Source organism: Shewanella fodinae (genome assembly GCF_014651955.1).
GTDB classification, from domain to species: Bacteria; Pseudomonadota; Gammaproteobacteria; order Enterobacterales; family Shewanellaceae; genus Shewanella; species Shewanella fodinae.
The window spans coordinates 57,388-115,058 of the sequence record NZ_BMXW01000009.1 but is presented as its reverse complement, the minus strand read 5'-3'; the positions used below and the strand labels follow the sequence as shown (position 1 = coordinate 115,058).

Below are 57,671 nucleotides of genomic sequence, written 5' to 3'. Positions count from 1 at the left end.
AGTTCACTAAGGATGCCTTCTGGCAACCGCTGACCTTGTGCAATCATAATGCAACTCCTTGTAAAAGTTATCGAAGTCTAACTTTGCTGTGGCCTACGGAATGGCCAGCATAACAGCATCCATAACAAACTGAACAGGGCCTCAATCACCATCGCCAGCAGTAATCCTGATAATAGGCCGAAGGCCATCGCATCGGGTTTCAGCAACACATTATGGCTGTAATGTTGCCAGACTTCCTCGCGGATATCCGCTAAAGGATGCAGTAGCAGCTCACTGTATGGACTGTAAACCGAGGCATTAAAGCGTTGCAGTGCATCTTGTAATTGATACCGCCGCTTTGCCATAGCGCTGAGATTATTGCCCCCTGCACTGAAAACCGGGTCTGAACTGGTAGCATAATGAGCTATCAGCTGTTCAAGATTACCGCCAAAATAGCGGTCGGCATCGCGTTGAAAGCCCGCCAATTGTTGGTTAGCTTCCGCCAGATGCGCCTGCAGACTCTTGCCGTATTGATCAACAAATCCAGGAATTTGCAGCCCAGCTAGCGTTCCCGCAAAAAACAGCAATAGGCGCAGATAATCTCTCAGTATTTTCAGCATGTCGTTTTAACCCTAAGCCGATATCGACCATCCGTAAAATTATCCGGTTAAGAGCAGCACATCCTTATGTTGACATAAAATGCAACCAGAAGCTGTAGTACGCTGTTGTTAAAACATACGCTGGCATAACACTGTGAAGTGTCGTTTTAATCATAGCGTGACACAGCCCTATGACGCATATCATCAATTTACAGCTTTATTACGAATAAATAATGGCAACAATATTCTTAACATTGATGTCTGTTGCGCGGGTAGGAGTCTATGCGTAAATTTTATGCATAGACACCTTTCCCAGCATTTTTAAGATAGTGGATTTCATGTCGTCGACGAGTGTGTAAATCACAGGCACAACAACAAGACTTAACAAGGTGGACATGAGAAGACCCGCAATAACCACAATCGCCATAGGCTGGCTGAAACTTGTATCGTTACACCATCCGAGAGCATTCGGTAGCATGCCAAATGTCATTGCTAACGTCGTCATAATGATCGGCCTTGCCCTTTTTTCACAAGCATTAACCAGTGCATTAAAACGGGATATACCGTTGTTTCGTTTCTCTGCGATTGCATATTCCACAAGCAAAATTGAGTTTTTTGTAACTACGCCCATCAGCATCAATATGCCGATAATGACAGACATTGTGAAATCAGTATGAGTGACAAATAAGCCGATAATAGCTCCCCCAAGTGATAACGGCAGTGCAGACAAAATAGTGAAGGGCTGCAAAAAGTCATGGAATAAAAGTACCAAAACGCAGTAGATACAGAAAATGCCAATGATCTGTACTTGCTCTGCCTCCAAGCTGCTAACCGTACAAATCGTTTGCCCCAAAGTATGATAGAGCCAGCAGAGCAGGCTGTGTCTGAGCGATTGGCCAAACAAGGCAACTCTTTATGTCGGTATATACCATGCTCAAATTCATTACCCCCAACACGGGTAGCAGGCTTAGTTTCTAATCGTTTGTTAATCCGTCTATCTGCGGTCCATTTGGCAGCTTGAATGCACTTTGGCGATAAACTATTGATGTGTAGTGAGCAAGAAAACGGCATAGGGCTGGCGAAGTAGATCTCAGTAAACGAGCTTAGTTTGCGCTGGCTAACCCCACTAGAACGTCAAGTACCTTCACTAATGGTGAAAAAGCTTATTACAACGACTTGCCATCTGTTGCTGAGTGCCAGTACCGGATAATAATCAGACATTGGCGTTGTCGGTGATCTGTTTGTCTGCCATTGGGCTTTGGTTGTAACCAACTGAAATAAATCTCAGTGAATATGCAATCAGTCAACAACATTTGCTGCGTATGCTTTAGTCCATGGAGCGCCAGATCTGGAGCTCTGTTCTCGACGATAAATAAGGAGAGTTTATGCAACGTTATTTGTTGGCGTTATCTCTGCTGTTGCCAACGGCTTGTATGGCAGCCAATCAACCGCAACAGGGTTACTTTGCCAAAAGAGCTGAAGCCGCATTGGCGGAAAGGTTTTCCCAAGCTGATAGTAACAAGGATGGCAAGCTCACGCTGGAAGAGGCCAAGAAAGGCATGCCGCGAGTGGCAGAGAATTTTGACTCAATAGACACCAATCACCAATGCTTTGTGACGCTGGAACAGCTGAAAACAGTCATGGCGACCCGGGCGTCACAGAAATCATAAGGAGGTGCCAGATACATTAGTCATGCTGGAAGTTTGGACAGAAATTTCCAATCCCTCGATTGTTGAACCCTGATGATTTTTCGCCTTCAAGTCCTGAACTCGAAGGCGCTTTTTTATGTAATTCAGATAGTAACCTCAAATGATGTAAAAGCATCCTTTACTGACATTACCATGCACCAAGTTATCAGCGTTGCAGCTTATTTTGTAATCTTGAGATGTACAGATAGATTGCGGGTGTGGAGTACAACGTCAGTAATTGGCTTAAGAGCAACCCTCCTATGATACTGACGCCTAAAGGGTGTCGAAGTTCAGCACCATACCCGTGACCAAACACCAATGGTAAGGCACCGAATAATGCCGCGAGTGTTGTCATCATTATTGGTCGAAATCGTGTAAGACATGCCTGATATATGGACTGTATTGGTGAAAGTTGTTGTTCTCTTTCCAATGTAAGGGCGAAATCAATCAACATAATGGCGTTTTTCTTCACTATGCCAATTAATAAGATGATCCCAATGAGCGCAATTATGCTGAATTCAAATCCACAGACAAATAGCGCTAGTAATGCGCCTAATCCGGCAGATGGCAAAGTCGAGAGAATAGTTAATGGATGATAGAGATTTTCATAAAGCATCCCTAACACAATATATACAGCAACGATAGCAGCTAGCATTAATATCGGCATGCTACTAACTGTTGCTGCAGAGGCTTTGGCGGTACCACTGAAGCCAGCAATAATCGTATCGGGCAATTGCAGTGTCGATATTTTCTGTTCAATGGCGTTAATTGCGGTACCAATAGCCACGCCTGGTTGCAGGTTAAAGCTCAGTGTTACTGATGGAAAGAGTCCTTTGTGAGACAACGATATAGCGGAAGGTACTATCGCAAAATGCGCTATTGCTGATAATGGCACCAAGGTAGATGTGTTTGTGGCGGTGACATAAATATTGTCCAGTGCGCTCGGTTCTTGCCAGTATTGAGGTTTAAGCGCCATAACCACATGGTATTGATTCATTGGCTGATAAATAGTGGAAACTTGGCGCTGACCGAACGCATCGTACAGTGTTTGGTCAATATCACTGATACGGACTCCAAGTCTTGCGGCAGCCTGGCGGTCAATATCGATCTTAAGTGTCAGGCTCTGATCCTGCTTATCACTATTAACACCATTAAGCAGTGGAATGTCCTTTAATGCTGCTTCCACTTGGGGCGCCCATTTATCTAACGCCACCATGCTATCTGCACTAAGGGTATATTGATACTGCCCGGCAGTCTGTAAACCGCCAACGGCAATGTCCTGAATTGCCTGTAACTGGAGCTTTAGCCCCGCTTGAGCGGCAAATTGATGCTGCAATCTTGCGACTATACTCGTGGCTGATTCGCGACGAGGTTGGTTCAGGGGGGTTAATGTTGCATAGATAACACCGGTATTATTAGCATTCACCCCATTACCACCGATAAACCCGAATACATTCTCCAGCGCTGGGTCTTGTTTGAGAGTGTCGATCACTTGGGTGAATCGTTGTTGCATATCCGTAAAAGAAATATTCTGCGGCGCCTGAACGCGGCCAAACAAGAGACCAGTATCCTGTTGTGGGAAAAAACCTTTAGGGATAACAGCTAACAGTACAACAGAACCGAGGAATGCTGACACTGTCAAAAGCATCATCAGGCGTGGATGCTGTAATGATTGCTGCAGGCTAGTTGCATACCAACGCGGACAACTGACTTGATGAGAGTGAGTGGGTGATTTGAGGAAAATACGGCTCAGGGTAGGCGTAATGGTCAGCGATACCAGCATTGATACAAGAATTGCTACCGATAACGTTACTGCAAATTCTCGCAGTAGTCGCCCCGCCAAGCCACTCATTAGCAGTAAAGGGATGAATACTGCCACTAGCGAAATACTGATAGAAAACACAGTAAATCCTACCTCTCGGGTTCCATCCAGTATGGCTTCAATTCTGGATTTCCCCAGCGCTAGATGCCGCATAATGTTTTCGACGACTACGATTGCATCATCCACAACAAAGCCGGTGGCAATAGTAAGTGCCATCAGCGACAGAATATTTAGGCTGTAGCCAAGAGACCACATTATGGCAAAAGTGCCCAGCAACGATAACGGCACTGCGATAGCTGGCAGTAGCGTTGCTCGCCAATCACGAAAAAATAACCAGGTCACACCTACCACCAGCAATATGGCGACTAACAGGGTAAGTTCTACATCGAATAAGGAAGCGCGTATCGTTTGTGTTCGATCCAATGCCACGCTAAGTTGCATTTGAGCTGGCAACATCGCATTTAGTTGGGGCAGTGATTGCCGAATACGATCTACAGTGGCGACGACATTGGCACCAGGCTGTTTACTGATGATAATAGCCACAGCGTTGCGACCATTGATTAGTCCGAAATTGTGGACATTTTCATTACCGTTATACACATCAGCAACATCCCTAAGCCGGGTAATGGCCCCGTCATCACTACGGATCACTAATGGGGCATAGTCAGCTGCATTTGCAATATTATCGTTGGCCATTAGTGTATAACTGCGGTCAAGAACATCTAAGTTTCCTTTGGCGCCATTGGCGTTAGTCTTGGCCAATGCAACTCGAATCTGTTCCAAACTGATTCCTTGTTGCTGTAGCTGCTTAGGGTCGAGTTCTACACGTACTGCTGGTAAAGACCCGCCTCCTACCATCACGTCACCGACGCCTTCAGTCTGAAGTAGTGTCTGTTGCAGTAACGTAGTGGCTTTATCATACATGGCTGCGGAGCTGGCAGTGTCTGAGGTGAGAGCCAACACCATCACCGGCGCTTCAGCGGGATTGACTTTACGATAACTGGGGTTGGTTTTCATTTCGTCGGGCAATTGTGCCCGCGCCGCACTAATAGCAGCTTGAACATCTCTGGCAGCACCGTCGATATCTCTAGAAAGCTCGAATTGCAATACGATACGTACCGAACCTGTATAGCTGGTGGACGTCATTTCAGTGATCCCCGCAATGGCGGAAAACTGATGTTCTAATGGTAATGCCACGGAACTAGCAATGGTTTGCGGGTCAGCCCCCGGGAACACCGCAGTGACGGCTATCGTTGGAAAATCCACATCAGGAAGTGACGATACCGGTAATGCGCGAAAAGCTAGGAGTCCGAAGACTGCCAGAGCAACGGCAATCAAGGTGCTTGCAACCGGGCGGCGAACAAACGGCGCCGAAAGATTGAGCCACATAGTTAAATTCTCCGCGCCAAAGCAGCTTCAGCGCGGTGTAGCCACAAGTAAAATACTGGGGTGGAAAATAGCGTTAATAGTTGACTCACCAACAGCCCACCAATAATGGCAATTCCCAGCGGTTGACGCAGTTCTGATCCGATCCCTGAACCAAATGCCAGCGGTACTGCGCCTAATAATGCTGCCAACGTGGTCATCAGAATAGGCCGGAATCGTTGCTGGCAGGCTTGTTTAATAGCTTGTTGCGGTGACAGATGCCGCTCACGTTCCAGTGCAATGGCAAAGTCGATCATCATAATGGCGTTTTTCATGACAATGCCGATCAATAACACGATGCCAATTAGACTGATCACATCAAATTGTTTACCACTCAACCCAAGTGCCAACAATGCCCCCAATGCGGCAGACGGGAGTGTTGATAGAATGGTTAAGGGATGGATAAAACTTTCATACAGCATTCCCAACATCAGATAAACCACAATAATCGCCGCGCACATAAGGGTTAACTGACTATTGGTACTTGCGGCCATATCTTCGGCAGCACCTTCAAAATGGAGTTGTACCGCAGCAGGCAACGCCAACTGCTTTTTCATCTGATTGATAGCAGAGATCGCATCCCCCAGACTATAACCAGGCGCTAGATTGAAGCCGATGTCGGCGTAGGGAAATTGTCCCTGCCGGAAAAGCATCAAAGGAGCTTGTCCCTGCTTTATTGTTACCACAGATGCTAGTGGTACTGGAACGCCATCACTGCTGGCGATATGCAGTTGATTGACCATCTGTTTAACATCTGCAGTATGTATAGATGCACTGAGAACTACGTGGTGCTGACTCAGATCGGTATACAGGGTTGAAATTTGGCTCTGACCAAATGCCGCATATAAAGCATCATCAATGTCTTTTACTGTAATGCCTAAACTTGCGGCTCGAGTACGATCAATATCTAGTTGCAGTTGAGGCGCTTGCTGTTGGGCCATGCTGTATACATCGCGGAACGGAGTTTGCGTCAGCATCATGTTGATAATCAGTGGTGTCCAATAGTGTAATTCAGCATTATCGGTACTGGAGACACCCAGACTGTAGGCACTTCCACCAGAGCGTGTGTCTAGAGTCAGATCTTGTACTGGCCGCAGGTATAGCCTTAGTGCTGGTAGTTCTCGAGCCACCTTTTGCTGTAACCGAGCAATCACCGAAGTGGTTTCATCACTGGTCGTTTGTGCAGATTTTAATTGGATCAACAGCGGCCCCTGATTGATAGCGGGATTCGTCTGCATCACACCTAGGGATGATGATAATTTGGCTACCGAGTGGTCATGTAGTATCAGCTCGCTAAGTGTCTGCTGCAGTTGTTGCATATTGCCAAAGGTAGTGCCTGGTGGTGCCACCATAACGCCTTCTAATAAGCGTGTATCCTGTTGTGGAAAGAACCCTTTGGGTAAAAAAATAAGCGTCGCTATGGTGACAATGGTGGTGATAATGACACTCAACAACACCAGTTTTTGATGACTAATTACCCGGTTCAACATTTTGTCATAGCCACTTTGCAGGCGTTGAAAAATAGAAAATGAAGGGGGTTCTCCGTGTGAGGGTAGCAGTTTCATACACATGACCGGTGTCAAGGTTAAGGTCAGTACTGCGGACACCACGATGGCCGCGGATAATGTCAGCGCAAATTCACGAAACAATCGCCCTACCACATCCCCCATAAATAGCAGCGGGATCATCACTGCGATAAGCGATACTGACAGCGAAATAATGGTGAAGCCTATCTGTCCAGCACCGCGTAAAGTGGCTTCGCGAAGCGACATTCCCTGTTGGGTATGGCGGCTGATGTTTTCAATCATCACAATGGCATCATCAACGACAAATCCTGCCGCAACCGTCAATGCCATGAGTGTGAGATTGTTAAGACTAAACCCCAAAGTGTAAGCAACCGCCAGTGTGCCCAGTAAAGATAAAGGTACGGTGATCGCTGGGATCACGGTTGTCCGCCAACTACGCAGAAACAGGCGGATCACCAATACCACTAATATGATTGCCAGCAGTAATTCCCATTGCACATCGGCGACAGAAGCTCGAATAGTTTCGGTCCTATCGTTGATGACATGTAATTTGACGGATGTGGGTAAGGTTTGTGTTAACGCTGGCAGAGAGGTACGTATACGATCAACGGTTGCAATTACATTGGCACCAGGCTGTCGTTGAATACTTATCAAAATGGCTGGGGTAGCGTTATCCAATGCAGATTGTCTGATATCTTCCGCACCGTCGCTAACCTCTGCTATGTCTCCTAAATATAAGGCTCGCCCTTGATGCCAAGTAATCACTAATTGGCGAAATTCGGCGGCATTCGTCAACTGATCATTGGCTCCAATAGCATAGGATAGAAAACGCCCATCCAGACTACCTTTAGGTGCGTTGATATTGGCGTGCTGAATAGCAGATTCAACGTCGGTGAGGGTGAGACCGGCCTGTTGTAAAGCCCCGGTATTGACTGCAACTCTAACTGCTGGGCGTTGACCGCCACTAATACTCACTAAGCCAACGCCCTCCATCTGCGATATTTTCTGTGCTAAGCGAGTCTCTGCCAGTTGCTGCACCCGAGTCATTGGCAGCTCATCAGATGTCAACGCCAGGGTTAGCACAGCGGTGTCTGCGGGATTAACTTTGCTGTAAACCGGAGGATAGGGCAGCTCACTGGGTAAGAGAGCCATAGCGGCATTGATGGCTGCTTGTACTTCCTGCTCAGCTTCATCTAAAGAGGTTGTCAGTTCAAACTGCAACGTGATGATGGATGCACCATCGGCGCTAGTAGATTGCATTTTTTGTAACCCTGCCATTTGACCAAATTGTCTTTCTAATGGCGCAGTTACACTGGTACTGGTAACGTTTGGAGCACTGCCTGGATAGCGGGTATAAACCTGAATAGTCGGATAGTCAATTTGCGGTAAAGCGGACACTGGCAACAGACGGTAAGCAAGCACTCCAATTAACAGCAAGCTGATCATGAGCAACAAGGTCGCAATTGGACGATTAATAAAGGGGCGGGAAATGTTCACCAATTGCCTCCGCTCAACGATTTACAGCTGTCGGGGTGTCATTAGGCGAGATAACCACTTGCGCTTGTACACCATCATGTAACAAATCAGCACCATCAACCACGACCAGATCGCCTAAGCTGAGGCCTGAACCTTTACGATCAATAGCTTCAACAGAACTCAGCTCCCCAACTGTTGCATCGCTATGAATAAACTGCTGTAAGGCCAAGCCACTATGTAACACAAAGATGTAGTCTCCATCTGTACTGTGTTGAATCGCTCTAGTAGGTAACAACAGTGAATTGTCTATGGTGTGGATGTGTATTTGTACGTTTACAAATTGATTGGGAAACAATCTCTGGTGACGGTTATTACAGCGGGCTTTTGCCATGACTGTTCCGGTGAAAGAATCTAATTGATTGTCAATAGCAGTGACTGTTCCGCTGTCTAATAAGTTGTTTTGTCGGTCGTAAATCAATACCGTAGGTTTACCGTTATCCATTGCGGGTAGCAGTTGATTTAACTCGGTTTCAGTGAGTGCAAATTTGATATCCACGGGAGTAACAGCTGTGAGTGTAACAATGCCATTGGTATCACTGGGTTGCAGCAAGTTCCCGATATCGACAGCTCGCAGGCCTGCAATACCACTGATTGGAGCACGTATCTGGGTATAACTCAGTTGGACTTGCAGATTATCCAGTGTTCCCTGATCGGCTTTGACGATACCTTGATACTGCCTTACCTCAGATGCTTGGGTGTCCAACTGTTGTTGCGTCACCAGTCCTTTTAGCTGTAACTGCTGATATCTTTGCAGATCTTTTTTGGCATTTTGCAGCAAGGCTTCATCTCTCTGCAGATTACCTTTCGCAGTAAGCAATTGGGCTTGGATTGCACGATCATCAAGAGTGGCAAGTAATTCGCCAGTGCTAACGAATTGCCCCTCCTGAAAGTATATGGCTAACAATGTAGCGCTGATTTGGGGGCGTACGACAACGGTTCCAGAGGCAGTCACGGTACCGGTAGTTTCAATGTAAAGTGGTACTTGGCCGTGCGTCACTGTTGCTACTGTTACGGATACTGGCGCTAATTGTTTTTTCCCAGATGTTGGATGTTGTCGTAATATCATCACTAGCACTAGTATTACTAAACTCAGCCCCAGCCATACCCACTTTTTTTGTATCTTCTGAAACACCCACCTTCTCCCGGTTGCTACTGAAACAGTTGCCTATGCTAGATGAAAGCAGTTACTGCAATGGTTACGTGCATGAAGCAAATTATTACAACGGGTTACATTCTCTGATTTAGCAAAGCCAAGTGCTGGAAAAGCAGCTAACATTTGGCTCATGTTTAGGGTTTGGCGTGGTTGTTTAGGGGGGGCTGTGACAGATCATCTGCCGCGGATCATTATTTTGGATGACGATCCAGAACTGCGAACTATGTTAAAGCATTATGTCAGTGACCAGGGATTTGAGGTGCAGACCGTTGCAAACGCTGAACAACTGGACCGTTGGTTACAACGCGAGCCATTTGACGTATTGGTGCTGGATCTGATGATGCCTGGTGAAGACGGCCTTTCCGTTTGTCGCCGCTTACGGGCGGCTGGACAGAATATCCCGATCCTGATGTTAACCGCGAGAGGTAACCCAATAGACCGAATCGTCGGTTTAGAAATGGGGGCAGACGATTACCTGAGCAAACCTTTTGAACCTAGAGAACTTACAGCCCGCCTTAATGCAATGGTAAGGCGTCAAAAGATGCTTCACGACACTAATATTTGGGGGATGGAGGAACTGTCACGTTTTGGCCCCTTCACCCTCAATATTTCGAGAATGGAGTTGAATCGTGATGAAGAAGTGATCCCGCTATCCAATCTGGAATTTCAACTACTGCGTGTGTTTATTGCTAATCCTCGGCGGCCGATGAGTCGTGAACATTTGTTGGATAAAGTGAAAGGTCGGGAGCATCAATCTTTGGATCGTAGTTTGGATGTTCAGGTTCTGAGACTGCGTCGCAAAATAGAAGATGATCCCGCGGAGCCTGTGTATATCAAAACTGTTTGGGGCGTGGGTTATATTTTCATGCCAGAAGGTGATCATGCGTAAACTATGGCCGCGCTCGCTGTTCGGACTGAATTTGTTATTGTTACTAGGATTAGCATTGGTAGTGATGGTTTGTTCTGTTGCCGTATATATACAGATGCAGCGGCCTAGGGTGATTGAACTGGGAAGTCTGGTGGCTGGTCAGGTCAATACGCTAGATTCAGTCCTATCGCAGATTGCACCAGCTAACCGTGAAAATGTTATTCAGCACATTAATCAAGCTGATCAAATAGTCGTTCATGATCAATTACCGCCAGGCAAGCGCCATATTCCGCGTGCACCACTTATTCAACTATTTGTTGACTCTATTCATCAAGAACTCAAACCTAATATTGATTATCGTTGGCTGGGTGATACTGATGCGAGGCTATGGGTTAATCTGAATATTGCCGGGCAGCGTAGCTGGGTATCCTTACCGGTGAGCCAAATTCCACAACCTCATCGATTGCTGACCAGAGGTTTGCTGTTGCTGATAATTATTGCATCTGTGGCAGTATTGTTAGCATTTGTGTTGCAGCGGCGACTGAATCGGCCTTTGCAACAGATTGCTGCTGCTTTCCATAAACTGGAATTGGGAGGCCGACCGGAAAAACTACCAGAATACACCACGACTGAACTGGCATTACTGTCCCATCAGTTTAATGCGATGGTAGAAAGTCTCGATGCTATGGAGTCAAATAGAGCGATCATGCTAGCGGGGATCTCCCATGATATCCGCACACCTTTGACCAAGCTACGCTTAGGACTGGAGATGAGTAATCTTCAGGGTAGTAAAGAGCTGTACCGCTATCTGCGGCAGATTGACACTATCATCGATCAGTTTCTGGAGTACGGTCGTAGTGGCAATAGCGAACCGGAATTTACTGGCGATCTCAACGTGCTAATACAACAGTTAGCGGCAGAGTTTGAAGGCCGAGATATTATGTTTGCTCTGGTACTAAATCCTTTACCAGAAACCGTATTTCAACCAGTGGCTATGCAACGAGTTCTGCGAAATTTGATGGAAAATGCGGTGAAGTACGCGGGCGGTAATGAGTTGGTAATTACCAGCTATAGTCAACAGCACCAACTGTATATCGAAGTGGCTGACCGAGGTCCCGGTATATCACAGGACAAAATTAGCTTGATGCTACGACCGTTTGAACGTGGAGATGCTGCCCGTACTGGTGTTGATGGTACCGGCCTAGGACTGGCGATTGCGGAAGCATTAATGCGACGCCAAGGTGGAAACCTGCAACTATTGCCGCGTGCAGGGGGGGGGCTTATTGCTCAGGTTATATTGCCGTTACGCAATACAGTCCAAGTAAGTCGCGATTAGACAAAAGGTTTTACCTGACTTGTCGTTGCAAACCATAAGTTGACATTGAATATATATACATCAATGAGTTAGCAGTTATCTTTGACCATAAGCTGACATAATAATTTTGTCAGTATTTGTGTTCTGTGCTCTGAAGAGAGAAATTACAGGTTTAACTTGCTCTGCCTCCAAGCTGCTAACCGTACAAATCTTTCGTGCCCCTTTCTGCGTTACAGGTGCGACTGACAACTAACACAGCGAGCGGTATGTTGACCAAAATTTAGTAATGAGCCAGAGTATCTCTTGAATCGCAGTGATTTATGGCTGAATGCGATTCCCTAGTTAAGGCAATTCTTGTAATGGTGATAGCAAGATTTGTCTTTTACAGTTCACCTAGATGAAGATGAAAAAGTATGAGTAAAGGTATAGTTAAGTGGTTTAACGGAGACAAAGGCTTCGGCTTTATCACGCCAGATGATGGAAGCAAAGATTTATTCGTTCATCATTCAGAAATTAAAATGGATGGTTATAAATCACTTAATGACGGTCAGAAAGTTGAGTTTGACGTCGGTAAAGGTCAAAAAGGTCCGTGTGCCGTCAACGTGAAACCGTTATAAATTTCAGAATGTTCATGGCGTGATGATAAAACAGACTCAAATTTGTATAGGTTGGGTCTGTTTTAGCAGCTCCCTTGTCACATCTTGCGGATGATCCATGAATCTGTTGTTGAAACTATAAGCCGACATAGCCGCTTCATATATATCATTGGGTTAGCGGCTTTCTGCAACCATAAGCTGACAAAAAATATTTCACATGAATTACCAAGATGTCATTTCTTACATTTAATAAACAGTACTAACCAATAAAAAAACATATAACAGAAACCACTAATGATATCACCCCAGCAGACAGGGCCGGGCGGGATTAAGTGTACTAGCTCAGACATGATCTGACGCTTTTCACTGACAGCACACAATAAAATCTGACAGTTTGCTTTGAGCGATGAGCGGACATAGCCTCACGCAAACAGCAAATTGTGCGAAGTACCGCGTTAATCGATAACCACTCCTCCTTCTGATTGCGAGCGGCGGCACTTATGGCAGTCATGAACCCTCTTGCCCCGGCGGACTAGGGAGTGTCGTCAAAGCGTTGATGTGCTTCTGCGATGGCGAGCCGGTTATCGTTTGCCCAATTCACGAGCGCCATTACAGGCGCTAACAGCGTCAGTCCAAGCTCCGTGAGTTCGTAATCAACACGCGGGGGAATAGTCGGATAAACAGTCCGGCCAATTAATCCATCCCGCTCCAACCCTCTCAGGGTCAGCGTCAACATACGCTGGGATATGCCGTCAATGCTGCGCTTCAATTCGTTGAAGCGCAGCTTACCATTGGCCAGAGAGGCGATGATGTAGAGACTCCATTTGTCGCCAATTCGATTCAGTATTTCGCGGGTGGCCTGGCAGCCTTCTGTTTCAGAATCCGGGAGTGCTTCAGGAACATCGGTGTGACTGGGTGACATATTTGTGCCTTCTTGTGAAGTTCTGGCAGGAACTTTAGTATGCCTGGTAACGGTTAGTAACCAGACATAGAAATATTCTCTAGTTACTAATTTATACTACAAACGGAGCCACTATGCGTAAAATCCTGCTGATTACTTCCAGTCCCCGTGGGACTGAGAGCCTGTCTACCCGCTTTGCTACTGAAATTGCTCATGGGCTTAGAGCTCAGGGAGACACCTCACTGACGGTTCGCGACCTTGTCGCAAATCCGCCGCCGCACATTACTGAAGACTACATAGTGGGCCGCGCAGCATCCCCTGATTCACGCACTACACAGCAGAATGTTGCCGTTGAACTTGCCCGGGAGCTTGTTGATGAACTATGTGCCGCTGACATCATTGTCCTTGGATCAGGAATGATAAATTTCGGTCCATCTTCGCAACTCAAGGCCTAGATTGACAATGTCACATGGCCGGGAGTTACCTTCAGCTATGCCACAGGAGCCCCCCGGGGCCTGCTTACCGGCAAGAAGCTTTATCTGATCACTGCCGCCGGCGGCGTGTTTTCAGCGGGCGATTATGCCGCTTTCGATTTCCAGACCAACTATCTACTGCACATGCTTGGCTTTATCGGACTGACTGACGCTGAGCTTATCCGGATTGAAGGCACCGTGATCGGCCCGGACGGGGCAAAGGCAGCCATAGCCCATACCGAGACGGCTGTGAAAAGCCTGCTGGCGAAGAGAGCATGACTATGAAGAAAACCTTCGTCCTGCGGGCTCGGGTAGGGGCAAACTAGGTTCAGTTTTTTGTGGACAAGGTCGCGGATAAGATATTCGCCCATGCCGCGCAATGTATCTCTAATCACTAAAGAAGGAGACTGGGAGCATGTTGCGAATCGACATTTATACCGAGCTCACCTGCCCCTGGTGTTTCGTGGGCCTGCACCGTCTCGACAAGGTTCTTCAGGAACGCTTCCCCGAGCTGGCCGCTGACATTCACCATCATCCTGTTCTTTTACTGCCGGACACGCCGGCGGCCGGACTCTTCATCCCAGAACTGCTACGCGAGCGGTATGGTGTGACAGATCCGAAGTCGGCGTTTGCTCGCCCTGAAGCAGAGGCCCGCGCGTCCGGCTTCGACCTGGACCTTAGTCGCCAGCTCTACGCCTACCCAACACAGGCGGCGCACGCCATCATCCTGGCAGCCAGAGAACGCGGCACGCAGCACCAACTCGCCGTAGCTATCACGGATGCTTATTTCCTTGCGGCAAGAAACATTGCCGATGCAGGTGTGTTGGCAGATGTTGCTGCAGCCTATGGATTCAGTAAAGATGAGACCCGCGCCATTGCACGCGATCCCACCCGGCACAAGCGGATTGAGCAAGAGGCTGCAAACTCCACTGCGGCAGGCGTTCGTTCTGTTCCGCACTTCGTTTTTGAGAACCGTTTTACAATCAACGGAGGGCGTAGAGAAGACGAAATAGCCACAGCTATTGATAACGCTTTGCACTTCTTCGAGTAATACGGAGTGACATTAGCCATGTCCGCTTGTGGCACAGAGCTGCCTGTCAGATTAGGTTCTGCTCTTTGCTATAGCTCTGTCAGATCAGGCCAGAGCTAGTACCGCGTAGTGTTCAGCTAGTACAACTAAATGATCTCTTTCCCAACCGGTGCAGCGTTAAGTCATTCTTGTTGTTCATCATCTGCTTCAGCGTTTTTACGAACTAAATCAAAACCATGTTTAATGCCCGATAGCACTTCTGCTTCATATGATTTGTCTGTTCCGACCGATTTTGCCAGTGCGATACCGAGTTCATTGGCAAGATCGCAAAGTTCGAGGTCGTTGCTCGGCAAGGCTTGCACCGATGTGCGTACGGTTTTGAGCAACTCATCGATGTTTACCGTCAGTCTTGTGTTCTTTTGATTTGGACCATCGTTAAAACAGGGCAATCTGAATCGCCACTATTTCACCAGACGACTGCTCGTTTCATTGGGGCGTGCCGCTTTAACATAGACATCAAAGCGATTTTTCTTCATGGCGATCACCAAGGTCGGTGGGGTGTTATCGAGGTTTTCTGCGTAGTCTGGTCGTTTTACCACAACACGTTTGCTGGCGAGGGTTAATGCAGGTTGCAGCAGTTGGGCCGCGTCGTCATCAGCACCGACCAAATGCTGAAACACTCGCATCTCTTTTTTTACCTGGGCGCTGTTGTCTCGATGTGGATACATGGGGTCTAAATACACCACATCAATTGGCAACTGTTGCGGGTTGATGTTGGTTAACTCTGTGCCCCAAGGCAGTAATTGCATACGCTGTTGCATCCAGCTGCCTATCTCTTCATCAGCGTAGGCACGGCTCAAACCATCAGCCAGCAGCGCGGCTACCATTGGATGGCGCTCAATTAGCCATACTCGACAACCCAGGCTTGCCAGTACAAAAGCATCACGGCCTAACCCCGCAGTACTGTCCAGTATGGTTGGACAAGCTCCTTGCTTGAGTCCCGCCGCTTTGGCAATTTCCTGACCACGACCGCCACCATATTTACGTCGGTGCGCCACGGCACCGCTGGTAAAATCAACATGTACACCGCCTAGCTTCGGCTCATCGCGTTTCAGCAGATTTAACTTGCCGTCTATCAACTTCATTTCAAAAGGAGCACCGGCGTCAAATAGCAGCGGATATGGTGCTAGCAATTCGCCTAGCTGAGGTTGGTTCTGATCAAAATAGACAGTGGTAACGGGTGCGTTCAAATGGTGTCTCGGATACAGCAATGTTAGTGGCATTATGCCAAAGCCCGTCAGCGGTAGAAACTGCTGTTAAGGTGCTTTTTCAGTTAATGAATCTTATAATGCCGCCCTCAAGTCTAAGGTTGGAAGTGATTATGCTCAGTTATCGTCACGGTTATCATGCTGGCAATTATGCTGATGTGCTGAAACATGCGGTGTTACTGCAGACCCTGAGTTTGCTGCAGAAAAAAGATAAAGGCTTGGTCTATATCGATACCCATGCCGGGGCTGGTGGTTATAGCCTGAATGACGAGTTCGCTGAAAAGACTGGCGAGTACCGGGACGGTGTGGGCCGTTTGTGGTCGCAAAACCAGTTGCCAGAAAGCCTACAACTGTATCTGGATAATGTGCGGCACTTTAACGAGAACAATCAAGCGCTGGGATTTTATCCAGGGTCTCCAGCATTGATTGATATGAATCTGCGACCGCAGGATCGTATGGTATTGCATGAGTTACATCCCACTGATCAGCAGTTGTTGACGGATTATTTTGACCAGGATCCTCAAGTCAAAATCGTTGAAGGCGATGGTTTAAAAGGGCTAATCGCCGCTCTGCCTCCTAAAGAGCGCCGTGGGTTGGTACTGATTGACCCCAGTTATGAGATTAAAACCGATTACCAACTGGTAGCGGAAACCTTGATCAAAGCGTATCGCAAGTTTGCGACAGGGGTTTATCTTTTATGGTATCCGGTGGTGCAACGGCAACAGACAGAAGCGATGCTGACACGGCTTAAAGAGAGTGGTATTCGTCGACAGCTGCGTATTGAGCAAAGTATCCGGCCTGATAATGATGAATTTGGCATGACAGCTGCGGGGCTATGGGTGATTAACCCGCCGTGGCAGTTGGATAACATTGCTGCAGAGATGCTGGCAACATTGCAACCGATATTACAACAGCAAAATGGTAGCTATCGCGTAACGTGGGAAGTCGGTGAGTGAGCTATAACGTTCGATAGCGTTGTAACAGAATACCTACGCGTTCAACATAGGCTTGGGTTTCTGGGTAAGGTGGAACGCCCTTATAGTTGCTGACCGTTGTGGGTCCGGCGTTATAGGCGGCACATGCCAGTGATATATTACCGTCAAAGCGCTGTAACATCTGAGCCAGATAACGGCTACCCGCATCAATATTTTGTGCCGCTGAAAAGGCATTATCTACGCCCAATTCTCTGGCCGTTTTAGGCATAAGCTGCATTAATCCTATCGCTCCTGTGCGGGATTGTGCAGACGCATTAAATGCTGATTCTGCGTGGATCACCGCTCGGATCAATGCCGGATCCAGTTGATAGTCTCTGGCCGCATTAGCAATTTCTGTTTGATAATCAGTGCGAAATAATGGGGTTTTGTGCCAGTTGATAGTAGAGTGCGGATTGCAGGCATAGCAGTCAAACAGAAGTACTTCATAGTTGTCTTGCGGCGGGATTAGGTCGCTGAATAAAGTAATGCCGTTGTTATCGGAGCGATAGACTTTTTCCTGTTTGGCTTGCTGGCTGGTGCCGTGAGGCGAGTAATGGGCAATAATTTTGCGCTTAGCTTGTTCTGCAGCAGAGCCCACCATAGTTACCAGTAATAGCGCTGTCAGTAATATTCGCCGCAATATCACCTCCTGAGTATCGGATCTGCTTCTTCATCATAGCAAATGTTGCTTGAATGTTTTTGGCAGTGATATGTAACTAATGTCATTACTGGTTAAGTATCAACCATATTTGCAATTATCTTGTGTGAAATATGCTATTCGCCAGTCCAATAGCAGTTACTTTTAACATTTTATTTTCATTTTTATGGGGAATGGGCGTTTTGTAAGTTTACTGACGTTGTACAGGGATTAACTGACTGATAGTTATTAGTATTCATTTAATTTCATTCATTAAATTCATCACCATTTTATGACTAAACTATAAAAAATACGTTGTAAATAAGGTAGTTAACATTAGGAAACAGTAGCTAATCCACATATACCATTAATAGTTGCCAAATAGCGAAGGCGTTGTTCAGCTTTTATTCAGTGTGATTTGGTTAAATTAACTGTGTACATGGTTTAGGCGAAAGCGATTAGTTCATAGTTTGCCTTTTCAGACCCCTCTCCGGGTCTTTTTTTTTGCCTGTTTTTCAGCGTTAAATGCCAGTGCTTTGGGCCATTGCGTCATGGCTTGCCTTAACGTAATCATACAAATTCTCCTCGCTGCCACCATCTTGTGTGAATGCTCTTGGTCACTTGGGGACACCGTAATAAAAAAAGCCGCTCGATGATGAGCGGCTTTTCCTGATAAGTGGCTTTTACTCTTTGCTAGCTTCTTTTTCACGTTTGCTGAACAGGCGTTCAACGACCACAAAGAATACCGGAATGAAGAAAATCCCCAGGAAGGTGGAACTCATCATCCCCCCCAACACCCCAGTACCAATGGCGTGTTGGCTACCTGAACCTGCACCAGTACTTACGGTTAAGGGGACAACACCCAGGCCAAACGCCAGCGATGTCATCAGGATTGGCCTGATCCTCACTCTTACTGCGTGCAGCGTTGCCTCAATCAAACCTGCGCCTTTTTCATAGAAATCTTTGGCGAATTCTACAATCAGGATCGCGTTTTTGGTTGCCAGTCCCACAGTGGTCAACAAACCTACCTGGAAGAACACGTCGTTGGATAGACCACGACCGTTCATCGCCAACAGTGCACCAATAACCCCTAGTGGTACCACCAGAATAACGGCAATTGGCACTGACCAGCTTTCATACAGAGCCGCCAGTACTAGGAATACCACCAGTAGTGACAAGGCATACAAGCCTGGTGCCTGATTGCCTGAAAGCCGTTCTTCATATGAGATACCGTTCCAAGACAAGCCAAATCCAGGCGGAAGCTGTTTCGCTAATTGCTGCATGGTATCCATTGCTTCCCCAGTACTGAAACCTGGTGCCGCAGCACCTTGGATATTGACAGCAGACAAACCGTTGAAACGTTCCAGACGCGGAGAGCCATATTCCCAGTTGCCCTTGGCAAAGGCAGAAAATGGCACCATATCACCGCTGCTGTTGCGCACATACCATTTGTCCAGATCATCTGGTTGCATACGATATTTGGCTTCGCCCTGTACATAAACCTTTTTCACACGGCCGCGATCAATGAAGTCGTTAACGTATGAACTACCCCAGGCTGTCGCCAGCGTGCTGTTGACTGTACTGATCTCAATGCCTAGCGCTTTGAGCTTCTCATAATCTATGTTCAGCTTGTACATGGGGGCGTCTTCTTGACCATTGGGACGCACGGCCATCAGCTTTGGATTTTGCGCAGCCATACCCAGTAATTGATTACGCGCTTGGATCAGTTTGGCATGTCCCTGACCAGTCAAATCCTGCAAGTACATGTCAAAGCCGTTTGCGGTCCCCAATTCAATCACTGCTGGTGGTACGAAAGCAAATACCATCGCTTCCTTGAATTGTGAGAAAGCTCCCATGGCTCTACCCGCAATTGATTGCACATCGGAACCTGGCGCGGTACGTTCAGACCAATCTTTGAGTTTGACAAACGCCATCCCCATGTTCTGGCCCTGGCCGGCAAAACTGAAACCCGCTACGGTAAATACCGAATTCACACCTGGTTCTTTCTTAAAATGGTCCGACACTTTTTTCAGAACACTCTCGGTACTTTCCTGTGATGAGTTGGGCGGCAGTATCGTAACCGCCATCAGCATTCCCTGATCTTCATCTGGCAGGAACGCCGTTGGCATACGGGTAAACATCCAAGCGACCACACCAACCAGTGCTGCATAGATAATCAGCATACGGAAAGAGCGTTTCAGGAGCTTGCCGACTGATGACTCATAGCCAGCTGTAAAACGTTCGAAGCCGCGGTTAAATCCACCGAAGAATCCTTTTTTCTCGTGACCTTCGCCTTTATGGATAGGTTTCAGCATCGTGGCACAAAGGGCCGGTGTCAGCACGATAGCGACGATAACGGACAGCGCCATAGCCGATACGATGGTAATAGAGAACTGGCGGTAAATAACCCCAGTAGAACCAGCCATGAAGGCCATTGGCACAAATACTGCCGACAGGGTCGCACCAATACCAATCAAAGCACCGGTAATCTGTCCCATCGATTTCTTGGTGGCTTCTTTAGGACTGAGCCCTTCCTCTGACATCACACGTTCGACGTTTTCCACCACCACAATGGCGTCGTCCACCAACAAACCGATGGCAAGCACCATGGCGAACATCGTCAGGGTATTGATGCTGTATCCTGCAAAGGAAAGTACGGCAAAGGTCCCCAGTAATACCACTGGTACGGCGATAGTCGGGATCAAGGTTGCACGGAAGTTCTGCAAGAACAGGTACATGATGACGAACACCAGTACGATAGCTTCCAGCAGTGTATGGACTACCCCTTCAATGGATTTTTCCACAAATGGAGTTGTGTCATACGGATAAACAATCTGCAGACCTTCTGGGAAGGTCGGTTTCAGCTCATCCAACTTAGCGCGTACTGCGTTGGCAGTATCCAAGGCATTAGCCCCAGTTGCCAGCGCAATTGCCAAACCACTGGCTGGTTGGCCATTAAACAGTGAAGATATGTTGTAACTTTGTGCGCCTAGTTCCACACGGGCAACATCCGCTAAATACACGTTAGCACCAGCGATGTTGGACTTAAGAATGATCTTGCGGAACTCTTCTGGCGTCTGTAGCCGACTTTGCGCTGTGATAGTCGCGTTGAGCTCTTGCCCCGCCACTGCAGGAGCACCACCAAACTGACCGGCAGCCACCTGTGCGTTCTGCGATTGGATCGCAGCTACTACATCGGAAGTGGTCAGGTTATATTGTGTGAGCTTCAGCGGATCGAGCCATATACGCATGGCGTACTGGGCCCCGAACAGCGTAGTTTCACCTACCCCAGGTACACGACTAAGAGGGTCTTTAATCGTTGAACCGATAAAGTCCGCAATATCTGCTTTATTCATCGAGCCATCGCTGGAGATGAAACCTACCACCATCAGGAAGCCAGAGGTGGATTTGTTAACTCTCACCCCTTGCGCCTGTACTTCTTGTGGCAACAACGTCATGGCTGACTGCAGCTTATTTTGCACCTGCACTTGAGCAATATCTGGGTCAGCCTCAGCGTTGAAGGTGACGGTGATCTGTGCGTTACCGAAGCTATCACTGGTTGAAGTGATATAGCGCATGTGATCAAGACCCGTCATGCTCTGCTCGATAATCTGGGTCACCGAATCTTCCACCGTCTTAGCGGACGCCCCTGGGTAATTCGCTGAAATGACCACTGTTGGCGGAGCAATTTTCGGGTATTGGGCTACTGGCAATGACCTGATCGCCAGTACCCCTGCTAACATTAATATTAATGCGATCACCCAAGCAAAAATGGGGCGATCGATAAAGAAACGTGCCATAAGTTCCGCCCTGTTATTGCTGGTTTGAAATTTCTTTCGCTGTTACTGGCGCTCCCGGACGAATCTTTTGCAGCCCCTCGACAATCAATTTGTCGCCAGCTTTTAGGCCACTGGTGATACGCCATTGGTTACCAATAACTTCGGCAGTCGTAACAATACGTGCTTCTACCTGACTCTGCGGGTTAACCACCATAGCAACCGCCTGGCCCTTGGCATCACGGCTGATGGCTTTTTGCGGCACCAGAATAGCTTCAGGATCAATCCCGGAGTTTAGTACTGCTCGCACATACATCCCAGGTAATAACAAGCCTTCAGGATTAGGGAACTCTGCTCGCATAGTCACCGAACCTGTGGCCTCATCGACACTGACTTCCGAAAATTTCAGCGTACCTTCATGGTTGTATTCACTGCCATCTTCCAACACCAGCTTCACTGCGGCGTTGTCGTTTGCTTTAAGCGTTCCGGCTTTTAGACGGGCTTTCAGTTGTAACAGCTGAGTGCTGGATTGCACGATATCCACTTTAATCGGATCCAGTTGCTGAATTGTTGCTAACGCAGTGGTTTGATTTGCCGTCACCAATGCGCCAGGGGTCACGCTGGATTTACCGATGCGGCCAGAAATCGGCGCACGCACTTCGGTGTAATCCAGATTAATCTTGGCAGTATTGAGTGCCGCTTCGGCCACCAGAACCGCAGCATTTGCCTGTTTGTAGGCTGCTTCGGCCGTATCAAAATCTTCTTTGCTGACAAAGTCGGTTTTCAACAATTTTTGGTAACGATGATATGTGGCGGCTGCGGAGGCCAGACTGGCCTTGGTTTTTGCTACATCGGCTTCAGCGCTTTGAACCGTGGCTTTGTAGGTGGCTGGGTCAATCTGATACAGAGATTGCCCTTGTTTGACATACCCGCCTTCGTTGAAGCTGCGTTTAAGGATAATGCCGCTGACTTGAGGCCGCACTTCGGCTTCTAGGTAAGCTTTGCTGCGTCCAGGTAAAATGGTGGTTAATTCCTGACGCACTGTTTTGACTGGAATAATTCCCACTTCCATGGCTGGGGCCGTCTGTTGTCCCTGAGCTTGTTCCTTTTCCGCACCGCAGGCGGTAATCCATAACGCCATGCTTACAACTGAGGCAACTTTTAATATCTGCCGCATGAGAACTCCTATCAATAATCGACTTGTCCGGAAGACTGGCTGGTCAACCTGCATCCTTAACATTGGCAATTGCTTTGTGTGATTGTCTGTTGCAGCCCATAGACAACCATTATTAACAAGTGCACGTAAAAGGGAAAATTTAAAATAGTAAAATTTCATTAAAGTGTCAGTTTGTTACCTCAATTACAGCGGCAACATCTCTGGGTTTCTGTTGTGATTGGCCTAATGATCCCAAAACTTTGTTGGTTCTTGCCATTCTTGCCAACTACCTCTGCTTATTTCATCGCAGAAAAAGAGTTACATAATTTGTGGTCTCAACCTAAAAAAGTGGCTAGCTCGCCAGCTTGAGGCAAGCTATTCTACAACTGTGCCAAAAATTTTATTAGTCACTTAGTAATTCACTCACTGTTGCATAGGCGAAACAATAAATGGATCTAAATCGGGTACAAATTTTTGCCCAGGTGGTGGAACAAGGCAGTTTCACCGGCGCCGCCAAGGCGCTAGGACTGACCAAAACTACCGTTAGCCGGAAAGTGGCGGAATTGGAGAAGCAAACCGGTGTGCAATTGTTGTTTCGTACCACCCGTGCGTTGCGACTGACCGAAGCGGGGGCGGAATATTACAACAAAATTACCAAGATCTTGCTGGACCTAGAGAATGCTGAAGCACAATTAAGTGCGAGTCAACAGCGGGTTAAAGGGAATTTACATGTCGTTTGTCCATTTGAGATGGGCCAGCTGTTTATGGGGCCGGTGTTTGCCTGTTTTCTGGAATCTTACCCAGATATTCGTATCGAGACTGAGCTGAGTAACCGTAGTGTCGATTTGATTGAAGAAGGGGTTGATATTCTGTTCCACGTTGGATACATAGAAGACCCCCGGCTGCAGACCTACAAGCTGTTCAATACGTCAACCACACTGGTAGCCAGTCCTGCATATTTGGAACGTTTTGGTCGACCACAGCGGCCAGAAGACCTATGGCAGCACAAATATATTGATCTCTATACCTCGCTGGCAAAATCACCCTCTGACGGGCATATCCGGATTTTCGATGGCCAACAATGGCAGAGCATTACCCCTAAAATCCAGTTTCGGGTTAATAACATCACATTGGCCCGCGAAGTAGCTATTGCTGGGCTGGGTATTGCTGCACTACCCCCGATGATTGTGGAAGAAGCTGTGCAGAAAGGTGAGCTGGTACCGTTATTAGAAGATTTCCCGATGGAACACAATGTATTGGGCATTTCATTTCCCAAACGGGCATATCTGCCACGTAAATACATTATTTTCATCGATTTTGTATATCAGGTGTTGTTCCGCTACAAGGCCGACGAATTATTGGAAAAACCAGACTTTGTGCAATTTGATGATGTAAAACAAACCAAATGCAAAGCCGATGAATATGTTTGTACCAGTGTTGAATCAAGTGTCTGGGGCAGCAAAATTAAAGAAGTTTTAGTCTAGTGTAGAGGGCATCGACAGATGCCCCCACTGCTGCTTTCACAGCCGTTTTTCCGGTACAGCCAGTACTAACAGGTGTTGTACTGCATGGTCGTGGCTGGCACTGAAATCCACTCTCTGGCAGCCACACTGAATCAAGGTGTTGAGCACATTACGCTATATAGTTGTGGATTTTCACTTGCACCGTTTTGTAATCGGCGTTACTTGCCCACGGCGTTTGTTGCAGTAATAACGGCTGTGACAATCCTAAGCCGTGTAAATCGGGCAGGACACCGCCAAGCCAGTTGCATCATCAGGAGAACTGTGGGTGGGATCTGCTATCGAGTATCCAATCTTGCAGGTAGCGCAGCAGCACACCATAAGCCGGTAAAAATAACGCAAAGCTGATAAGTAGCTTAAAGCTGTAATCGACGGCGGCTATCTCTGGCCAATGCATCGCCATAAACCCATCGCTGGAGGCATAAAATGCCACACTGAAAAATACCAGTGTATCCATGAGGTTGCCGAATATCGTTGACACTGAGGGCGCGACCCACCAAGCACATTTGGCGCGGATAGCCGCAAACACTTTAATATCCATCAGTTGCCCTAGCAGATAGGCGGCAAAACTGGCAAAGGCGATGCGCAACACAACATCATTGCCTTGGCTCAGTGCGGAAACACCTTGAAAGTGACCGTCATGAAATACCACTCCGATGACATAGGACACCAGCAGTGCCGGTAACATTGCCATAAATATTATGCGTCTGGCGGGTAGCTGACCAAAGATACGTACTGTCAGATCTGTCGCAAGATAGACAAACGGAAAACTGAAAGCGCCCCAAGTGGTGTGCAGACCAAAGATCTGGAAGGGGAGTTGCACCAGATAATTGCTGGCACTGATGATCAGAATGTGAAAGCTGACAAGCAGCCATAACGCGCGTTTCACCTGCGCGGTGGTTAACAAAAGCATCTTGTGACCTTTTTGGTTGGTTAAGCGGGGTGAGGGAACCCGCTGCCCGACTACCGGGCGGCGCACATTATAGACAGCCGAGCACAGATTACAAGCGTTGCTAGAAATCCACCAGAATCGACATGATGGTGGCAAGTTTGTTTTCCAACTCCTGCCACTCCAACGATGGATCGGATCCTGTCAGAATTCCTGCGCCGGCAAATAAGTTGATACAGCCTGGCTCCAGCAGTGCACTGCGGATTGCCACTGCAAACTCGCTCAGTTGTGAGCTGAGAAAACCGCAAGTGCCAGCGTACCAGCCGCGGTTGTAACCTTCGTTTGCGGCGATGTACTGCAGCGCTGCTTTTTTGGGAAAACCACCCACGGCGGGTGTCGGATGCAAAGACTGCAGTAATTGAAAATCGCTGATGTCATGCCGTAACTGAGCTTTGATCACTCGATGCAGATGTTGGATATGATTAAGTTTAAAAATCTTCAGTGGTTCATCGGCGTTAACCTGAACGCTCAATGGTGTCAGTTCTGACACGATATGCGTGCCGACAAACTGGTTTTCGTGGCTGTTTTTATGATCATCGAGCAGTTGCTGCGCCAGTTTTTCATCTTCATCTGCGGTTAAGCCGCGCACTGTAGTTCCCGCCAACGCTTCGGTGACTAATTGATCCTGCTGGCGTCGGTACAACCGTTCTGGCGTGCAGGAAATAAAACTATGCTCGGGACTGAACTGAAAACCAAATTGAAAACTGGTGGGATTGCGTCCCTGCCAGCAAGCCAGCACAGTCCAGGGATCAGGCGTTTGCGTGACGTGCAATTTGCTCTGACGCGACAGGACCACTTTGGGGGTGTGGCAATTGAATGCCGGTGACGTTACCTCTGTGACCAGTTGCGACCAACGTGAGAAATCAGGGACATCGACCCGGCTGAGCACCTCGGTCTTTTGTGGGGGCAGCAGCGGCTGCGCTGGACACAATTGTGCGAGTACCGCCAAAGCTTCTTGCACTTGCTGAGCCAACGACTGTTCATTCAGGTTCAGGTTGACGAGCAACTGACCACGCTCCTCTTGACGTCTCAGTTCAACCCTGGGTACCAGAAACCGCGCGCGGCCAAACTCCGGCCAGGACGCCAGCGTCCGGTCAAAAGCCACTCCACCATAAAAGCGGACATCGACACCGTGTGGTTGCTGGCAGTATTGCTGGTATATCTGCTGCAGTTTGCTGTCATCGATAGCCTCAATAAAGGCTAAATCCAAGCAACTGCCTATCGCTGCGACTTCTTCACGACGATCCCGCCCCTGCCAATAAATTTTGGGGAATTGATTTTGCGCGGCTAGCCATGACATTAAAGGCGGCAAGCTAACGTCTTCAACCAGTTGCAGGATTCCCGACTGCTGGGAATGATCAAATAACTGGGAAAGTCTGTCGCTCAGAGAACTGACAGCCTTTGACAGGGATAGTACAGACAAATGGTGCTCCGGAACGGTGTTACAACAACCTGGCTCGGCAGAACGGTGCCGACGATAGGATTATGCGACACAAACTAAAGTCAGGAGCCGATACTGTCAAGTTGTGGGCAGTGACTGTGTGAAATTCGGCGTGATCTTTATCAGATTTTTCTTATTTACCATGTGATGGATATGGACATAATTACATAACGCTCTGCACTTGTGCGACATATTGTCTAGTGCGTAACATCCCGGTCACGCCGTCTGGCTGAAATTGTCGATCTTGGTTGGTTTTTTGCTTGGGATTTCTTGAGGGTTCAATCGGTATCATGAAAATAAGCAAATACTTCACAACCAATAAGGCATCACAATGTCAGGATTACCTCTAAAAATTTCAGCCGTTGCGCTAGCGTTGGGATACAGCTTGGCTGCACAAGCACAAGAGACGGTGCGCGACCCGCTATTGAACATTAACGACGTTATGGTTGTTCATGGTGAACGCGGCAGTGCGATAAAAAATTCAACCACACAATGGGTTATCACCGCAGATGAAATCCGGGACTTGGGCGCTCAAAGCCTGGATGAGGTGTTAAAAACTGTGCCGGGTGTGTATGTCCGTTATGGCGGCGAAGGCAGTCCCCGAGTGGATATTCGTGGCTTTAAAACGCGCCATGTGATGCTGCTGATTAACGGTGTACCCGCCAACGGTGCTGATGATGGTCAGTTCGACCCCAGTATCATTCCAACTAGCCAGATCGCATCTATAGATGTTTCTGTCGGGCCAACTTCGGTGCTGTATGGCCCAGGCGGGGCCGGCGGCGTAATTAACATCATCACTAAACAAGGCGATAGTGCGCCGGCGTTATCTGGTCATATCGAAGCTGGTCGTAATAATACCCGCAAAGGGGATGTAAGTGTCGCTGGTTCTGGCACCAATTGGCAGGGATTTGTGAGCGGCAGTTATCAGACAACCGATGGTTTTGAGATGTCATCGGATTATGAACCTACTGCTACTCAGGATGATGAAACCCGGCTTAACTCGGATAAAACGCTGCGTAATCTATACGCACAGGGTAACTACTGGTTTAACGATGATACGCAACTGATCGCCAATATGGCGCTGCGTTCAGGTGATTGGGGAAAACCACCAAGAGACGGCAGCGGCGTTGGTAGTATCAAGTATGAACGTGTTGATGACTATGACGGTAAGACTTTCCAGCTGGGGATGGCGCATAAATTCAATGAATTACTAACGTTACGTGGTTTTGGCTATTACAACGAAGCCGCCACCTATAATACGGTTTACACTGATGCCACCTATAAAAAGGTCAGTGAATACCAAGATGGTACGTCGAAAGTTCAAGGTGCCAATGTACAGCTGATCGCTGACTTCGGTCAGGCGGGTACGCTGAGTACTTCCGCGATTGCAGAAAAGCAAAGCTGGGACGCGCTTTCTGAAAGCTACAGTAATACTTCCTCTGGCAGTGGTTCAGGCGGCGGCTCAGGTGGTGGTTCTGGTAGTGGCTCAGGTGGTGGCTCAGGTGGCGGTTCCAGTAGTACGGTTGCCACTTTTGACGATTCTGCCTGGGTATATACGGGCGCTGCGGAATACCAATATCAGGTTGACGGAAACTGGGGTTATACCCTTGGCGCCGCTTATCACGACATGGATCGTGATGAGGACTCTGACAACGATTACTCCGCAATGGCTTCTGGTTTCTGGCAAGCGCTGGATAACACCAAGTTGACATTGAGTGCAGCCCGTAAGATCCGCTTCCCTTCGATGTCTGATCTGTACGATCTGTCATCCGGTAATAAAGATTTGCAAACAGAGGTGTCCAAAACGGTCGAGTTCGGTCTGAATCAAGGCCTAGGCATGGATACCGAGTTTGAAATCCATCTGTTCCACACTGACACTGACAATTTTATTGCGAAAGACAGCAATAGCATTTCTCAGAACCTTGGGGATTACCGTTTTCAGGGCTTTGATACTGTGCTGAGTAATCACAGTATCGATAAGCTAAGTCTGAGCTTGGCTTATAGCTATTTGGACTCCAAAGACAAAACCGCTAATGAGACCCGCTACGATGGTCTGAATTATCGGCCAAAACATCAGCTCCGTTTTGAATTGGGCTATGAGCTACCAACAGCAACTCGCTTCCACCTCAGCGTGGAACGGATTATGGATCAGGTTTATTACCAGAATCAGAAAGTTAATGGCGTGAAGACCGCCGTGGAATATTCGCTGGATAACTACACGCTGGTGGACGTCAATCTGACCCAACCGCTGGGTAGTAACAACCTGGAACTTTACTTGCGCGCCACCAACCTGCTGGACGAGAACTACTACCAGAGTGATTCCTTGCCACAGCCAGGCAGAGAGGTGTTCGTCGGTATCAACTGGCAGATTTGAGTATGAGATTACTGGAGCTTGACGGGGTTAACTTTAACTACGGTAGCTTGGAACCGTGGATTTTTAGGGATCTGACCCTTTGTATTGAATCGGGATCCTGCCACTGTATCAGCGGCCCGACAGGCTCCGGTAAGTCAACTCTGTTGCGCTTGCTTTCCGGCTTGCAAAGTCGGCCATTCGAAGGCGGGGTATACCGACGCCGTGGTCTGCTATGCGGGCTGGTGATGCAGGACCCTCAAGTACAATTGTTGCGGCAGACGGTGGGTGCTGAAGTGGCTTTTGCGCTGGAGAACACCGCTGTCACGCGAGATGACATGATCCCGCGGGTGCAGAAAGCATTGCGTCGTGTTGGTTTGTTCGTGGCGTTAGACAGCCCCATTGGTAATCTATCGCTTGGCCAGAAATACCGATTAATGATTGCCGCGCAGTTGGTCAGTGAGCCTGCCGTCCTGTTATTGGATGAGCCATGGGCTCAGTTGGACAATTCTGGTGTGGACGAATTGCTGGCGGTGATCCGGGCGTTACGCGCCGAGGGAATGGCGGTGGTGATGTCGGAACACAATCCTGATGCGTTTAAAGGGGTTGCTGATCACTTCTGGCAATTGCAGAGCGGACGTTTGCTGCCAGGGCAATTTGATTGCGACCACCACGTGATGTTAACGGATTTCAGCCCGGAAATGCCGACAGTATTCACGACTGACCCGTTTGAGTTTCGTTATCAGGGGAGCAATACGCTGTTTAGCAGCCCACAGCCGTTGGCCGTGCAACGGCGCGAGTTGGTGACGCTGATAGGCGATAACGGTAGTGGCAAGAGCAGCCTGTTAAAAGCGATTGCCGGTATTCAGTCCAACGTTTATCCACTGCCGATGAAAGTGTTTGGCCAGCGTCCTAAGGCTGGCGTCTTCGGTCAGCAGTTGGGGTTGCTGATGCAACGCCCTAATCGACAGTTGTTCGAAGCAACGGTTGAAGAAGAGCTGAGTTTCAGTCTGCGGCGGTTTGGGCTGCCCATTGATATGGCGAGCGAATTATTAGAACAACTAGGATTAGCCGCATTGGCACAACGCTCCCCACATACGCTGTCATACGGACAGCAACATCTGGTAGCACTGGCGTCGCTGGCCTGTTATCGGCCATCGCTACTATTGCTGGATGACCCGTTGGCCGGCCTTGATAGCGCTCATTTAGATAAGTTGTGGATGATGATTAATTCTCTGCGAAAAGATGGCTGTAGTGTCATTATCAGTTGTCACCGTTCGTTACCGCTAGCGGCAACTCAGGAATGGCAACTGGTAAAAGGCGAGTTGCTGGTCAATAACATGTGTCGGGAGAATCGACGTGTGGGCTAAACGACGGCAACCTCTGCAATCTAAAATTTCCTCCGTAAATGACGCCAGCGGATTATGGCTGGCGGCGTCGGCAATGCTGATGGTGACGCTATTGTCGTCAGCAGCGTTTTTGGCACCGCAATCTGCATTGTTGTATTTGGCGCTGACCAACGTGCTGTTACTGGTCCACGGACTGCTCTGTCGTGGCAATATTGGTGGCATTTTGCGCTACATAGTGTTGCAGCTGGGATTTACGCTTTTGTTGTATGTTGTCATTCATGGTGGGCAGCAGTTGCATCAGGGCGCGTGGGCCGTGGCAAGATTGTTGTTAGCGTTGTTACCCGGCTGGTGGCTGACCGTGGTTATCAAACCACAGTGGATTGGCGAAGTATTAGCTAAGATCATGCCGGTAAAGTGGGCGTTTGTTGTGGCGGCATCCATTAACCTGCTGCCTTATATGACCAGTGAACTCAGGGATATTTATCAGTTGCAGCTATTACGTGGTGCGCGTATTGCGCCTCGGCAACTGCTTAACCCGCTGAATTGGTATGAATTGGCTTACTGCGTTATTTTCCCTTTGTTTGTGCAACTGTTGAAACTGGCACAGCAAACGGCAACGGCTGCCAGAAGCCGCCATTTCGGCAGCCATCCGCAACCCACTCACTGGCGTGATCCTCGGAGTCATCAATGACCACTGCAAATGATAAAACCGGATTTCAACTGCAGGATGCGCTGTTTATTGGTTTTTGTGCCACGCTGCTGGTGGCGTTGAAGAGTATGTTGCGTCTAAAGCTCGGATTGTCTGGGCATTCGATGCTATTGATGAGTTTCTTTTATCTGATCTGTTATGGTTCAGTGGGCCGTAAAGGGGCCATCACTGCTTGTGGGGCACTGGCGGGTGCCGTCGCCACTATTCTGGGTGTAGGTAAAGGTGGCCCATTGATTTTCCTTAAATTTTTTGTACCAGCCTTAGCAATGGATATGGCCTTGATATTGTTGGGCACCTTGCTGATCCTGCGCTGGCGTTTGGTTGTGGTTGCTTTGATTGGCTGCTTAGCATGGTCAGCCAAAGGCTTGCTGGAAGATTTACTTGTCGGGATGAGTCAACAGGTGGCGTTAGTACGTTTTGGCCTGAAATTTTTGCAGGGAGGCTTGTTTTCTGTGGTGGGTGCTTTGCTGGTGTTACCTGTGTTGCGCCGCCTGAAAGCCCACGATTTACTGCATAAAGAAACCTTGATCAAGTAGGTAACGCGCATGGCTGAATGGTTAATTTGTATTGATGATACTGACGATATTGGCACCAAAGGTACTGGTGAGATCGCCAGTGAAATCGCCGAATTACTGCGTTGCCAAGGTGGCGATGTGTCGCTGGTAACCCGGCATCAGTTATATGTCCACGACGATATACCGTATACCTCCCATAACAGCGCCATGTGTTTTGCCTACGATGGCCCATTGTCGGTAGCAGAAATTAAAGCGATTGCCGTAGCGCATTTGCGGCAGGAAAGTGCGGCAGCAGCAGATCCCGGACTGGCGATAGTGCATCTACCATCGCTGCAAGATGTTGAGGCATTACAGACTTTTGGTAAAGCGGCCAAGCAGCAGGTACTGACAAAAGCCGACGCTTACCAGTTGGCTCAACAACTGGCAATTGATCTTAGTGAGCATGGTGGTACCGGCCAAGGTGTGATTGGTGCATTAGCTGGGCTGGGACTGCGACTTTCCGGTAATGATGGGCGAGTTAAGGGGCAACTACAGTTGGGGCAAGGGGAGTCGCCACAGCCGTTTAAGGTTGCCGATATTCTGCGTCAAGGCGGCCTCGACGGCGTGCTCTCCACTGAGGGTACTTGGTTGCAGCCGCAGGATGAGGTGTGGCTCAGTGGTAAGGTAAAAGCGGTGATGGCGCAGGGGCGTTTTGCCCTCTTAGTGTCACAGGCGGATGGCCGCTGGTGTAATGCGTCTAAACAACAGCTCAAGGAATATTGATGATCGATCGGCGGCGATTTGTCGACCATGACGGCAACTGGGTTTTTGTGTCAGGCAACAATGCGGCAGCGGAGGCGCGGGCTCAGGCGTTGCAATGTTGCTATTTTGTTGAAGATGATGAGGATGAACAAGTGGATGACGTGCTGCGTAGTTGTTATAACTGTGGCTATCGCCGTTGGACTTCCTCAAGTTTTCAATGTCTTGCAATAAAACCCGCCACAACCAATTAGAAGTGAGATCTGTTCATAGGTAAAAACTATCACCTATAATATAGTGCTGTCTAAATTTGACTCGCCGGAGGCGTCAGCCTGTTATCAGGTGAGATAGTTGCAGTGGAAGCGCCGGCCCATTATCGGAGCAACTGAATGACAGAGACTTTGCGAAAAGCAGATCTGATTAAACTGCCGGTTTCCAGCTTGGAAATTGGCATGTTTGTGGCTGCCATTGAAAACAGCGAACACGTTATGGTGACCAACGCCGGACGTATATCTTCTATGGATCTCGTCGTTAAACTGAAAAACAAAGGCGTTAGTTTTGTTTGGATCGATCCGGCGCGATCTAGCTTCACACCCGAAAAATCCCCGACAGCAATAGCCATTGTTAGTGACACGGCCAATGGCATCAAAAATCGTGAATTGGCGCAGCAGCAAGCCATTGAACTATTGCACGAAGCGAAAGGGTTAGTGCGCAAAGTGCTGTCAGAGACCTTTGAAGGCAAAGCCATTGATGTGACCAAAGTGGAAGCGCTTGCTGAGAATATGATTGAGTCGGTCATGGACAATGCCGATGCCTTCAAATGCGTGTCGGCCCTGCGCTCCAAAGATGCTTACCTGCTGGAGCATTCGGTTAACGTGGCGGTGCTGTTAGTGACCTTTGGTCGTTATTTGGACTTGAGCCGCAATATGCTGCGGCAACTGGCCGTTGGTGGGATTCTGCATGATGTCGGCAAGATCAAGGTGGACAGCAATGTGTTGAACAAACCCGGTAAGCTGACACCGGATGAGTTCGAACATATGAAACTGCACCAGGTATACGCAATTCCCATCATGAGTGAAGCGCAGGGATTATCTCAGGTGAGCAAAGATGTGTGCCTGATGCATCACGAAAAACTGGATGGACGCGGTTATCCTCGCGGTCTTAAAGGTGAACAATTACCGCTGCATGGACGCATGAGCTGCATTGTGGATATCTATGATGCGCTCACAGCTACCCGTTGCTACAAGGAAGCGATGAGCCCGTCTGCGGCCTTTAAGATTTTGCTCAGTCTCACCCCTTTCCATCTGGATGAAAGTCTGGTTTATGAGTTTATCCGCTGTATTGGCGTCTACCCAGTGGGCTCGTTAGTCGAGTTGTCCGATGGCCGTGTGGGGATTGTCTGGGAAACCGAAGGCCGCGATGTGCTGCATCCGGTGGTGAAGTGTTTTTATTCCAACAAACACAAGCACTATACAGAGGTAGCGCTGGTGGATCTGAAAAAATCTGAATTGAATATCGAACGCGGGATCTCACCATCCAGCATGTCCGTCGACCCAACGCCTTTCTATTAGACCGGACATCATGTGTCTACGTCAGTTACACTGAACGGCCTGTTGCAGGCCCGCTGTTTTTTGGAGACATGATGTCACACTGGAAAGCGTTACTTTTGTTGTTATTGTCGCTGGTATTGTTAGTGCCAGGCGTTACCTTGCCAATCCTGACCATCGATGGCCACATTGAAAAAGCCAAGCTATCGGCAACTGGCATGGATATGCTTGCTGAAAGTGTTAGCAAAGATACTGCCGAAGGAAAACAGCAGACTCGCCATATGTTGGGTTGGGTGGCTGGACTGTTGGGGCTTGATCACCTGCAAGGCGAGGTCGAGGTTTTTCATAAAAGTCGCAGCATTTGGGGCACGGTGACGGAGTTGCAGCAACACGGTAATCTGCTGGTGGCGGTGTTGGTTGCTTTGTTCTCGGTGGTGATCCCAGCGCTAAAGCTACTGTTGTTACTGCTTTCTGTGTCGCTGCCGTTACCAGCGGGGGCGCGACGTCACATCACCGCGGTGACTGATGCCATTGCCAAGTGGTCAATGGCCGATGTATTTGTAGTGGCGTTGATTATCAGCTTTCTTGCTGGAGATGCCTCGGCCGGCATGGGCGATTTGGTGCGAACCAGTGCCCAATTTGAACCGGGTTTCTGGTGCTTTTTAGGGTACTGTCTGTTGGCGATTGTTGGACAATTTTTGCTTAAACCCCGGCAAGATCCAATGGATTAGCCCGCATACTGCTGGCAGAAGGCGATAAATTGTTGCGCTAGTGCGCTCAGATATTTCTGCTGATGCCACACCAGCGAAAGTTGCCTTGGAAAATGCAGCGCGAGAGGTAACTGTTTTAGCGACCCGTCATTGAGATGGCGCGCCGCCGCTAGTTTTGAAATCAATGTTAGCCCGAGTCCCTGTTCCACTGCCAGCATCACCGCTTCCAGTGAATTCAATTCTAAAATGCGTCCCACCTTGGTTAATTTGGGCGCTAGCTGCTGCTCAAACAGTTCGCGACTTCCAGAATTTATTTCACGCAGCACCCACTGAGAATTTTCCAAGTCTGCTAACTGCAGATTGGCATAGTGAGCCAGCGGGTGATTGACCCCTGCTATCAGCAACATCTCATCTTGTAACCAGGGTTGTTGCTGTAATTGGGGCAGATGGCTGCGTCCTTCAATCAGCGCTAGATCCAACTCAAAATTGGCCAGTTGTTGACACAGTTTGTGGGTATTACTGATCTCCACCCGAATATCGGCCTCTGGAAATGCTGCCAGTAACTGCGGTAGCAGATAGTTGCCTATGGTTTGGCTAGCACCCAGTCGCAGGGTGCCCGCAGCTATCGCCTCAGGGCTGAATAACTGGCCGATGTCACTGACTCTTGCCAACACTTCGTCCGCTAGTGGTTGCAGCAGTTGCCCTTGGCTGTTGAGCTGCAATCTGGGATGAACCCGGTCGAATAGCTGCGTGGCTAGCTGTCGTTCTAACTCGGCCAGTGACTGCGACACCGCGCCTTTACTGAGAAATAGCGCTTCTGCGGCTTGGGTCAGATTGCCGTAACGGGCAATGGCGGCAAATACCTGAAGCTGTTTGATGCTGATCATTGTTTAGATTTTCTATACAAATAATTCAATTCATTTAGATATCACAAATGTAAAAAGCTTTCTATGATGCGTTGAAATTTAACCAATGGGAGCACGTTTATGGGATTCAATCCCGGTCGTCTGGCGGCAGCGCCGACGCCTATGGCTGGTTTGGCATTAGGTATCGCCAGTCTCGGCTGGTGTTGGGAAAACAGCGGGTTATTTGCCGGTCAGGCTCAACGTCTGGGCGCTGTAATTGCGACCGCTATGTTGCTGGTGTTATTGGGCAAGTTCCTGCTACATCCCAAATCACTGTGGCAGGATTTAGCGCATCCTGTGGTGGGTAGCGTGGTACCAACGTTTGCCATGGCAACTATGGTGGTATCTAAAGCAATTTCTGGCCCGGTGGGGGCGGGGTTATGGCTACTGGCGGTATTGCTGCATCTGCTGTTTCTATTGGCTTTTTGCTTTCATCGATTACGTCAGTTTGAATTGTCCCATATGGTGCCCAGTTGGTTTGTGCCGCCGGTGGGCATTATTGTGGCGGATGTTGCTTGCCCAGGCGCGGCGATGTTGCCGTTGGCGCAGGGGCTGTTGTGGTTTGGCATTATCTGTTACGGCCTGATGTTGCCGTTGATGTTGTATCGATTGATTTTTGCAGCGGAGGTTCCTGATGCTGCCAAGCCCACCATTGCCATTCTGGCGGCGCCAGCCAGTCTGTCGCTGGCAGGATATCTGACGGTGGTCGAGCAGCCATCGCCGTTGCTGGTGAGCCTGTTGTTGGGCATTGCAGTGCTGATGACCGGCATCATCTATCTGGCTTTTTTCAAGTTATTACGGCTTCCGTTCAGCCCTGGGTTTGCCGCGTTTACCTTTCCCATGGTGATAGGCGCAACTGCACTATTCAAAACGGAAGCATGTTTTCGTCAGTGGCAGTTGCCGCCGCAAACGGTTATCCAGTTGCACGGATTAGCGCAGTTGGAGCTAGCGGTAGCAACCGTGATTGTGAGCTACGTTGCCCTGCGCTATGTACTGTATTTCAATCCGTTGCGGCAGCGAGCACTGGTGGGTTAGCAGGGTTTTAATAAGTAATAGATATAAAAATAGAGATGGTTATTAGATATGGTTTTTGAATCTTGGTCCGATGCATCTGCAATAACGATAATGCCAGTCGTTATTGACCAAGGAAAGATGATGAAACCTGTTCGCCCATTTGTTGCCGGCATTTTGTGTGCGATGGCGTTGCTGATGTTGCTGGATCTGCAGCTCTCTGGGTTGTCGCGCGCACTACTGGAACTGCTGGTGTTTATGCTGTTGTGGTACGCTTTTGCGCGCTGGCAGTCGCGGCGCGGCATCCGCTCACACGATCGAGATGCCGGACGCTGATCCCAGATTAGGGTTGCCCTTGACCGAGGACGCCATTGCTGGCGATGGGCACTATCCAATAACGACAGGGGTTGTGTTGGCAAACTTGCGCCAGCGTCGTTAATAATGCTTCCTGCGACTGTTGCGGGTGCATAATCTCAAACTTGTAAAACTGCCGGTAGCCTTCCACCTGTTCTTTCAGATTGTACTGGCTGTGTTCGCGGCTGAAGCCGCAGATATCCACCAGACTGAAGCCAGACAGGTAGTCCAGCGACATCAAGGTGTCGACAATATCATCCTTGATATTGTGCTGGGCAATCAGCACTAACAGTTGCTTCATTTGCGTTTCTCCAGTACCTCATACAACAGTGGCAATAAGTACAGCGTGGTGATGGTTGACGTGATCAGGCCGCCGATAACCACAATGGCCAGTGGGCGTTGGATTTCCGCCCCTGGGCCGGTGGCAAATGCCAGTGGGATCAAGCCAAACATAGCGGTGGTAGCGGTCATCATAATGGGCCTTAAGCGGCGTGCCGCGCCCTGTTTCACCCGCTCTTCCAGCGTGGCGAACATATGTCGCGACTGTTCATAGTAACTGACCATCACCACCCCGTTGAGTACTGCAACCCCTAACAAAGCGATAAATCCCACGGATGCAGGTACTGACAGATATTCCCCTGACAAGAACAGGCTGATGATGCCGCCCATCATCGCAAAAGGAACGTTTGCCAAGATCAGCAACGCTTTGGAAATGGTGCCAAAGGTAGTAAACAGGATCAGATTGATCAGCATGATGGCAACCGGTACCACCAGCAGCAAGTTATTGGTGGCGCGCTGTTGGTTTTCAAACTCACCACCGAAACTGAGACTAAAGCCGCTGGGCAGCGTTAACTGGCTTGCCAGCTTGCCTTTGAGCTCCTCCACGAAACTGACAATATCACGGCCACTGACATTGGTGGTGACCACGGCAAAGCGGTTGCCCTGTTCACGGTCGATGCGGATGGGGCCTTGCTGATAGCTGATATCGGCCAGCTCACTCAGCGGTTTGAGCGTGGCATCTGGCAGTTGCACCACCTGTTGCTGCAGTTGTACCAAACTGGTGATGTTGTCATTCGGATGGGCAATCAATACCGGTGTCCGTTTTTTGCCTTGGATCACCTCTGTCACCATCACCCCTTCCAACTGGCTCTTCAGATAGCTGCCAAATGCCGTGGCATCCATGCCATAGCGACTGGCGAGGCCATCTTTCAACTTCAAGTTGATAAACGGGCTGCCTTCGGTCATCGCCATTTTCACATCTTGGGCGCCGGTGGTTGAGCTGGTGATATCGCTGATCTGTCCGGCAAGTCGGTTCAATGCTGCCAAATCATCACCAAAGATTTTGATAGCGACGTCACCAATGCTACCGGTGAGCATCTCTGAAACCCGCATCTGAATGGGCTGAGTAAAGTTGAAATCGATGCCGGGAAATTTCACCACTTCGGCACGGATCGCTTCAATGAGTTGCTCTTTAGTGTCAAAGCGCCATTCAGCAACGGGTTTCAGTTGCAGGAACACATCGGTTTCATTTAACCCCATGGGATCCAGTCCCAGTTCGTCGGCGCCGGTGCGGGCCACCAATTGGCGGATTTCGGGCACAGTTTGCAGCAGGTGGTTTTCTATCTGGGTATCTAAATCTAACGACGACTGTAGCGAAATAGAGGGCGATTTGGCTAACTGCAAAATAATGTCACCTTCATCCAAGGTCGGCATAAAGGTTTTTCCTACCAATGCAAACAGGCCAAAACTCATCACCAGCAGTACGCCGGCAATGGTGACAAAGCGCTTGCCATGGTGCAGTACCCATTCCAGCGACTGTAGATAATGGTGTTTGAGCCAGTGGACAAACTTAGGTTCTTCTACCGCCTTTTCATTCACCAGGTAAGACGCCACTACCGGAATGATGGTCAGCGCTAGTAGCAGCGCCGATAGCATGGCAAACACTATGGTGATGGCGACGGGCGAAAACATCTTGCCTTCGAGCCCGCTCAATGTCAGCAATGGTGAGAACACAATGATGACGATAACCGTGCCAGAAACCACCGGGGTGGCAACGTCTTTTGTTGCTCGGTAAATCAGGTGTAATCTGGGCAAGCGTTGTCCACCTGCCAACTGGTTCACCATGTTTTCCACCACCACCACCGACGAATCTACCAGCATGCCGATGGCGATAACCAAGCCCCCTAAACTCATCAGGTTGGCTGATAGGTGGAAGTAACGCATTAACACAAAGGTTGATAGCGCTGCCAGTGGTAGTGCCAGTGAGACCACCAGCGCGGCGCGGATGTTACCAAGAAACAGTGCCAGCAATACAATCACCAGCACTACCGCTTCTACCAGCGCTTCTGAAATCGTGCCAATGGCAGTGCTGATAAGATTGGCGCGGTCATAAAACACATTGAGTTTGCTGCCCGGCGGTAAGGTCGGTTCTATTTGCGCCAGTTTCTGCTTCACTGCCTTGACCACATCGGCGGTATTGGAGTCTTTCAGGGCCACAATCAGCGCTTCTGTGGTTTCACTGCCGTTGCGGGTAACCGCTCCGTAGCGGGCTAAGTGACCAATCTCAACCTCGGCCAGGTCTTGCAGCCGGTAGGTGCCATTAGCATTGCTGATAATGACCATGTTGCGCAGGGCATCAATGGAACCCACACGGCCTTCGGTGCGCACGGTAAAATTATCGGTACCTAAGGTGATGCGCCCAGCACCTGTATTGACATTATTGGCATTAATGCGTGCGATAAGCTGGTCTTGACTGATCCCGGCTTGTGCCATCGCCACCGGGTTTGGGGTTATCTGCAACGTTTTAGCATAACCGCCGAGAATATTGACATCGGCCACGCCAGGCACAGTGCGCAGTAATGGCCTGATTTGCCATTGCAGCAACTGTCGCCGCTCCAACAAAGACATTGACGGATTTTCCAGTGAAAACATGAAAATTTCACTGAGCGGGGTGCTCATCGGCGCGATGCCACCCTCAATATTGGCCGGCAGTTTGTCTTTCACCGCAGCTAAACGATCGCTGACTTGCTGACGTGCCCAGTAAATATCGGTGCCTTCATTAAAGTCCAACGTGATGGCGGTGATGGCGTATTTGGTGGTGGAGCGCAGTATAGCCTGCTTGGGGATCCCCAACAGCTCGGTTTCAACCGGCACTGTCACCTGCGACTCAATCTCTTCCGCCGTCATACCGGGCGCTTTGAGGATAATTTTGACCTGCGTCGGTGAAATATCCGGGAAGGCATCCAACGGAATACCCAACCAAGCATAACTGCCCGCACCGGCCAGGATCAGCCCGGTGATCAGCATAAATAGCCGCTGCGTCAGCGAGAAACGGATAATGCCATTCAGCATATTATTCGCCCCCTAATCCCAGCAGTACACCTTTGGCGGCGGCTACTGAGTCGCTCAGTACCTCGCTGTTTTGCAGTTCGGGTTGTGATTGAATCAGATAGTTATCGCCATCAACTGCCAGAATCGTGACTGTCGTGGGCAGTAGTTTATCGCCCTGATGGCGTAATACCTGATTAGCGGTCCCCCAGGAATAAACACTTTGTTTGGGGAGCTGAAGTGCCTGTAGTTGTCTTAACGGGGTTACCTGCAGTTGTTGTCCAAGGGTGAGGTGGCAGGCGGGGGCGACCGTGGCACTCCAGGCATCTACAAAACCGGCCTTGGCAACATTATCGCGCCGTACCACTGCTAGCTGACAGCTACCGGTATCAATGGCGCTGGTGTCGGCCGCGATCGATAACGGCAAGCTTACCTGCAGACGAATATCTTGTTCTGGAACGATGCCTAGCAATAAACCGCCATCAGCTAAGGGTTGGCTAGCGTCACCATAGCGCAAGACGCCAGCCATAGGGGCCTTCAGCAGTGAGCCTTGTTGCTCCGGTGCCTCTTCTAGTAACTCCATAAAGTGGTGCATATGCTCAAACGTCAGTTTGGCATCATGGTATTGCATACTGATTTGGCTCCACACTTCGGCACCGATAGTCCCGTTAGCGTGTAATTTGCGGTTATGTTCATAGCGGCTTTGCGCTAGGATGAAGGCTTCTTGGGCGGCGTCGAACTGCATATAGAAATGGTGAATACCTGCGCCTTGCAGCAACACCAGTGGTTGACCGGCGGTAACGGTCGCTCCTTCAGCGACCAGCCAGTGCCGTTGCTGAATGGTTTCCGGTACCGTCACATAAAAAGTGTTGCCGACTTCTGCGGTGACAAATGCGGGCACTGGGCTTGCGGGCAGTTGTTGCACTGCTTTTACCTGTGTGTAGCTTAAAGTCAGGTTGCCAAGACTGGCCACCGTCAGATCATCGGCAAAGGTGGCAGCACTGCACAGTGCTATTACGCTACTGCCGAGCAGTGAGGTCCATTTCATAGGGTAACTCCAAGAGCTTGCAATTGTTTGGAATGTAATTGGGATTGCGCCAGTTGATTGAGTGCCAGGCGGCTTTCGTTATCAAGCATCTCGACATAGCTACGCAGCCAAGCTTGGTATTGCGCTAACCCCTGCTGTTTGGTGGCGGCCAGCGCATCAGTAAGCTGTTGCGTGAGTGCCAATGTCTGCTGCAACAGCAATTGTTGCTGCTGTAGCTGCGTCTGCTGTTGATGTAGTTCATCTAACTGCAAACGTGTCTGTAGCATCAGTTGCTGTTGTTGCTGTTGCAGATTCAACTGCTGCTCTACCAGCGTGCCAACTTCCTGCTGGCTCAGGTCATTGCTGACAGGTAACGGAATATCCAGCGCCAGACCAATGGCTTGTTCTTCCATGCCAGGGGTGGCGGTATTTTTGGCATTAACAGACAGTATCCAGGGCGTGTTGCTGCCGTCCGCCATGGCTTTGCCGAGCAGTTTCTGGCGTTGCAGTTGAATGCTAGCAAGTTGCCATAGCGGATTATTGATGCCGTCATCCTCTGGTAATATCCGGTTGCTTTCATCGAGTGACGGTAGTTGACTGAGCCCTGTTAGACGTCTCAGGGCATCGCTGGCGCTGGCAAGCTGCTGCTGTAACGGCAAGGTTAGCAGTTGCAGGTCCAATAGCTCTTTTTGCAGCATCAACAGCTGGCTGGTGGGCGCTTCGCCACTGTGGCTCAACGCTTGTTGCCGAGTCAGCAGTTGTTGCAGTAATTGCTGTTTGTGCTGTTGCTGTGCCAGTTCCGCCGTTGCCAATTGCTGTTGCCACCAGTATTGACGGATCAGCCCTGACAGGTACAGCTGTTGCAGTTTGCTCTGCTGTTGTTGTAACTGTTCGTCTAACGGCCGGAGTGCAGCATCTATCCTCTGCATCGATGGTGATTTAAATGGCAGATTTAAAGACAACTGCTGTTCGTAACTGCGACGACTGTCCAGCCCTTGCAGATGGCTGATACTGATAGTTGGTAGACCTATTAACCAATTGGAACTCTGGTAAATAGGTGTGAGTTGCGCGGTATAATTGTGTAATCTGGATTGCGCCTGCTTGAGTAGCGCTGTGTGCGCTTCATCAGCCATTGCTGACAAAGTAAGTGCTGGCACTAGCATCACCAGCACTAAAGTATAATTTCGGAATTTCATAAGCTGTGATCACCGAGGGAAACAACGCTACCAGCCTGACACAAAAGTGTGCTGGGATCGTCGGGGAGCTGTATCATAAATGCCGGCCATGGTACATCTGTACCATGTGACTAATTTTTTGATGTTAAAGGGTTTATTTCCAGGAGTTGCAAAAATGAAGGATTGGCTGATGATTACGCTGCTCAGCGTAATAATGCTGCTGAACCTGCTTGATGTGTTGTCAGATCTGGAACTTGGAGTCCCAACTTGGCACATTATTCAGGAGAGCTTGCTGGTGACGTTGTCGGCTTTGGGCACGTTGTATATCAGCACCGATTTGTTACGTAGAACTCGAAAGCTCCGGCAACTGGCCGTTCAGCTTAAACGGGCAGATACTCGTATCTGCAATATTTCCAGTAGGATGCAGGCCGCTCGGCAAGAATATACAGCGGCTGTGCAACAACAGTTTGAGTTGTGGTCACTCACCCGGAGTGAGCAGGAAGTGGCATTATTGCTGCTAAAAGGGCTGAGTTTTAGAGAAATATCCGGTGTGCGCAGCACTAAAGAAAAAACCGTCAGACAGCAGGCGTCTTCTATCTACACCAAGGCTGGCGTCGACGGGCGCCACAGTTTTTGCGCTTGGTTTATGGAAGACTTTATTCAACCCTCATCAGAAGACCGGGTGCAGGCGGCTTAAGCTAGCAATTCAGTGCAGCCACAACACACAGACGAGTGAGCCACTGCCAATTGCCAGCCACAACAATGTCGCCATCAATAATGGTGCGCGACCATGTGTGCGCAGTTTTTTGAGGGTAATGCCACAACCTATCAGAAATAAACACACCACCAGTGCGCGTTTGCCTGCCATAAATAGTAATTGGTACAGGGCTTGCCCTTGTGGCAGCAAGCTAGTGATGGCGATTGCCAGACAGTAGTACAGAATGAACGCAGGGATCACCATGCGGCCTTTGCCACCGAATACCACAGCACTTAATGCCGCTACCGGAATGATCCACAAGGCCCGAGCCAGCTTGATGGTGGTGGCCGTTTTTAAGGCGTCTTCACCGTAAGCCGAAGCAGCTCCTACCACCGATGATGTGTCGTGGATGGCAATCGCGCTCCAAACGCCGAAGTCGTGCTGACTCATTGCCAGCAGATGACCAATCACCGGAAAAATAAATAACGCGATTGAGTTAAGAATAAACACACAGGCAAGGGCAATGGCCGTTTGTTCACTTTTGGCATTGATGGCGGGGGCAACCGCAGCGATAGCACTGCCACCGCAGATGGCGGTGCCACAGGCAATCAGATGGCCCGTACGTTGCTCCAGTCGCATTAGCTTGGTCAGCAACGTACCTATCACCAGCGTCATGATAATGCTACCAAGGATCAACGGTAGGTTATGGGTGCTGATATCAATCGCTTGTTGCAATGGAATGCCAAAACCTAGGCCGACAATAGAGAATGCCAGCAGCTTTTTGGTGATTTTGCCGATTTCCCAATTGCTGGGCAACCAGCCCAGATTGGCCAGAATAAATCCCAGAATCAATGCTAATGGTGAACTGACGCCTGGTAACAAACAGGCGGCGGCAAGTAAGGTAAACAACACCTTACGGTGATTCTCCTGCAAACTGAAACTGCCAATCATGGAAGGAATTTTCCGTAAAAATAAGAAGTGGCAGTATAGGGAAGGCTTGAGTGTCAGTGAAATCAAATAAACTTAATCATATGATTCAATATTATTTAATAACTGGATTGTTGAACTTAAAAAACAGCAGAATTCTAGTTCTGCTGTTGGGATTAGATGGGCTTATCCGGTGACTACAGCGCGTATATCAGGCCTGTCCGGTCAACAAACTGTTTAGACATGACTTGGCTGCAAGTGTGGCCATCAATGCCTTCATGTAACAGACTGATCCATTGCCGGGTCTGGCGTTCTACACTTTCCAGCTGAATGTCATCAATGTTGGCTTTGTCATGACAGCCAATAGTGCCGGCATTATTAAAACTCAGTTCCAGATGGCAGCCGCTTTCGTGTTTCAGCAACAGGGCTTCCGGCTGCGCCTTATGACCCGCCAGGGCCACAAATTGCCGTGGTTGGCGCAGACCACTTAAAGTGGCATCGGCAAAACAGGCCAGCAGATGCTGGTAGTACACCATATAACCCGTTACATCGTTATGCGATCCCTGGGCCAACGGAAACAAAATATCCAATAACTGTTTGGCGTTGGACAGTTTTTCGGAAATATGGCGTTTAGCCAAGGATTCCACATTCACGACTGCCATTGCAATACATGGATGTTGGCGCTGCAATTCAGTGGTATTCAGTGGCATATTCATGGCTGTTCCCTCGTATCTCACGGCAAATGGTAGTGGTGCAAATAATCACCGACTTGTATATTTTGTAGACTAGCTGTTTTTATACTAGAATTTCACAATAAAAATTTTACATTGTGAATTTTACAAAATGCGCCAAGAACAGAGCCTACTTCGTAAGTCACATTTTCTCGGGACCAAGATCAGAAATCTGAGAAAACGCAATCACTTAACTATGGAAGATCTGTCTGCCCGCTGTATCAGGCTGGATCCAGAGTTAGCGCCATCTGTGTCTTATCTCTCCATGATTGAACGTGGTAAGCGCACGCCGAGTTATGCCATGTTGCAGGTGATAGCCGATGTATTTCAGAAATCGCCGGAGTGGTTTCTCGATGATGCCCCAGAGGAGGAGGCAATTGTCCCAGAGAAGGGCAATCGCGGCGGTATCAGCGGTATGCCGTTGGAACCGGGTTTTCTGTTCTCCGGTGATATTCTGCAGATAGCAATTCCAGAGATGCTGTCTCAGACAGGTATTTCTGGCCGCCAGTTCGCACAGCTACTGATCCGCGCCTACCAAGAGCATCACCAAAATCACTTTCCCGATTTGGAGCGCGCCGCCGATGATATTGGCAATAAGCAGTTGCCTTTGTCGCTGGAGGATATGCTGGATTTGGCTGCAAGACAGGGGCTTAAGGTACACTGGTTTCAGACGCCAAAAAATGAAAGTGGCACCCATCGGCTGGTAACTTCCTTTATGGATGCACCTGGGAAGCTGATGCTGAATGAAGCGTTACGCAGCAGTCCAACCCGGATGAAATATGACTTGGCGGTGCATATTGGTCATTGTGTATTACACCGTAGCGATGGTTTACTCCATGAGATGAATATAGGCCCAGGGGCATACGAACTTGACCCAGCGCAGCAGAGTTCATCGGTGAATGCTCAAGATATTCTGCAAGCTTGGCGCAGCTTTGAAGCAAGCTTTTTTGCCGGCGCCTTGCTCTGCCCCAAAGTCCCGTTTCGTCAGTTACTGGATCGTTACGGCTATGAAGTCGATGCACACCGGCTAGCGGGGGTAACGCCTTCGGTAGCGATGCGGCGGATGACCGTGGTTTCTCCCTATCCGCACTGGCACTATTTTGATGCCTACACGCCAGGAAAACTCAAAGCGGTTTATCGCGGCAACGGTATTCCGTTGCCTTGGGGCAATATGCGTGAAGTGGCCGATCCCTGCCAGCATTGGTCGGTGTTCCGCATGATCACCGAACCTCGGCAGGGCAGCGCGGCGCAGATTTCATTACTAGACGTTAACGGCCAGCCGCGCTTGTACTGCTGTGAGTCGGTAAAAGTGACCGATCTGGCCGGAAACAACCGGGTGTTGTGTGCTGGTATCGATCTCAATCCGGCCATGGAGGCTCAGGGAATGGATGCGCCAGCCATGACACAGGAACTGAAGCAACTTTGCGTTAGCCGTGGCGGTGAAGCTGATATTCCAGCCGCCATGCGACGGCAACTGCTGATGCTAGCACGTATTTTGAATATTCACTGGTTGGAACGTGGGCTGCAGCAACAAGCACGATTGATCTGCTCCCGTGGCGCAGTATGTCCACGGGAGCCCAAATGTTATGGTGCTTGCCAAGCCACTTGAGTCATCGTCAACGATGGCTTAAAGGCGAAAACGAGATACCAATTTACCCAAACGATCTGCCAGTTGATTCAGGGAGTCACTGGAACGATAGGTGTCTTCTGCCCGTTCGCTGGTGCGGTTCGACACTTCGCTGATCTCGGTCAAATTGCGGTTAATATCCTGTACCACCGCCGCCTGCTCTTCAGTGGCGGCCGCGACCTGGACATTCATGTCACTGATCAGTGTAATCCGAGCCGAAATCTGTTGCAGCACCTCGCTGGCTTCATCGGCGGCACGTACGCCCTCAGCCGAGCGACTGCGGCTCTGTTCCATCGCGGCAACGGCTTTAGCGGCTTCAGTTTGTAAGCGGTCAATCATCTGTTGCACTTCATCTGTGGAGCTGGCAGTGCGTGACGCTAGATTCCGCACTTCATCGGCCACTACCGAAAAGCCGCGGCCGGCTTCGCCTGCTCGGGCGGCTTCAATGGCTGCATTCAGCGCCAACAGATTGGTTTGCTCAGAGATGCTACGGATAACATCCAGTACACTGCCAATGGCGTCCGTGTGTTTGGACAATGACGCAATCACTTCAGACATCTGCCCAACATCGTCAGACAACTGATTGATGGTGCCACGGGTGCGGGCGACAACGTCTTGTCCGGTGACCGCTTCGTCGTCTGCACTCTTGGCTGCATCAGCCGCTTTTGCCGCATTGTTGGCGATTTCACTGACAGTGGCCCCCATCTGGTTAACAGCCGTGACCACAGTTAACGTCCGGTCTTTCTGCTCGTTGTAATCCAGTTGGCTCTGCTGGGCGTGTTTAGCGGCAGTGGTGGCTGCCGTTGTCAGGGTTTGACTGGTATCGGCCACTTCTTCAATCGAGCGGTGGATCTGCGAGATAAAACTGTTAAAACCGCGAGCTAGTTTTGCCAATTCATCATTGCCGTGTTCTGGCAAGCGTTGTCGCAGATCGCCATCACCCAATTCAATAAACATGTGAGCTGCACGAGCGATTGGACGACTGACTGAACCCGCCACCAGAATGGCTAACACAATGAATCCGCCGGTAATCACCAGCGTCCATAACAGGATGATCCATGATGCCTGATCTAACTCATCAAAGATTTCCTGTTTGGGCACTTGAGCAATCACATACCAACCTATGGTGGGCAGATAGCTGCTGGCGACTAAGGTATCAGTACCGTTGAGCTTGAGTGTCTGCAGGTTGAAATCACTGTGTTGCAATAACTTATCAGCGGTTTGGCCGTAAAGATCTGTCAGGTGACTTTTCCCCACCAACGTTTGGTTTTGATGGATCTCGATTACGCCGTTTTCATCGGCGAGAAATACCTGACCAGTTTGCTCAATGCGGAAGCTATTGAGCAGGGTCACCATATCTTTCAGCGACTTACCTAAGCCTACCAAGGCTCTGCCATTGGTCTGCTGATAGTTGATAAACAGTTTGATGTCACCGCTGTTTGGCTCTGTATACAGCTTTAGCATCTTGGTTTTGCCACTGTTCACATAATCAAAAAACCAAGCGTCCTGTTGATGATTAAGGATGCGCAGCAAGCCATTTTGGGTGTAATAAGCGGCAGATTGGCGGTCGGCGTAAGACGCCTGTGCCAATTGATATTGGGCAACTAATTGCTGCAGTTTAGCCTCTACCAAGGGTTCTTCAGCATCCGGCCGGCCTTGCTCCAGCCAATGATTGAGAATGGGATCGTTTGCCAGTTGTTCTGAAGCATTCAGCAGCGTACTGATTTCCAGTTCGATACGACTGCGGATCTGCAATAACTGGTTGGGTAACTCGGAAGTCAGCATTCGTTGGCTGATAACCTGTTTGGCGTTGTGCTGACCTAACAGGCCAACCAAACATGTGGGCAGTAAAACTGCCAATATCATAGTGATCAGCAGTTTCTGCTTAATAGTTAATGTATTGAATTTCATATTTTTAATTTTTACAGCTTAGAGACTCAGGTATTTTCCGGAAACCAGATGGCCCGGATTTGGGCGCGCACCGACGCGACAACGCCGCCGCGGAGTCGGGCATTATCCCTGTCCAGCGGCGGCGCTGCAATCATGCTGTTTAAAAATACTGCAGTTATACTACCGTAGTTTGACACTACATACCGGAGTAATTCGGACCACTGCCACCCTCAGGAGTAACCCAATTGATGTTTTGACTTGGGTCTTTAATGTCACAGGTTTTACAGTGGATACAGTTTTGCGCGTTGATTACAAAACGTTTCTCCCCTGCATCTTCGGTGACTTCATAGACGCCAGCAGGACAGTAGCGTTGTGCTGGCTCGTCATATAACGGCAGATTGACTGCCAGTGGCACCGAGCGGTTTCCCAGTTGCAAATGGCAAGGTTGATCTTCATCGTGGGCAATATTCGCTAGATAGATGGACGATAGCCGATCAAACGTGAGTTTATTATCCGGCGCGGGATAGCTGATCTTGGTATAATCACAGGCCTTACCCAAGCAAGCAAAGTCGGCCTTGTCATCACGCAGTGTCAGCGGGAATCTGCCGTCAAACCAGTTCTGTTCAACAAAATTAAAAGCGCCACCAAGCAGCGTACCAAACTTGTGTAATGCCGGACCGAAATTACGGGCACAGTAGAGTTCTTCGTATAATGAACTCTGTTCGATGCGCGTTTGAAAACAGTCCAGATCCTTACCCGCCTCAACGCCAGCAAACATTGCTTCAGCTAGGGTTTCGGCAGCCAGCATGCCACTCTTCATGGCGGTGTGAATACCTTTGATTTTGGCAAAGTTTAGCGTGCCTGCGTCACAGCCAACCAGTAAACCACCGGGAAAACTCATCTTAGGGAGTGAATTGAGTCCGCCTTTGGCTATCGCTCTAGCACCGTAACTCAGGCGTTGCCCCTGCTGCAAAATGGCGGCAATCTTCGGATGGGTCTTGTAGCGCTGAAATTCCTCAAAGGGGCTCAGATGAGGATTCTTGTAATTGAGATCCACGATTAGCCCCACAGCCACCTGATTTTGCGCGATATGGTAAAGGAAACCACCGCCAGAAGCTTCCGTCAGCGGCCAGCCAGCGGTATGCAGCACTTTGCCCAGTTGATGTTGCGCTGCGGGGATCTGCCATATCTCTTTAAACCCGAGGGCATAATGTTGTGGACTCTTGCCGTTGTCCAAATGGAAGTGCTGGATAAGTTGTTTACCAAGATGCCCGCGACACCCTTCAGCAAACACCGTGTACTTCGCCAACAACTCCATACCTGGCATATAGCTGTCTTTGGGGGAGCCATCTTTGGCAACGCCCATATCGCCGGTAATAATCCCTTTAATACTGCCATCTTCGTTAAACAGTAGTTCACTGGCGGCAAATCCCGGAAAAACTTCTGCCCCCAACGCTTCGGCTTGCTCCGCCAGCCAGCGACACAGATTGCCTGCGCTGATGATGTAATTGCCATCGTTGGTCATGGTTTTCGGGATCAGTGAATGCGGCATTTCTCTGGCATTTGTGGGGGATTGCAACAACAGAAACTCATCGCTGCTGACTGCTGTGTCCAGCGGTGCCCCCAAACTCTTCCAGTCACCAAACAACTCTTCCAGCACTGTCGGCTCAAATACCGCGCCAGACATAATATGCGCACCGACTTCGGCACCTTTTTCCACCACACACACACTAAGGGGCGTTTCCGCATCTTTGGCAATTTGCAGTAAACGGCATGCAGTCGCCAATCCAGCAGGGCCTGCACCGACAATCACAACATCAAATTCCATGGATTCGCGTTCCATCATTGTTTCTTATCCTTCGCCTCGTGTTAACGGGATGTTGGTTTATGTCCCCAACCATACCCGAAAATTTGGTCAACGCACAGCGTTTGACTAGGGGGAGTTATAGTGGACTTTAGTCACAGATCCCGCCTTTCTCTTACCGACAGTCTCTTTTGGGGTTTTAGCGAAGGGGCATTTGCATCTATACTAAGGGCTGACGGTTCTCCGAGCTCAGGTCCCTACGTCACGACAGATAAGGGGCTTAAGCCGTGGCATTTTGCCACCGGGGTAAGAGTAGAAATGCGCTTGCCTCCCCTTGTTTTGGAAAGGTGATCATGTCCCAGCAGTTACAAGACGATTTCGGTCGGCGATTCCATTATCTGCGAATGTCAGTGACTGACGTTTGCAATTTCAAATGCAGCTATTGTTTGCCCGATGGCTATCATCCCAATGGCAAGCAATCCTTTTTGACACTCAGCGAAATTGAGCATCTGGTGGCGGCTTTTGCCAAGGTCGGTACCCGTAAAGTGCGCATTACTGGCGGCGAGCCAACGTTGCGCAAAGACTTTACCGATATTGTACGACTTTTAGCGGACAACGATGCGATTCATACCATTGCTACCACGACTAACGGGTATCGGTTAGAGAAAAATGCGCAGGAATGGTATGACGCGGGTCTGCGGCGCATCAATATTTCGGTCGATAGCTTGGATCCGCGGATGTTTTATCAGATCACCGGTGAAAACCGCTTTGATCAGGTGATGCGTGGTGTTGATGCAGCGCTCAACGCTGGTTTTGAGCGGGTAAAAATCAATGCCGTGTTGCTGAAAGACCTGAACGATAAAGATTTGCCGCGTTTTCTGCACTGGATCAAACATACACCTATCGATTTACGCTTTATTGAGCTGATGGAAACAGGCTTGGGCCATGAATATTTTCAGGCACATCATCTGGCGGGTGAAGCCATTAAAGGTCGATTGATGGCGGAAGGTTGGCTGTACGACCAGCCATCAGCGGAAGATGGGCCAGCGCAAAATTTCAGCCATCCAGATTATCAGGGCCGTATCGGCCTGATCATGCCGTACTCCAAGGACTTTTGTGCCAGTTGTAATCGCTTGCGGGTGTCTGCTGTTGGCAAATTACACTTGTGTCTGTTTACTGAACAGGGACTGGATCTGCGGGACTTGCTACAGTCAACCGCGCAACAGCCAGCGTTGATTGAACGGTTGCATCAGCAGTTACATTTGAAGAAAGAAACCCATTTCCTGCATCAAGGGATTACTGGCGTTACCCAGCATCTGGCCTCTATCGGCGGTTAAGGCGTTAGGTGGATAACCGCCGCATTTTGAACGACAAATTAAGGCAGCTTTTTGATGAGCGACACATTTACCCATATCAATGCCGATGGTAACGCCCACATGGTAGACGTTACTGCCAAGTCGGAAACTGAACGTGAGGCCCGCGCCGAAGCTTATGTCGAGATGGCGCCGGCAACGCTAGAGATGATCGTCAGCGGTAAGCACCATAAAGGCGATGTATTTGCCACTGCCCGCATCGCGGGCATTATGGCGGCTAAAAAAACCTCAGAGCTGATCCCCTTGTGCCATCCTTTAATGCTGACCAAAGTCGAAGTGGATCTGGAAGCACAACCGCAATTTAACCGAGTGTGGATTACCAGTCGCTGCAAATTATCCGGTAAAACCGGTGTGGAAATGGAAGCACTGACGGCCGCCTCTGTCGCGGCGTTGACCATCTACGACATGTGTAAAGCGGTGCAGAAAGACATGCATATTACCGGCATCCGCCTGCTGGAAAAAAGCGGTGGTAAATCAGGACATTTTAAGGTGTAGCCCATGATTAATGTATTGTTTTTTGCCCAAATCAGAGAGTTACTCGGTACGCCTTCCATTCAGTTGGAAGCTGGCGAACACGTTGCCACCACCGCAGCATTACGGACTCACCTGGCTGCCAAAAATGAGAAATGGGCGCGGGCATTAGAGTCTGACAAACTACTGGTTGCCGTTAACCAGACGCTGAGCAACTGGCATGCGGAGGTTAATGACGGTGATGAAGTGGCGTTTTTCCCACCGGTGACCGGGGGCTAACGATGCAAGATAGGATTGTGGTGCAACAACAGGATTTTGATGTTCCGGCAGAATACGCCCGTATTGCTACCGACAACAGCGATGGCGCGATAGTGACCTTTGTTGGCAAGGTGCGGGATTTTAACGATGGCAGTGCCGTGACTGATCTGACGCTGGAGCATTATCCGGGCATGACCGAAGCGGTGTTACAGCAGATCACGGCTCAAGCCCGTGAGCGTTGGCCGCTGAATTTTGTCACTATTATTCATCGTGTTGGCACTATGAAATTAGGTGAGCAGATCGTGTTTATCGGTGTCAGCAGTGCGCATCGTAAAGCGGCGTTCGCCGCTTGTGAATTCTTGATCGATTTTCTGAAAACCAAGGCCCCTTTCTGGAAACTTGAAGGTGTTGGTGCTGACAAGCGCTGGGTGGACGCGCGGGATGCTGATGAACAGGCGGCGCAAGCCTGGGAACAGGATAGTTAAGCATGGCTTGGTTGTGGCGTTCGTTAGCACTGTTATTGCTGATCTGTGGCAGTCCGTGGGTGGCCGCTGAAGTCCCCAATATTGCCGCTGCGGCCAATATCAAGTTTGCCATGGAGCAGATTGTTAAAAACTATCAGCAGCAAACTGGCAAGCAGTTGCGCGTTTCCTATGGTTCCTCGGGTAATTTTGTGGCGCAGATTAAACATGGTGCGCCGTTTCAACTGTTTTTGTCGGCAGATGAAAAATATGTGGCAGCACTGGCATCTGCCAAGGTAACTGCCGATAACGGGGTGGTCTATGCCTATGGCCGATTAGCCTTGGTGGCACCCAATAACTCACCGTTGACTCTCGATACCGACCTGTCAGGACTGACACAACTGCTGCAAAGTGGACAACTGACACGGTTTGCCATCGCCAACCCTGAACATGCGCCTTATGGTGAACGCGCCCGTCAGTTATTACAACAAAAGGGGTTATGGCAAGCGCTACAGCCTTCAATTGTTTATGGCGAAAACGTCTCGCAAGCCGCCCAGTTTGCGCTCAGTGGCTCCACTCAAGGCGGCATTGTTGCCTTGTCGCTGGCAATGGCTCCGCAGTTTCGCGAACGTGGGCGATACGTGGCGTTGCCAGACGAGCAACACCACCCGTTGACGCAACGTATGGTGTTGCTTAAAGGCGCGGGGGATGTTGCCCAAGACTTCTACCGTTACCTGCAAAGCGAACCTGCTCGAGCAGTGTTCCGCGCCTATGGTTTTGCGCTGCCAGAAGAGGGCCATTGATGGACTGGCAGTCACTGTGGTTGTCGATCAAATTGGCCGCCATCAGTGTGCTGATACTGATCCCACTGGCCGTGATTATTGCGAGGCCGCTGGCCTACGAGCGTTTCCCCGGTAAGTCCTGGTTAGAAGCCTTGATTATGGTGCCGTTGGTACTACCGCCAACGGTCATCGGCTATTACTTATTGGTCAGCTTGGGCAGTGACAGTTTTATCGGCCAACTGCTACAACAATATTTTGATGTGCAGTTGGTGTTCCATTTTTCTGGTCTGGTACTGGCGTCAGTGCTGGTCAATATTCCATTTGCCGTACAACCCATTCAGCGTTCATTTGAAGCGATCCCCCAAGAGGTGCGCGATGCCAGTGCCTGTTGTGGTATGGGGCGTCTGAAACAACTGTTTCGGGTGGAACTGCCGCTGGCATGGCCGGGAATTCTCACCGCATTAGTCTTGTGTTTTTCTCATGTGCTGGGCGAATTTGGCGTCGTGCTGATGATGGGCGGTTCCATCGCTGGAGAGACTAAAACTATCTCCATTGCGATTTACGATAATGTGCAGGCGTTTGATTTCAGTGCTGCCGGTAATATGTCATTGCTGCTGTTGTTATTTGCTATCTCCACACTGGCATTGACTACGGCGCTGTCGCGGCGGATGGAGCGTCATCGATGAAGGCTCGCGGCGATCTGCATGTGCATATTTCACAGCTGAATGGTATTCCGCTGCAGGCCGAGTTCAGTTGTCGTGCCGGGGAATTACTCGCCGTTGTTGGCCCTTCTGGTGGCGGTAAGACAACCTTGCTGCGGATGATTGCCGGACTCAATCAGCCACAATCCGGTGAAATCCGTTGTGGCGAACAGTTGTGGTTTGCTGACGGAATTAACTTGTCACCACAACAACGTCATCTGGGCTACGTGCCACAGCACTATGGTTTGTTCCCCAATCTCAGCGCACAGGCTAATGTGATGGCGGGTCTTGACCATCTACCCAAATCACAACGGCGACAACGGGCGCTACAGTGGCTGGAACGGGTAAATCTGCAGGGATTACCCGAGCGGTTGCCACATCAGTTATCCGGTGGGCAGAAACAGCGGGTGGCGCTGGCGCGAGCGTTGGCGCGGGAGCCTTCGGTATTATTGCTGGATGAACCGTTTTCGGCATTGGATCGAGAGACTCGTGAGCGCTTATATATCGAGCTGGCGCGTTTGAAGAGTCAGTTACAGATCCCGGTTATCATGGTGACCCATGATATTAACGAGGCCTTGCTGCTGGCGGATAAACTGGTATTGATCAGCCAAGGGCAGATGTTGCAGCAGGGGGAGCCACGGCAGGTGTTGCTTAAGCCGCGTAATGAAGCTGTGGCGCGGCAGATGGGCTTGCGTAATATCTTTGATGCCAAGGTCTTACCGTATGACGAGCAGCAGCAACTGCAGTGGTTGCAGTTTGGCGAACAGAAAATTGCCTGTAACACCGATGCGCGTCAGCGTTGTGGTGAGCATGTGCGCTGGGTGATCCCCAATCAAGGCATCCGCTTTAACGCCATCAGCAGTGGCCGCTTGAGCCGCAGTTACAACAAGCTGTCGGTCACTATTGACTCGTTGCTGGTGATGGGGGAATCCGTGCGCTTAGTGGCGAGCATTGCCAGTATTGCTTATCAGCTGCATGCCGAGGTGCCATTGCATCTGGTGCAGAAATTGGCCCTTGCGGCAGGCTTGCAAACAGAAGTCGCCCTGAAATCTGACCTTATCCACTTGCTGGAACATGAACCAGCCTGCATATCCTCCGACAGATGATCAAAACTTAATCTTGTTTCCATGCAGGTTTAAAGCAACCTTCCGTATACTAAATTGCCCAATATTTCAGGAGGTATGCATGATGACCAAAAGAATTTGCGGGTTATTAGGCGCGTTACTGGTCGTCACTGCACCGGCGATGGCGAGTGCCTCGGTGACAACAGCGCAAGCTGCCAAGGGTGCAGACCTTGATACACAGGTAGCGTTGCAAGGCTATCTGATCAAGGCGCTGGGTGGCGAACATTATCTGTTTCGCGATCAGAGTGGTGAACTGAAAGTCGAAATTGACAATGCATTATGGCGTCATATTGACGTCAAAGGTGATACACCACTGACACTGACGGGCAAAGTCGGCAATACCCGCTTCGGTCCAGAAGTGGAAATTGACCATATGCAATTGGCTGATAACCATTAAATGAATGTAAAAAAGCGATTTCTACGGCAGTCTGCTTGGATGGAGGCGACATGAGGCTGATATTGGCAACCCTGTTGTTGTGGTGTTCTGCTGCATTCGCAGCGCCATCGCCGATGCTCAGCTTATTTAGAGATGGTCAGCATTTGGTTCCGGCTGCCGCGATTGCCAGTGCCGAAGCGCAGAATCTGGGTGAGATCATTGAATTTATTGCTGAAATCAACGACGGTAAACTGGTATATCGGTTTACACTGGTTGACCCCCGTAGCCGTAATCAAAGTGAACTAACCTTGGATGGCGTTGATGGCAAAGTGCTCGACAACCACACGCGCAGGCTTGCCAAGGATGCGCCACCTTTGGCGCTAGCGCTGATGTTACAGCAACGCCAGCAGCGGTTTTCCATGCTGACCCAGTTAGCCTTAGTTCACAACAACGGTTATTTGCAACAGGCGGAGTTGGATCAAGACTTAGGGATCAGTTATCTAGAACTTAAAGTGCTGGATGAAAATGGCAGCCACAAACTTGCATATGACATTGAACATCAGCGGCAATTGCCGTTACTGAAATGGGATTAACAGATGAAGATATTACTGGTCGAAGATGACGCCACCACCCAGGAATATATCGTCAAGGGCTTCTTAGAACAGGGCCACAGTATCGAAACTGCCGCCGATGGTCAGCAGGGCTTGATGTTGGCGACGACAGGACAGTTTGAATTGCTGATCCTCGATCGTATGTTACCTGGGCTCGATGGCTTGAAACTGCTGGCAGCGCTACGGGCTACCGGCGATCAAACACCGGTGTTGATCCTGTCCGCGCTCAGCCATGTGGATGAACGGGTTAAAGGGTTGCGCGCCGGTGGTGATGATTACATGACCAAGCCGTTTGCTTTTTCTGAATTGCTAGTGCGTGCAGAAAAACTGATGCAACGTGGGCAGTCACAACCGGCGAAAACCGACTTACGAGTCGGGCCATTACGCATGGAATTACTGACCCGCACCGTCACCCTCAATGAAGAAGAACTGTTGCTGCAGCCAAAGGAGTTTTTGTTGCTGAAGTACCTGATGGAACACGCCAATCAGGTGGTCAGTCGCACATTGTTATTTGAGGCGGTATGGGATTATCACTTCGACCCGCGCACTAATGTCATCGATGTTCACATCGCCAAACTGCGGCGTAAATTTGAAGATCTTGGGCACGGCGAGCTGATCGAAACCATACGAGGTGCTGGCTATCGTCTCCGCAAAGGTTATTAAGCCCTTTAGAAGCAGTGCTTGGCGCATTACTGTTATTTTCTCGGTGCTGGTGATGTTAATCATCGGCACCTTGCTGCTGGTGTTGTACCGCCAACTGGTGACGGAGCAGCAGGCTCAAGTTCGGCAACATCTATTATCAGAAGCCCAGCGCTATCAGCAGTTATCTCTGACTGTTGATCGGCGGGCATTTGCGGCACAGATCCGTGCCTCAGATTCACGTACCGCATTAATTGCCTGGCAAGGCGGAGTAGAGATGGTCGGCTCGTTAACACTGATGCCAGAAAACATGCCGTTGTTGCCCAATACCCGCGAATTTCCAATATTTACCGGTGGCCCGGAAAAACTGCATATTCTCACCGGCGGCGTGGTGATGACCCGTTATGGCCCCGTGTTAATCGCCACCCGCACCGACCATTTAGCGGCATTGATTGATAAATTTGTCAGTGCAGCATTAACCGCGTTGGCGCTGACTATCGTGTTGGCGCTGGTGGTGGGTTACCTGTTCTCCAAAGGGTTACTCAGCCGCTTGGTCCATTACAACCGTTTGAGTGAACGTATTGAAAAAGGTTATTACAACACGCGCTTGCCTGTCAGTGGCAAGCAGGATGAGTTTGATCTGCTGGCGGCGCAATTTAATCGGGTGCTGGACACGCTGGAGCATAACCTGCACGCAGTGCGGGGGGTAACCGATAACATTGCCCACGATATGCGCACACCGCTGTCGCATTTGCGCATTGGGCTGGAGCAGTTGCCCTATCAGCCACCGGAACGCTTAGCCGAACGTTGCGGCGAACTGACCGATGAGCTGGATCACTGCTTGGCAACC

The 57,671-nt window shown here is 49.5% G+C and carries 53 protein-coding genes, 1 pseudogene and 1 riboswitch (2 of these 55 only partly in view); of the genes and pseudogenes, 31 read left to right on the top strand and 23 right to left on the bottom strand.

Annotated features, from left to right (window positions below):
* From IE064_RS10280 to IE064_RS10270, 3 genes are all read right to left on the bottom strand, one after another.
* Positions 1-47, bottom strand: partial view of a peroxiredoxin gene (locus tag IE064_RS10280; protein ID WP_189617734.1) — the beginning only. 427 nt of this gene lie to the left of the window's left edge; 47 of the gene's 474 nt are visible here — the first part of the coding sequence; it begins with the start codon at positions 45-47; its stop codon lies off the left edge, out of view.
* 30 nt (positions 48-77) lie between these two features.
* On the bottom strand, positions 78-599 hold the full coding sequence (locus IE064_RS10275; RefSeq protein ID WP_133038941.1) for a DUF2937 family protein: 522 nt from the start codon (positions 597-599) through the stop codon (positions 78-80).
* 259 nt (positions 600-858) lie between these two features.
* Positions 859-1,482, bottom strand: coding sequence for an efflux RND transporter permease subunit (locus IE064_RS10270; protein ID WP_189617733.1), 624 nt, complete (start codon positions 1,480-1,482; stop codon positions 859-861).
* Positions 1,483-1,963: 481 nt separating this feature from the next.
* On the opposite strand from IE064_RS10270, the gene IE064_RS10265 reads away from it, so the two are divergent.
* Complete coding sequence (locus IE064_RS10265) at positions 1,964-2,248, top strand: EF-hand domain-containing protein (RefSeq protein ID WP_189617732.1); 285 nt, start codon at positions 1,964-1,966, stop codon at positions 2,246-2,248.
* Positions 2,249-2,432: 184 nt separating this feature from the next.
* On the opposite strand, the gene IE064_RS10260 is transcribed toward IE064_RS10265, so the two are convergent.
* Genes IE064_RS10260 through IE064_RS10250 form a run of 3 tightly spaced genes read right to left on the bottom strand, consistent with a single transcriptional unit; the run spans position 2,433 to position 9,707 of the window.
* Positions 2,433-5,477: an efflux RND transporter permease subunit gene (locus tag IE064_RS10260; RefSeq protein ID WP_189617731.1), complete on the bottom strand. Its 3,045-nt coding sequence runs from the start codon at positions 5,475-5,477 to the stop codon at positions 2,433-2,435.
* Positions 5,478-5,479: 2 nt separating this feature from the next.
* The gene (locus tag IE064_RS10255) at positions 5,480-8,536 is read right to left on the bottom strand and encodes an efflux RND transporter permease subunit (protein ID WP_189617730.1); all 3,057 of its coding nucleotides are present in this window, start codon (positions 8,534-8,536) and stop codon (positions 5,480-5,482) included.
* A gap of 13 nt (positions 8,537-8,549) precedes the next feature.
* Positions 8,550-9,707, bottom strand: coding sequence for an efflux RND transporter periplasmic adaptor subunit (locus IE064_RS10250; protein WP_189617729.1), 1,158 nt, complete (start codon positions 9,705-9,707; stop codon positions 8,550-8,552).
* Positions 9,708-9,894: 187 nt separating this feature from the next.
* On the opposite strand from IE064_RS10250, the gene IE064_RS10245 reads away from it, so the two are divergent.
* From IE064_RS10245 to IE064_RS10235, 3 genes are all read left to right on the top strand, one after another.
* Positions 9,895-10,617 carry a response regulator gene (locus tag IE064_RS10245; protein WP_133038935.1) on the top strand — a complete coding sequence of 241 codons (723 nt, stop codon included), beginning with the start codon at positions 9,895-9,897 and terminating at the stop codon, positions 10,615-10,617.
* Entirely contained in the window at positions 10,610-11,932 is a 1,323-nt protein-coding gene (locus IE064_RS10240) for an ATP-binding protein (RefSeq protein ID WP_189617727.1), read from the top strand. Before IE064_RS10245 ends, IE064_RS10240 begins: the two co-directional genes overlap by 8 nt.
* Before the next feature lie 392 nt (positions 11,933-12,324).
* Positions 12,325-12,528, top strand: coding sequence for a cold-shock protein (locus IE064_RS10235; RefSeq protein WP_189617726.1), 204 nt, complete (start codon positions 12,325-12,327; stop codon positions 12,526-12,528).
* A 511-nt stretch (positions 12,529-13,039) separates the two neighbouring features.
* On the opposite strand, the gene IE064_RS10230 is transcribed toward IE064_RS10235, so the two are convergent.
* Entirely contained in the window at positions 13,040-13,429 is a 390-nt protein-coding gene (locus IE064_RS10230; RefSeq protein WP_189617725.1) for a winged helix-turn-helix transcriptional regulator, read from the bottom strand.
* A gap of 113 nt (positions 13,430-13,542) precedes the next feature.
* On the opposite strand from IE064_RS10230, the pseudogene IE064_RS10225 reads away from it, so the two are divergent.
* Both IE064_RS10225 and IE064_RS10220 read left to right on the top strand, forming a co-directional pair.
* Positions 13,543-14,160, top strand: a pseudogene (locus IE064_RS10225) (FMN-dependent NADH-azoreductase).
* 136 nt (positions 14,161-14,296) lie between these two features.
* A complete protein-coding gene (locus tag IE064_RS10220; RefSeq protein WP_189617724.1) occupies positions 14,297-14,932 on the top strand; it encodes a DsbA family oxidoreductase in 636 nt (211 codons plus the stop codon).
* A 161-nt stretch (positions 14,933-15,093) separates the two neighbouring features.
* Here IE064_RS10220 and IE064_RS10215 read toward each other — a convergent pair whose 3' ends face one another.
* Positions 15,094-15,360 carry a hypothetical protein gene (locus tag IE064_RS10215; protein WP_189617723.1) on the bottom strand — a complete coding sequence of 89 codons (267 nt, stop codon included), beginning with the start codon at positions 15,358-15,360 and terminating at the stop codon, positions 15,094-15,096.
* Positions 15,361-15,372: 12 nt separating this feature from the next.
* Positions 15,373-16,194 (bottom strand): class I SAM-dependent methyltransferase, encoded by an 822-nt coding sequence (locus IE064_RS10210; RefSeq protein ID WP_189617722.1) that lies wholly within the window; start codon positions 16,192-16,194, stop codon positions 15,373-15,375.
* 98 nt (positions 16,195-16,292) lie between these two features.
* On the opposite strand from IE064_RS10210, the gene IE064_RS10205 reads away from it, so the two are divergent.
* Positions 16,293-17,135 carry a 23S rRNA (adenine(2030)-N(6))-methyltransferase RlmJ gene (locus tag IE064_RS10205; protein ID WP_189617721.1) on the top strand — a complete coding sequence of 281 codons (843 nt, stop codon included), beginning with the start codon at positions 16,293-16,295 and terminating at the stop codon, positions 17,133-17,135.
* Position 17,136: 1 nt separating this feature from the next.
* Here IE064_RS10205 and IE064_RS10200 read toward each other — a convergent pair whose 3' ends face one another.
* The 3 genes from IE064_RS10200 to IE064_RS10190 form a co-directional block, all read right to left on the bottom strand.
* Positions 17,137-17,799, bottom strand: a complete 663-nt coding sequence (locus tag IE064_RS10200) for a lytic transglycosylase domain-containing protein (RefSeq protein WP_373295259.1) — start codon at positions 17,797-17,799, stop codon at positions 17,137-17,139.
* A gap of 674 nt (positions 17,800-18,473) precedes the next feature.
* Entirely contained in the window at positions 18,474-21,590 is a 3,117-nt protein-coding gene (locus tag IE064_RS10195; protein WP_189617720.1) for an efflux RND transporter permease subunit, read from the bottom strand.
* Between the two features lie 13 nt (positions 21,591-21,603).
* Positions 21,604-22,743 (bottom strand): efflux RND transporter periplasmic adaptor subunit, encoded by a 1,140-nt coding sequence (locus IE064_RS10190; RefSeq protein ID WP_189617719.1) that lies wholly within the window; start codon positions 22,741-22,743, stop codon positions 21,604-21,606.
* A 428-nt stretch (positions 22,744-23,171) separates the two neighbouring features.
* Here IE064_RS10190 and IE064_RS10185 point away from each other — a divergent pair, with 428 nt between their 5' ends.
* Positions 23,172-24,206 (top strand): LysR family transcriptional regulator, encoded by a 1,035-nt coding sequence (locus IE064_RS10185; protein WP_189617718.1) that lies wholly within the window; start codon positions 23,172-23,174, stop codon positions 24,204-24,206.
* A gap of 289 nt (positions 24,207-24,495) precedes the next feature.
* Here the strand turns inward: IE064_RS10185 and IE064_RS10180 are convergent, their stop codons facing one another.
* The gene (locus tag IE064_RS10180) at positions 24,496-25,155 is read right to left on the bottom strand and encodes a 7-cyano-7-deazaguanine/7-aminomethyl-7-deazaguanine transporter (protein WP_189617717.1); all 660 of its coding nucleotides are present in this window, start codon (positions 25,153-25,155) and stop codon (positions 24,496-24,498) included.
* A gap of 100 nt (positions 25,156-25,255) precedes the next feature.
* Positions 25,256-26,614: an isochorismate synthase gene (locus IE064_RS10175; protein WP_189617716.1), complete on the bottom strand. Its 1,359-nt coding sequence runs from the start codon at positions 26,612-26,614 to the stop codon at positions 25,256-25,258.
* Positions 26,615-26,963: 349 nt separating this feature from the next.
* Between IE064_RS10175 and IE064_RS10170 the strand changes: the two genes are divergently transcribed.
* The 8 genes from IE064_RS10170 (at position 26,964) to IE064_RS10135 (ending at position 34,571) form a co-directional block, all read left to right on the top strand.
* Positions 26,964-29,006, top strand: coding sequence for a TonB-dependent receptor (locus IE064_RS10170; protein ID WP_189617715.1), 2,043 nt, complete (start codon positions 26,964-26,966; stop codon positions 29,004-29,006).
* 2 nt (positions 29,007-29,008) lie between these two features.
* A complete protein-coding gene (locus IE064_RS10165) occupies positions 29,009-30,352 on the top strand; it encodes an ATP-binding cassette domain-containing protein (protein WP_189617714.1) in 1,344 nt (447 codons plus the stop codon).
* Positions 30,342-31,022: an energy-coupling factor transporter transmembrane component T gene (locus IE064_RS10160; protein WP_229799956.1), complete on the top strand. Its 681-nt coding sequence runs from the start codon at positions 30,342-30,344 to the stop codon at positions 31,020-31,022. Before IE064_RS10165 ends, IE064_RS10160 begins: the two co-directional genes overlap by 11 nt.
* Positions 31,019-31,576 (top strand): core component of ECF transporter, encoded by a 558-nt coding sequence (locus IE064_RS10155; protein ID WP_189617713.1) that lies wholly within the window; start codon positions 31,019-31,021, stop codon positions 31,574-31,576. The genes IE064_RS10160 and IE064_RS10155 overlap by 4 nt, the downstream gene beginning before the upstream one ends.
* 9 nt (positions 31,577-31,585) lie before the next feature.
* Complete coding sequence (locus IE064_RS10150; RefSeq protein ID WP_189617712.1) at positions 31,586-32,317, top strand: DNA-binding protein; 732 nt, start codon at positions 31,586-31,588, stop codon at positions 32,315-32,317.
* On the top strand, positions 32,317-32,547 hold the full coding sequence (locus tag IE064_RS10145) for a hypothetical protein (protein ID WP_189617711.1): 231 nt from the start codon (positions 32,317-32,319) through the stop codon (positions 32,545-32,547). The genes IE064_RS10150 and IE064_RS10145 overlap by 1 nt, the downstream gene beginning before the upstream one ends.
* Positions 32,548-32,682: 135 nt before the next feature.
* A complete protein-coding gene (locus tag IE064_RS10140) occupies positions 32,683-33,864 on the top strand; it encodes a cyclic di-GMP phosphodiesterase (protein WP_189617710.1) in 1,182 nt (393 codons plus the stop codon).
* 71 nt (positions 33,865-33,935) lie between these two features.
* Positions 33,936-34,571 (top strand): paraquat-inducible protein A, encoded by a 636-nt coding sequence (locus IE064_RS10135; RefSeq protein WP_373295258.1) that lies wholly within the window; start codon positions 33,936-33,938, stop codon positions 34,569-34,571.
* On the opposite strand, the gene IE064_RS10130 is transcribed toward IE064_RS10135, so the two are convergent.
* Positions 34,568-35,437, bottom strand: coding sequence for a LysR family transcriptional regulator (locus tag IE064_RS10130; protein ID WP_133038911.1), 870 nt, complete (start codon positions 35,435-35,437; stop codon positions 34,568-34,570). The two genes, IE064_RS10135 and IE064_RS10130, sit on opposite strands and share 4 nt — an antisense overlap.
* 99 nt (positions 35,438-35,536) lie before the next feature.
* Here IE064_RS10130 and IE064_RS10125 point away from each other — a divergent pair, with 99 nt between their 5' ends.
* Positions 35,537-36,490, top strand: a complete 954-nt coding sequence (locus tag IE064_RS10125) for a TDT family transporter (RefSeq protein WP_229799955.1) — start codon at positions 35,537-35,539, stop codon at positions 36,488-36,490.
* A 120-nt stretch (positions 36,491-36,610) separates the two neighbouring features.
* Positions 36,611-36,802 (top strand): hypothetical protein, encoded by a 192-nt coding sequence (locus IE064_RS10120; RefSeq protein WP_189617708.1) that lies wholly within the window; start codon positions 36,611-36,613, stop codon positions 36,800-36,802.
* Between the two features lie 7 nt (positions 36,803-36,809).
* On the opposite strand, the gene IE064_RS10115 is transcribed toward IE064_RS10120, so the two are convergent.
* Genes IE064_RS10115 through IE064_RS10100 form a run of 4 tightly spaced genes read right to left on the bottom strand, consistent with a single transcriptional unit; the run spans position 36,810 to position 42,370 of the window.
* On the bottom strand, positions 36,810-37,121 hold the full coding sequence (locus IE064_RS10115) for a DUF3240 family protein (protein ID WP_133038913.1): 312 nt from the start codon (positions 37,119-37,121) through the stop codon (positions 36,810-36,812).
* Positions 37,118-40,171, bottom strand: coding sequence for an efflux RND transporter permease subunit (locus IE064_RS10110; protein WP_189617707.1), 3,054 nt, complete (start codon positions 40,169-40,171; stop codon positions 37,118-37,120). Before IE064_RS10110 ends, IE064_RS10115 begins: the two co-directional genes overlap by 4 nt.
* A 1-nt stretch (position 40,172) precedes the next feature.
* On the bottom strand, positions 40,173-41,195 hold the full coding sequence (locus IE064_RS10105) for an efflux RND transporter periplasmic adaptor subunit (protein ID WP_189617706.1): 1,023 nt from the start codon (positions 41,193-41,195) through the stop codon (positions 40,173-40,175).
* Positions 41,192-42,370, bottom strand: a complete 1,179-nt coding sequence (locus IE064_RS10100) for a metal transporter (protein ID WP_189617705.1) — start codon at positions 42,368-42,370, stop codon at positions 41,192-41,194. The genes IE064_RS10105 and IE064_RS10100 overlap by 4 nt, the downstream gene beginning before the upstream one ends.
* A gap of 154 nt (positions 42,371-42,524) precedes the next feature.
* Here IE064_RS10100 and IE064_RS10095 point away from each other — a divergent pair, with 154 nt between their 5' ends.
* Complete coding sequence (locus IE064_RS10095; RefSeq protein ID WP_133038917.1) at positions 42,525-43,046, top strand: helix-turn-helix transcriptional regulator; 522 nt, start codon at positions 42,525-42,527, stop codon at positions 43,044-43,046.
* Positions 43,047-43,055: 9 nt separating this feature from the next.
* Here the strand turns inward: IE064_RS10095 and IE064_RS10090 are convergent, their stop codons facing one another.
* Both IE064_RS10090 and IE064_RS10085 read right to left on the bottom strand, forming a co-directional pair.
* Positions 43,056-43,997, bottom strand: a complete 942-nt coding sequence (locus tag IE064_RS10090) for a YeiH family protein (RefSeq protein ID WP_189617704.1) — start codon at positions 43,995-43,997, stop codon at positions 43,056-43,058.
* Positions 43,998-44,170: 173 nt separating this feature from the next.
* Positions 44,171-44,689, bottom strand: a complete 519-nt coding sequence (locus IE064_RS10085) for an aldolase/citrate lyase/malate synthase family protein (RefSeq protein ID WP_133038919.1) — start codon at positions 44,687-44,689, stop codon at positions 44,171-44,173.
* 127 nt (positions 44,690-44,816) lie between these two features.
* Here IE064_RS10085 and IE064_RS10080 point away from each other — a divergent pair, with 127 nt between their 5' ends.
* A complete protein-coding gene (locus IE064_RS10080) occupies positions 44,817-46,313 on the top strand; it encodes a DUF3612 domain-containing protein (protein ID WP_189617703.1) in 1,497 nt (498 codons plus the stop codon).
* An 18-nt stretch (positions 46,314-46,331) separates the two neighbouring features.
* Here the strand turns inward: IE064_RS10080 and IE064_RS10075 are convergent, their stop codons facing one another.
* Both IE064_RS10075 and IE064_RS10070 read right to left on the bottom strand, forming a co-directional pair.
* On the bottom strand, positions 46,332-48,242 hold the full coding sequence (locus IE064_RS10075) for a methyl-accepting chemotaxis protein (protein WP_189617702.1): 1,911 nt from the start codon (positions 48,240-48,242) through the stop codon (positions 46,332-46,334).
* A gap of 175 nt (positions 48,243-48,417) precedes the next feature.
* A complete protein-coding gene (locus IE064_RS10070; RefSeq protein WP_189617754.1) occupies positions 48,418-50,064 on the bottom strand; it encodes an electron transfer flavoprotein-ubiquinone oxidoreductase in 1,647 nt (548 codons plus the stop codon).
* 190 nt (positions 50,065-50,254) lie between these two features.
* Positions 50,255-50,391: riboswitch (molybdenum cofactor riboswitch) on the top strand.
* Here IE064_RS10070 and moaA point away from each other — a divergent pair.
* The 11 genes from moaA to IE064_RS10015 all read left to right on the top strand — a co-directional run.
* On the top strand, positions 50,379-51,362 hold the full coding sequence (gene moaA / locus IE064_RS10065) for a GTP 3',8-cyclase MoaA (RefSeq protein WP_189617701.1): 984 nt from the start codon (positions 50,379-50,381) through the stop codon (positions 51,360-51,362). It overlaps the preceding riboswitch by 13 nt.
* Positions 51,363-51,461: 99 nt before the next feature.
* Positions 51,462-51,893 (top strand): cyclic pyranopterin monophosphate synthase MoaC, encoded by a 432-nt coding sequence (gene moaC, locus IE064_RS10060; RefSeq protein WP_373295260.1) that lies wholly within the window; start codon positions 51,462-51,464, stop codon positions 51,891-51,893.
* Positions 51,894-51,896: 3 nt separating this feature from the next.
* Positions 51,897-52,148, top strand: coding sequence for a molybdopterin synthase sulfur carrier subunit (moaD, locus tag IE064_RS10055; RefSeq protein ID WP_133038924.1), 252 nt, complete (start codon positions 51,897-51,899; stop codon positions 52,146-52,148).
* A 2-nt stretch (positions 52,149-52,150) separates the two neighbouring features.
* Positions 52,151-52,612: a molybdopterin synthase catalytic subunit MoaE gene (gene moaE, locus IE064_RS10050; protein ID WP_189617699.1), complete on the top strand. Its 462-nt coding sequence runs from the start codon at positions 52,151-52,153 to the stop codon at positions 52,610-52,612.
* A gap of 2 nt (positions 52,613-52,614) precedes the next feature.
* The gene (modA, locus tag IE064_RS10045; RefSeq protein ID WP_189617698.1) at positions 52,615-53,391 is read left to right on the top strand and encodes a molybdate ABC transporter substrate-binding protein; all 777 of its coding nucleotides are present in this window, start codon (positions 52,615-52,617) and stop codon (positions 53,389-53,391) included.
* Entirely contained in the window at positions 53,391-54,056 is a 666-nt protein-coding gene (gene modB, locus IE064_RS10040) for a molybdate ABC transporter permease subunit (RefSeq protein WP_133038927.1), read from the top strand. Before modA ends, modB begins: the two co-directional genes overlap by 1 nt.
* Positions 54,053-55,177 (top strand): ABC transporter ATP-binding protein, encoded by a 1,125-nt coding sequence (locus IE064_RS10035; RefSeq protein ID WP_189617697.1) that lies wholly within the window; start codon positions 54,053-54,055, stop codon positions 55,175-55,177. Before modB ends, IE064_RS10035 begins: the two co-directional genes overlap by 4 nt.
* A gap of 79 nt (positions 55,178-55,256) precedes the next feature.
* The gene (locus tag IE064_RS10030) at positions 55,257-55,592 is read left to right on the top strand and encodes a NirD/YgiW/YdeI family stress tolerance protein (RefSeq protein ID WP_189617696.1); all 336 of its coding nucleotides are present in this window, start codon (positions 55,257-55,259) and stop codon (positions 55,590-55,592) included.
* Positions 55,593-55,642: 50 nt separating this feature from the next.
* On the top strand, positions 55,643-56,164 hold the full coding sequence (locus IE064_RS10025) for a PepSY domain-containing protein (protein WP_189617695.1): 522 nt from the start codon (positions 55,643-55,645) through the stop codon (positions 56,162-56,164).
* A gap of 3 nt (positions 56,165-56,167) precedes the next feature.
* Positions 56,168-56,845: a response regulator transcription factor gene (locus IE064_RS10020; RefSeq protein ID WP_133038931.1), complete on the top strand. Its 678-nt coding sequence runs from the start codon at positions 56,168-56,170 to the stop codon at positions 56,843-56,845.
* 49 nt (positions 56,846-56,894) lie between these two features.
* Positions 56,895-57,671: the 5' portion of a sensor histidine kinase gene (locus IE064_RS10015; RefSeq protein ID WP_189617694.1), read on the top strand. Its footprint extends 489 nt past the window's final position; 777 of the gene's 1,266 nt are visible here — the first part of the coding sequence; its start codon is at positions 56,895-56,897; its stop codon lies off the right edge, out of view.

What these genes read in the sequence shown, in the direction of transcription:
- modA (WP_189617698.1), top strand. Translation starts at nt 52,615, where the DNA reads ATGGCTTGGTTGTGGCGTTCGTTAGCACTGTTATTGCTGATCTGTGGC.
- IE064_RS10180 (WP_189617717.1), bottom strand. Translation starts at nt 25,155, where the DNA reads ATGCTTTTGTTAACCACCGCGCAGGTGAAACGCGCGTTATGGCTGCTT.
- moaC (WP_373295260.1), top strand. Translation starts at nt 51,462, where the DNA reads ATGGTAGACGTTACTGCCAAGTCGGAAACTGAACGTGAGGCCCGCGCC.
- IE064_RS10260 (WP_189617731.1), bottom strand. Translation starts at nt 5,477, where the DNA reads ATGTGGCTCAATCTTTCGGCGCCGTTTGTTCGCCGCCCGGTTGCAAGC.
- IE064_RS10070 (WP_189617754.1), bottom strand. Translation starts at nt 50,064, where the DNA reads ATGGAACGCGAATCCATGGAATTTGATGTTGTGATTGTCGGTGCAGGC.
- IE064_RS10080 (WP_189617703.1), top strand. Translation starts at nt 44,817, where the DNA reads ATGCGCCAAGAACAGAGCCTACTTCGTAAGTCACATTTTCTCGGGACC.
- IE064_RS10210 (WP_189617722.1), bottom strand. Translation starts at nt 16,194, where the DNA reads ATGCCACTAACATTGCTGTATCCGAGACACCATTTGAACGCACCCGTT.
- IE064_RS10190 (WP_189617719.1), bottom strand. Translation starts at nt 22,743, where the DNA reads ATGCGGCAGATATTAAAAGTTGCCTCAGTTGTAAGCATGGCGTTATGG.
- IE064_RS10095 (WP_133038917.1), top strand. Translation starts at nt 42,525, where the DNA reads ATGAAGGATTGGCTGATGATTACGCTGCTCAGCGTAATAATGCTGCTG.
- IE064_RS10035 (WP_189617697.1), top strand. Translation starts at nt 54,053, where the DNA reads ATGAAGGCTCGCGGCGATCTGCATGTGCATATTTCACAGCTGAATGGT.
- IE064_RS10265 (WP_189617732.1), top strand. Translation starts at nt 1,964, where the DNA reads ATGCAACGTTATTTGTTGGCGTTATCTCTGCTGTTGCCAACGGCTTGT.
- IE064_RS10100 (WP_189617705.1), bottom strand. Translation starts at nt 42,370, where the DNA reads ATGAAATTCCGAAATTATACTTTAGTGCTGGTGATGCTAGTGCCAGCA.
- IE064_RS10085 (WP_133038919.1), bottom strand. Translation starts at nt 44,689, where the DNA reads ATGAATATGCCACTGAATACCACTGAATTGCAGCGCCAACATCCATGT.
- IE064_RS10275 (WP_133038941.1), bottom strand. Translation starts at nt 599, where the DNA reads ATGCTGAAAATACTGAGAGATTATCTGCGCCTATTGCTGTTTTTTGCG.
- IE064_RS10170 (WP_189617715.1), top strand. Translation starts at nt 26,964, where the DNA reads ATGTCAGGATTACCTCTAAAAATTTCAGCCGTTGCGCTAGCGTTGGGA.
- moaA (WP_189617701.1), top strand. Translation starts at nt 50,379, where the DNA reads ATGTCCCAGCAGTTACAAGACGATTTCGGTCGGCGATTCCATTATCTG.
- IE064_RS10195 (WP_189617720.1), bottom strand. Translation starts at nt 21,590, where the DNA reads ATGGCACGTTTCTTTATCGATCGCCCCATTTTTGCTTGGGTGATCGCA.
- moaE (WP_189617699.1), top strand. Translation starts at nt 52,151, where the DNA reads ATGCAAGATAGGATTGTGGTGCAACAACAGGATTTTGATGTTCCGGCA.
- modB (WP_133038927.1), top strand. Translation starts at nt 53,391, where the DNA reads ATGGACTGGCAGTCACTGTGGTTGTCGATCAAATTGGCCGCCATCAGT.
- IE064_RS10240 (WP_189617727.1), top strand. Translation starts at nt 10,610, where the DNA reads ATGCGTAAACTATGGCCGCGCTCGCTGTTCGGACTGAATTTGTTATTG.
- IE064_RS10075 (WP_189617702.1), bottom strand. Translation starts at nt 48,242, where the DNA reads ATGAAATTCAATACATTAACTATTAAGCAGAAACTGCTGATCACTATG.
- IE064_RS10165 (WP_189617714.1), top strand. Translation starts at nt 29,009, where the DNA reads ATGAGATTACTGGAGCTTGACGGGGTTAACTTTAACTACGGTAGCTTG.
- IE064_RS10130 (WP_133038911.1), bottom strand. Translation starts at nt 35,437, where the DNA reads ATGATCAGCATCAAACAGCTTCAGGTATTTGCCGCCATTGCCCGTTAC.
- IE064_RS10220 (WP_189617724.1), top strand. Translation starts at nt 14,297, where the DNA reads ATGTTGCGAATCGACATTTATACCGAGCTCACCTGCCCCTGGTGTTTC.
- IE064_RS10105 (WP_189617706.1), bottom strand. Translation starts at nt 41,195, where the DNA reads ATGAAATGGACCTCACTGCTCGGCAGTAGCGTAATAGCACTGTGCAGT.
- IE064_RS10030 (WP_189617696.1), top strand. Translation starts at nt 55,257, where the DNA reads ATGATGACCAAAAGAATTTGCGGGTTATTAGGCGCGTTACTGGTCGTC.
- IE064_RS10115 (WP_133038913.1), bottom strand. Translation starts at nt 37,121, where the DNA reads ATGAAGCAACTGTTAGTGCTGATTGCCCAGCACAATATCAAGGATGAT.
- IE064_RS10090 (WP_189617704.1), bottom strand. Translation starts at nt 43,997, where the DNA reads ATGATTGGCAGTTTCAGTTTGCAGGAGAATCACCGTAAGGTGTTGTTT.
- IE064_RS10110 (WP_189617707.1), bottom strand. Translation starts at nt 40,171, where the DNA reads ATGCTGAATGGCATTATCCGTTTCTCGCTGACGCAGCGGCTATTTATG.
- IE064_RS10155 (WP_189617713.1), top strand. Translation starts at nt 31,019, where the DNA reads ATGACCACTGCAAATGATAAAACCGGATTTCAACTGCAGGATGCGCTG.
- IE064_RS10205 (WP_189617721.1), top strand. Translation starts at nt 16,293, where the DNA reads ATGCTCAGTTATCGTCACGGTTATCATGCTGGCAATTATGCTGATGTG.
- IE064_RS10150 (WP_189617712.1), top strand. Translation starts at nt 31,586, where the DNA reads ATGGCTGAATGGTTAATTTGTATTGATGATACTGACGATATTGGCACC.
- moaD (WP_133038924.1), top strand. Translation starts at nt 51,897, where the DNA reads ATGATTAATGTATTGTTTTTTGCCCAAATCAGAGAGTTACTCGGTACG.
- IE064_RS10135 (WP_373295258.1), top strand. Translation starts at nt 33,936, where the DNA reads ATGTCACACTGGAAAGCGTTACTTTTGTTGTTATTGTCGCTGGTATTG.
- IE064_RS10020 (WP_133038931.1), top strand. Translation starts at nt 56,168, where the DNA reads ATGAAGATATTACTGGTCGAAGATGACGCCACCACCCAGGAATATATC.
- IE064_RS10025 (WP_189617695.1), top strand. Translation starts at nt 55,643, where the DNA reads ATGAGGCTGATATTGGCAACCCTGTTGTTGTGGTGTTCTGCTGCATTC.
- IE064_RS10235 (WP_189617726.1), top strand. Translation starts at nt 12,325, where the DNA reads ATGAGTAAAGGTATAGTTAAGTGGTTTAACGGAGACAAAGGCTTCGGC.
- IE064_RS10145 (WP_189617711.1), top strand. Translation starts at nt 32,317, where the DNA reads ATGATCGATCGGCGGCGATTTGTCGACCATGACGGCAACTGGGTTTTT.
- IE064_RS10230 (WP_189617725.1), bottom strand. Translation starts at nt 13,429, where the DNA reads ATGTCACCCAGTCACACCGATGTTCCTGAAGCACTCCCGGATTCTGAA.
- IE064_RS10120 (WP_189617708.1), top strand. Translation starts at nt 36,611, where the DNA reads ATGAAACCTGTTCGCCCATTTGTTGCCGGCATTTTGTGTGCGATGGCG.
- IE064_RS10185 (WP_189617718.1), top strand. Translation starts at nt 23,172, where the DNA reads ATGGATCTAAATCGGGTACAAATTTTTGCCCAGGTGGTGGAACAAGGC.
- IE064_RS10140 (WP_189617710.1), top strand. Translation starts at nt 32,683, where the DNA reads ATGACAGAGACTTTGCGAAAAGCAGATCTGATTAAACTGCCGGTTTCC.
- IE064_RS10125 (WP_229799955.1), top strand. Translation starts at nt 35,537, where the DNA reads ATGGGATTCAATCCCGGTCGTCTGGCGGCAGCGCCGACGCCTATGGCT.